The following is a 50,148-nucleotide window of genomic DNA, read 5'->3' as shown; positions in this document are numbered from 1 at the left end:
GGACCGCGGACGGGCCGGCCGCGCCCGCGCCGGTCAGGGCGCGGGCGCGGCCGCGCCGGTCAGGGCGCGGGCGCGGCCGCGCCGGTCAGGGCGCGGGACGAGGGACGGGGTGCGCTCAGCGCCCGCGGCGGCGGGAGAGGAGGCTGACCCCGCCCAGCACGGCGAGGGCGACGGCCGCGCCGGCGACGGCGACGAGCCACAGCGGCACGTCCGAGCCGGTGGTGCCGCCGGCCGCGTCCTGCGCCTCGGCGGCCGGGGCGTCCTCGGCCGGGGCGGCGTCCTCGCCGGCGCCCCGGTCCTCCGGCGCGGCCGTGCCGTTCCCGGCGCCGTCGCCGACCTCGTAGCGGAAGCTGCCCTCGATGGGGTGGCCGTCGCTGGAGACCACGCGCCACACGACGTCGTAGGTCTCGTCCTCCGTGCCGGCGTCGCTCAGCGGCTGCACCAGCCGGGTGCCCTCGGGCCGCGGCTCGCCGGCCGTGACCGAGCGGCCCTCGGAGTCGGTGACGGCCACCTGGTGGCCGATGTCCATGATCTGCCCGGAGAAGCTGAGCTCCAGCTCCTCGGGGGCGGTCCCGAGGACGGCGCCGGGCTCGGGCGCCACGCCGGTCAGCTCGTCGTGGGCCGTGGCGGGCAGGGCGGTCAGGCCGGTCAGCGCCCCCGCCGCGAGGACGGCGGCGGCGGCACGGGCGCAGGTGCGGGATGTCGGGCGGGTGGTGCGCATGCGGGGAGGGCTCCTTCGGGAGGGACGTCGTCGGACGCGCACGGGCGGCCGTGCACCGGCGGGGCGGTGGGCACGGGGGCCGTGCGGGCGGTCGCTCCCGGCGGGTCCCTCCTCGCGGTGCCGGGCCGGGTCAGGCCGGCAGCGGCACGGACGGTGCCGGGAGGAACGGGACGGGGCGACGGCGGGCCGCCGGCGGGCCGCGGTGGGAGCGCACGGGCCGCAGCAGCGACTGGTCGGTGAGCACGTGCGGGCGCCCGGCGGGGACCGGGCGCGGGCGGGCCGTCACGGGAGGCGCGGCGAGCGCGGCCCGCAGCCGCCGCACGCGCAGCCGCAGGGCGTCGAGGAGCGCCACCGCGGCGACCTCGCCGCGGCGCATGAGCACCCAGGCGGCCGCGGCGGCGAGGACGTGGGCGAGGACCATGCCCGGTCCCTCGTGGGCGACCGGCGGAGCCGCCTCGAGGACGAGGAGGGGGGCCGCGGCGGCGTGCCCGGTGTGGGCCGCGTGCCCGGAGGCCTGCGTCACGGCGTGCGCCGTGCCCGAGGCCGCGAAGAGCAGGTGGTAGATGCCCTGGCTGAGCACCAGCCCCGCCAGCAGCGCCGAGCGCGAGAGCACCCGGCCGGCGAAGGCCATGCACAGGGGACCGGAGAGCGCGAGGGAGAGCAGCACGAGCAGCGGCGCCGGGGCCTGGCCGCCGGCGACGGCGTGGGAGGCGACGGCGAAGGAGATGGCGATGCCCGCCCCGGTCCAGCCGCGGGCGAGGCGCTGCGCGCGTGCGGTCACGCTCTCACCTCCCTGGGTCCCGGCCGGACGGCCGGTGGTCCCATTATGCGCGGCGGCGCCGGGGCGGGACCACTCGGGGCGGGAACGGGGCCCCGGCGACGCCCCCGGACCGCGTCCGCGCCGTGCCCGGTGGCCCCTCGGGAACGCCGAAGGGGCGGTTCCCGGTGCTCGGGAACCGCCCCTTCGGACGAAGCCGTGGTGCCCCGTGGGGCCGGCGGAGGACTACTTGCCGGAGACGGCGGCCTTGAGCTTGGAGCCCGCGGTCAGCTTGACGCCGTGGCCGGCCGGGATCTCGATGCTCTCGCCGGTCTGGGGGTTGCGACCGGTGCGCGCCGCGCGGTCGGTGCGCTCCACGGACAGCCAGCCCGGGATGGTGATCTTCTCACCGGCGGAGACGGACTCCTCGAAGACCTGGAAGAGCGCGTCCAGGACACCGTTGACGGCGGCGTTGGTGGTGCCGGCCTTCTCGGCGACCTCGGCGACGAGCTCACTGCGGTTCTTAGCCATGTTCTTGTCCTCCTGGACTCGGGGTCGTGGGGAAGCGCAGGTCCGGGGGCGGATCGGCGCTCCTGCCAGTCGAAACTACCAGCTGGACTTGGAGATGCCCGGCAGTTCGCCGCGGTGGGCCATCTCGCGGAAGCGCACGCGGGAGATCCCGAACTTCTGGAGGGTTCCGCGGGGGCGGCCGTCGATCTGGTCGCGGTTGCGCACCCGGATCGGGGAGGCGTCGCGCGGCAGCTTCTGCAGGCCCAGGCGGGCCTCCTCGCGGGCCTCGGGGGTCGCGTTCTCGTCGACCAGGGTCTTCTTGAGCTCGGCGCGCTTGGCGGCGTAGCGCTCGACGACGACCTTGCGCTGCTCGTTCTTGGCGATCTTGGACTTCTTGGCCATGGGTCAGCGCTCCTCGCGGAAATCGACGTGCTTGCGGACGACCGGGTCGTACTTCTTGAGCACCATGCGGTCCGGGTCGTTGCGGCGGTTCTTGCGGGTCACGTAGGTGAACCCGGTCCCCGCGGTGGACTTCAGCTTGATGATGGGACGAACGTCCTTGTCCTTGGCCATGTCAGATCTTCTCCCCACGTGCGACGATGTCGGCGACGACCGCGTCGATGCCACGGGCGTCGATGACCTTGATGCCCTTGGCGCTGACGGTGAGCGTCACGTTGCGGCGCAGCGAGGGCACCCAGTAACGCTTCTTCTGGATGTTCGGGTCGAACCGGCGCTTGGTGCGGCGGTGCGAGTGCGAAATGCTGTGGCCAAAGCCCGGCTGAGCTCCGGTCACCTGGCAGTGCGCTGCCATAGTGTTCTCCTCCAATGTTGACGAAGCGACGGCACGCAGTGGGCGCCGCGGATGATGCATCACCTGCGGCAGGGCGTCCCGTCACCTTCAGGATTGCCACCGTTCGCCAACCGGGCCCTCTCGTGAGACCCGCGGCGCCAGCCGACGGGACCTCGCCACGATGAAGACGGTGAGGATCAAGGTGCCGGAAGGTGGACTCCACCACACGACAGCCTTAAATCCTAGGCCGGAGCGGGCTGGGCCGCAACTTGACGTCAGGCGTGAGCAGTCTGCCGGTCAGTCTACCCCCTGCCCGCCACCCCGCAAACCGGCGGCCCGGGCGCGCCGCGGGTCAGCGGGGCGGGACCGCGGGCTGTGGTCCCGCCGGGCGCACGGGGTGCGGGCTCAGCTCGGTCCACCGCGGGTACCGGGGCCGGACGGCGTCCCCGGAGGAGGTCCCGCGCAGCCGGCGCCCGACCCAGGGCAGCAGGTACTCCCGCGCCCAGTACAGGTCCTCCCGGAGCACGCCCGGCCGCGCCGTGACGGGCAGCCGCTCCGGCGGGGGCGTCCGCAGGCCGTGCTCGACGCCGAGCAGCTCCAGCACGCGGGCGGCGACGTACTCGTGGCCCGCCGGGGACATGTGCAGCCGGTCCACGGACCAGTAGCGCCAGTCCTGCAGGGCGCGCATCCGCCAGTAGTCGAGGACCAGGCACCCGTGCCGGTCGGCGATCTCGCGCACGTGCTCGTTGTAGAGGGCCTGCCGCGGGCGGGTCCAGGAGGTGGGCGCGTCCTTGCCCGGGTCGAAGGCGGTGAACAGCACCACCTGCGCCCCGGCGGCGCGCAGCCGGGCCACCGCCTCCGCGTAGTCGGCCATCAGGGCGTCGACGTCCACCCGGGGCCGGAGGGTGTCGTTGCCGCCGGCGTAGAGGCTCACCAGCGTCGGCTCCAGGGCCAGTGCCGGCTCGAGCTGCTCCTCGAGGATCCCGCGCAGCAGCCGGCCCCGGACCGCGAGGTTGGCGTAGCGGGTGCCGGGGTGGGCGGCCGTGAGCTGCTCGGCCACCACGTCCGCCCAGCCGCGCACCCCGTTGGGGCGGGCGGGGTCGGGGTCGCCGACCCCCTCGGTCATCGAGTCCCCCAGCGCGACCCAGCGCACCGGGTGCCGCAGCGGGCCCGGCGCCGTCGTCGCGCTCACCGTCCCGCCCCCGCGGGCCCGCCGGGGCCCTCGGTCCCGGGGCCGTCCTCGGGCGCCGAGCGGTCGCGCGTGCGGGGCTGGCGCGGCTCGCCGACGTGCTGCAGGCGCGGATGGGTGCCGAGGGCCTCGTTGACGGCGCGCACGAGCGCGTTCGCCCGCGGGTTCTCGGGCAGGGTCTCGAGCAGCACCGGGTTGCCCTCGCCGTCGGCCAGCGGCACCCGCCAGTTGGGGTACTCGTCGCCGGTGCCGGGCTGGTTCTGCATCCGCCGCTCCCCCACCGCGTCCACGAGGGAGACGTTGAGCAGCAGCGCCGGCGAGCGCGCGAGCCACCGGTGCAGCGCCTCGACCCGGCCCTGCTCGTCCGTGGCCTGCCCCTCCGGCAGCAGCCCGGCGCGGGCCACGGCGCCGAAGAACGTCTCCAGCTGCCGGGCCGCCTCCGCGCGCTCCTCCTCGACGGGCCGGGCCAGCAGCCCCAGCTGCTCGCGCACGTCCACCTGGACGCCCTCGAGGAAGCCGGCGGTGGGCGGGAAGTCGTGGGTGTTGACGGAGGCCATGCTCAGCTCCCGGTACTCGGCGGGGTCCAGGGGCTCGCCGTCCTCGTCGAGCTCGAACCACAGGATCGAGGTGCCCAGCACGCCGCGCTCGGCCAGGTGCTCGCGCACCCACGGCTCAAGGGTGCCCAGGTCCTCGCCGACGACCACGGCCCCGGCCAGCTCCGCCTCGAGGGCGAGGATCCCGACCATGGCCTCGTGGTCGTAGTAGACGTAGGCGCCGTCGGAGGCCTCCCGGCCGTCGGGGATCCACCACAGCCGGTACAGGCCCAGGATGTGGTCCACGCGGATCCCGCCGGCGTGGCGGAAGATCGTGCGCAGCATGTCCCGCCACGGCCGGTAGCCGGCCTCGGCCAGGCGCTCGGGGTGCCACGGCGGCTGGGACCAGTTCTGGCCCTTCTGGTTGTACATGTCGGCCGGGGCGCCCACGCTGACGCCGAGGGCGAGGACGTCCTGCAGCGTCCAGGCGTCGGAGCCGTGCTTGTGCACGCCCACCGCGAGGTCGTGGATCACCCCGACGTCCATGCCGGCGAGGCGGGCGGCGCGCTGGGCGGCCTCGAGCTGCTCGTCGAGCAGCCACTGCATCCACACGTGGAAGTCGATCCGGCGGGCCAGCCGCTGCCGGGCCTCGGCCGCGTAGGGCGAGTCCGGGGTCGCGGCGCCGTCCTGCCACTCGGGGGCGTCCTCCCCCAGCTCCTCGCGCAGCGCGCACCACAGGCCGAAGTCCTGCAGGCCCTGCCCGCCCTCGGCCACGAAGCGGCGCAGCTGCTGCTGGCGGTGCGGGGAGCGGCGGACCGTGAACAGCAGCTCGAGGCTCTTGAGCTTCGCGGCGTAGGCCGTGTCCCGGTCGATCGTGGAGGTGTCGAGGTTCGCCTTGCGCTGGATGGCCGCGAGGGTGCTGACGACCTCGAGGTCGGCCGGGCGCAGGTAGGCGTACTCGGGGATCTCGGCGATGCGCAGGTACAGCGGGTTGAAGAACCGGCGGCTCGTGGGCAGGTACGGCGAGGGCTCGACCGGGGGGACGGGCTCGGCGGCGTGCAGCGGGTTGACGAGCAGGTAGTCGGCGCCCTGCTCCCCGGAGATCGCGGCGAGGCCCGCGAGGTCCGAGAGGTCCCCCACCCCCCACGAGCGCCCGGAGGTCACCGAGTAGACCTGGGCCATGTAGCCCCAGCGGCGGCGGGAGTGGAGGCGGTCCGTGGTGGCCAGCCGGGCCGGGGTGACGGCCAGCGGCGCCGTGACGGGCCGGCCCCCCTCGACGTCCGGGCACTCGGCCCGCAGCTCGTACCAGCCGACGGGCAGGTCCTCGGGCACCTCGAAGGTGGCCCGGCCGACGAGCTCGCCGTCGACGTCGCGGGGGCTGCGCCAGCTCTCGGCCTGCGCGGCCGAGCGCGCGGTGCCGTCCTCGGCCACCACGCTCACCCGCACCGGGGAGCCGTGGGGGACGTGCACGGGAAAGCGGTCCCCGCGCCCGGCGACGGCGACGACGACGGGCGGCAGCGTCCGCCGCCACGGGGCGAGCTCCCGCTCGGCGAGGGCGGCCTCGACCGCGGCGTCGTCGGCGGCGTCCGCCCCGAGGGCGGTGAGGACGTCGCGGAGGGTGTCCTCCGGGACCTCGCGCTCCTGGCCGTCGAAGCCCGCGTAGGTGGTGGACACCCGGTGGGCCTCGGCGAGCCGGCGCAGCGCGTCGGGAGTGGTGGTGTGGGCCATGGGCCCCACTCTAACCAGTGCCCCCGGCGGTGCGCAGGCTGCTGACGATGCGGCCGCGCCGCCCCGCCCGGCTCAGCCGAGTCCCCGGGTCACGTCGATGACGAAGCGGTAGCGGACGTCGGAGGCGACCACGCGGTCGTAGGCGGCGTCGACGTCCTCCGCCCCGATCAGCTCGACCTCGGCCTCGACGCCGTGCTCGGCGCAGAACTCGAGCATCTCGCGGTGCTCCGGAATCCCCCCGACCATCGACCCGGTGAGCACCCGCTGCGGGCCCACGAGCGCGCCGGGGCGGACGCTGTAGGGCTCGGTGGGCAGGCCCACCGAGCACAGCACGCCGTTGACCCCGAGCAGGGACAGGTAGTCCTCGACGGGCAGGTCGGCGGAGACCGTGTTGAGGATCAGGTCGAAGCGGCCCCGGTTGTCCTCGAACGTGGCGGGGTCCTTCGTCGCGAAGTAGTCGGTGGCCCCGAACGCGAGACCGTCCTCCTGCTTGGACAGCGACTGGCTCAGGACGGTGACCTCCGCGCCCATGGCCGCGGCGATCTTCACCGCGACGTGGCCGAGCCCGCCCATGCCGAGCACGGCGACCTTCCGGCCGGGCCCGGCGCCCCAGCGCTTGAGCGGGGCGTATGTCGTGATCCCGGCGCACAGCAGCGGGGCGGCGCGGGCCGGGTCGAGGGCCTCGGGCACGCGCAGCACGAAGTGCTCGTCGACCACGATCGCGCCGCTGTAGCCGCCGCGGGTGGTGGTGCCGTCGGGCAGCGGGGTGTTGTAGGTGGCCACGACCCCCTCGGCGCAGAACTGCTCGAGGCCGGCCGTGCACTGCTCGCAGCGCCCGCAGGAGTCCACGAAGCAGCCGACGCCGACGACGTCGCCCGTGGCGAGGCCCTCGACCTCCTCGCCCGCGGAGCGCACGCGCCCCACGATCTCGTGGCCGGGGGTCACGGGGTAGCGCGCCCCGCCCCACTCGTCGCGCACGGTGTGGATGTCGGAGTGGCAGATCCCGGCGTAGTCGATCTCGATCTCGACGTCGCGCGGGCCCACCGGGCGGCGCTCGATCTCGGTGCGGCGGAAGCCGGAATCGGCGGAGACGGCCTCGAGGGCGGGGACGGTGCTCATGCGGTGCTCCTTGGTTCGTCGGTGCGGTGCTGGTCGGTGGTGGTCGCCGGCGGTGCGGTGGTGCCCGCCGGCGCTGTCGTGCCGGTTCCCGGCGCGGCGCCGCCCGTCGGCGCGGTGCGGCGCGGTCCGGGGCGCCCGCGCGGGGCGCTCGCCGGCCGGGAGCTCCGGGGCCGGCTCACCAGGCCTGCGCCACCAGCTCGTAGGAGCGGGCGCGGACCTGCGGGTCGTGGGCGTAGCTGTTGAGCACCAGCTCGTCGGCGCGGGTGATCTCCACGACCTGCTCCAGGTCGGCGACGACCCGCTCGGGGGTGCCGACCGCGGAGACGGCCAGGTGCTGCTCGACCGTCGCGGCCTCCGCGGCGGTGAGCTCCACCCGGTCGGCCGGGGGCTGGAGAGGGCGGCGGTCGTTGCGGGCGATCCCGCGCACGAGCAGCTGGTGGGTCGTGAACTGCCGCCGGGCCTCCTCGTCCGTGTCGGCGGCCAGCACGTTCGCGGCGACCATCACGTGCGGGCGCTCCACCGTGGCGGTGGGCGCGCCCGCGTCGAAGCGCTGCCGGTAGAGGGCGATCGCGTCGAGGACCATGGCCGGGGCGAAGTGGGAGGCGAAGGCGTAGGGCAGCCCGAGCCGCGCGGCGACCTCGGCTCCGCCGGTCGAGGAGCCGAGGATCCACAGCGGCACGTCCGTGCCGCGGGCCACGGGGGCGCGCACGACCTCCTGCTCCTGGCCGCCGAACAGCCGCACGAGCCGGCGGATCCCGGCCTCGAAGTCGTCGTGGCCGGGGTGGCCGCGGCGCAGCTCGAGCGCCGTGCGCAGGTCGGTGCCGGGGGCCCGCCCCAGCCCCAGCTCGACCCGGCCCGGGTAGAGGTTCGCGAGGGTCCCGAAGGCCTCGGCCACGGCCAGGGGCGCGTGGTTGGGGAGCATGATCCCGCCCGAGCCGACCGCGATCCGCTCCGTCGCGGCCAGCGCCTGGCCGATGAGCACGGCGGTCGCCGAGGAGGCGAAGGCCTCCGTGTTGTGGTGCTCGGCGTACCACAGCCGCCGGTAGCCGGCGGCCTCCAGCCGGCGGGCGAGGTCGGTCGCCTCGCGCAGGGCGTCGGCGGCGGTGCGGCCCTCGGCGAGGGGGACGAGGTCGAGGGCGGACAGCGGGACGTGCGGGGCGTCGGGCACCAGGGGCTTCCTCCGGATCGGGACGGGGACGGGACGGGGTGGGTCCCGGTGGCGGCAACACCGACGGGCGGCGGGGATATTCCGGGCCCGTCCGGCACGTCGGCCTGCTCACATCCGCCGCGCCGGCCCGCCGCGGTGGGGCACCATGGGACCATGACGTCCGCGCCGCACCCGGTCCCCGCCCCCGCCGCCGTCCCCACGGAGGCCTTCCCCGACCTCGCCGCTCCCGCCCCCGGCTGGTCCCCGGAGGGCGTGGTCTTCGACTGCGACGGCATCCTCATGGACACCGAGGCCGTCTGGGCCCGGGTCCAGCGCGAGCTGTTCGGGCGCCACGGCCTGGCCTGGTCCGACGACGTCCAGCGCCGCATGATGGGCTGGTCCGCCGCGGACGTCACGGACGAGATCGTCCGCGCCGCCGGCGCCGACCGGGCCGCGGTCCACGCCGAGGTGCTGCGCACCGAGGAGGAGTTCCTCGACGGGCGCATCGAGCCGATCGAGGGCGCGGTCGAGACCGTGCGCGCGCTCGCCGAGCGGCTGCCCGTGGCCGTGGCCAGCAACTCCACCCGCACGATCCTCGGGGTCAAGCTCGAGACCGCCGGCTTCGCGCCGCACCTGAGCACGTGGGTCTCCTCCGAGGACGTGGCCCGCGGCAAGCCCGCCCCGGACGTCTACGCGGAGGCCGTGCGCCGGCTCGGCCTGGAGCCGGCGCAGGTGCTCGCCGTGGAGGACTCCGTCATCGGCGCCACCTCGGCGCTCGCCGCCGGCCTGGTCGTGACCGCCGTGCCCTCGGTGCCGGACGGGGATCCCGTGCCCGGCCACCTCGCGGTGGCCTCCCTCACCGACCCGGCGTTCCGGGCGCTGCTGGAGCGCTGGCTGGGCTGAGCGCCCCGACGCCGTCGGCCCCGGACGCGGATCCCGCCCGGACCGGCGGGCCCGGGCGGGGCCGCCGCGCCCGCGGTGGACGGCGCGGGCTCAGCGGTTCCAGAGCCCGTAGGTCTGGGCCAGCTCCGAGACCTTGCGGGCGCGGGCCAGGCGCGGGAGGTAGCTGCCGTCCCCGACCGTCTCCCCGGCGTCGTGCTTGGCGATCAGCTCCCGGGCCCAGGTGATCTCCTGGTCGCTGGGGGCCAGCGCCCGGTTGATGCCGTCCGTCTGGGCCGGGTCCAGGCACAGCTTGCCGGTCATGCCCATGGAGTGGGTGACCTCGCACGCCGCGGCGAGCTCCTCCCCCGCGGCGCCCACGCTGGGGCCGTCGATCGGCCCGGGCAGCTCGCCGACGCGGGAGGCGACCACGAGCGTGGAGCGCGCGAAGGCCAGCGCCATCGGGTCCGCGCTCGTGCCGGTGTCGCGGCGGAAGTCGCCGACCCCGAAGGCCAGGCGGAAGACGCCCGGGGCGCGGGCGATGTCGTTGGCGTTCACCAGGCCCACGGCGGACTCGATGAGCGCGACGACGGGGGTGCCGGCGGCGGCCATCATCGCGGTCTTCGTGATGTGGTCGGGGTGCTCGGTCTTGGCGAGCACGATCCCGCGCAGGTGCTCGACGCGGCTGAGCGCGGCGAGGTCCTCCTCCCAGTACGGGGTGGAGATGTCGTTGATCCGCACCCACGCGCTGGCCCCGGCGTTAAGGGCCTCGACCACGTCGTGCCGCGCCTGCTCCTTGCCCTCGGCGGGCACGGCGTCCTCGAGGTCGAAGATCACCGAGTCGGCCTCCGAGGCCAGGGCCGCGGGGAAGGCGGAGGGATCGGTGGCGGAGACGAGCAGCCACGAGCGCGAGAGGCGGGCGGGCAGCGCGGCGGCGCGCTGGTTGCGGTAGGGGGACACCGTGGTCCTTTCGGGGAAGTGCGGACGGATCGGCCCGGCCGGACGGCGCCGGCCGGGCTCCGGAGCTGACCAGTCTAGGCCCCTCCCGCCCCGCGTGCCCGCGGGGCCCGGGCGCGCGCCCCGCCGGGCTCAGGCCGGCAGCGGGGTGTGCGCGGGGTCCACGCGCTCGGCCTCCGGCACGGGCCCGGGTGCGGTGCCCTCGCCGAACGGGGAGCCGCCCAGGGACTCCCGCCCGTGCGGGTCGAGCCAGTTCTCCAGCGCCGGGCCGGCCGGCACGATCTGCGAGGGGTTGATGTCCTCGTGGACCACGTAGTAGTGCTGCTTGATCTGCTCGAAGTCGACCGTGTCCCCGAAGCCCGGCGTCTGGAACAGGTCGCGGGCGTAGGCCCACAGGTTCGGCATCTCGGTGAGCTTGTGGCGGGAGCACTTGAAGTGGCCGTGGTAGACGGGGTCGAAGCGCACGAGCGTGGTGAACAGCCGCACGTCCGCCTCGGTGATGTGCTCGCCCATGAGGTAGCGGCGGGTCGCGAGCCGCTCCTCGAGCCCGTCGAGCGCGGCCCACAGGCGGGCGTAGGCCTTCTCGTAGGCCTGCTGGGACCCGGCGAAGCCGCAGCGGTACACGCCGTTGTTGACCTCCGTGTACACGTGGTGCATCACCTGCCGCATCTCCTCCTCGAGCGCGGCGGGCCACAGGTCGGGGGCGCCCTCGCGGTGGTGCTCGGTCCACTCCTTCGCGAAGTCCTCGGTGATCCGCGGGAAGTCGTTGGTGACCACCTGGCCGGTTTCGATCTCCACGACCGCGGGCACGGTGATGCCCCGGGGATAGTCGGGGAAGCGGGCGAAGTACGCCTGCTGGAGCCGCTCGATCCCCAGCACCGGGTCCTTCGCGCCGGGGTCGAGGTCGAAGGTCCACGAGCGGGCGTCGTGGACGGGTCCGGGCAGGCCCACCGAGACGGCGTCCTCGAGGCCCAGCAGCCGCCGCACGATGAGCGTGCGGTTGGCCCAGGGGCAGGCCCGGGCGGCGACCAGGCGGTACCGGCCGGCCTCCACCGGCCAGGCCCTGGCCCCCTCGGGCAGCTGCGCCCGGGCGGGGTCGCGGACGATCCGGTCCTCGATGTAGGCGGTGTCGCGGGTGAACTCCTCGCCCGGGTGCACGTAGGCCCCTGCCGTGCTGTGCTCGGAGTCCTTGGTGCTGCGCTCTGACATGATCGCTCCTGGGGGTCTCGGGTGGGGTCGGACGGGCGGCGGACCCAAATTTTGATGATATGTCACCAATGGCACGGGCGCCAGGGGCGGACGTCGGAGCCGCGGTCTACAGTGGAGACGATCCCATCCCCCGACACCTCCGGACCACCCGCCATGAGCACCCACGGCCACGAGCCCGAGTACGGCCAGCGCCTCAGCCCCGAGCAGCTCGCCGCCCGCGCCGCGGCGCGCCCCGCCGCACCGCGCACCACCTCGCCCCGGGCCGCCCGGCGGATGGTCCGGGGGCTGTCCTTCACGCTCGTGCTGCTGGGCCTGCTGCTCGGCGCGGGGCTGGCCGCCGCCGGCGCGGGCCGATGGGCGGCGGCCGGGCTCCCGCTCGTGCTCGCCGGCGCCGCGGGCTTCACCGCCGTCCAGGCCCAGCTGCACCCCGCCCTGCGCGATCCCGGCACCGCCCCCCTGCGCTCGCGCTCGAAGCTGTGGCTGATCCCGGCCGCCCTGCTGGCGGCCGGTGCGGCCTGCCTCGCGGCCGTCTTCGCGGTGGGCCCGGCCCCGGCCGGCACCCCGGAGGCGGCGCTCGCGGAGCAGTGGGTGAGCGTCCTCGTCGTCTCGGGCGCCACGCTCGTCGTGGCCGCGGGACTGGGTGCCGGGCTCGTGGCGACGACCTCGTTCACGCGCCCGGACGACGACGACTCGCCGCTGCGCCCGACCGGCTACGCCGAGTCGCTGCGGCGGCGGCCGGCTCCTTCCGCGGCCGAGCTCTACGACCCGGGATGGGTCTCCCGCGCGCAGCGCCACGACCGCCGGAACGACCGCGGCACGGGTCCGGACGGCGGGCCGGACGGGCCGTCGCCGGACCGGGGCGGACCGCAGGACCCGGCTTGACGGTTGTTGATACGTCAATATAATATGGCTCTTCCCCGACCCGAGGAGAGTCCCGCATGAGCACGCCCGCATCCGCCGAGCCCGCAGACGTCGACTGGCTCAGCGACGAGGAGCAGCGCGTGTGGCGCGCGTTCCTGGCGCTCTCGCGCGGCATGGCCACGGCGATCGACCGCCAGCTCACCCGGGACAGCTCGCTCTCCAGCTCCGAGTACGAGGTCCTCGTCCTGCTCTCGGAGAGCCCCACGGGCGTGGTGCGCTCCCGCGACCTGCTGCACGGGCTCGGCTGGGAGCGCAGCCGGCTCTCCCACCTGCTCTCGCGGATGGCCCGGCGCGGGCTGCTCGAGCGCCTGACCTGCGACACCGACGCCCGCGGGCTCGACGTCCGGCTCACCGCCGAGGGCCGGCGCGCCATCGAGGCCGCCGCGCCGGGACACCTGGAGACGGTGCGCGCGGCGCTGATCGACCAGCTCACCCCCGAGGAGATGGACGCACTGCTGTCCGTGGCGCACAAGGTGCTGCCGCGCCTGCGCGAGCTGGGCCTGGCCTGACCCGGCCCGCACCCCGCTCCGCGAGGCCCCACGGTGGCGGCGGGTCCCCACGCGGGCGACGGCGCCGGCACGGGAACTCGCGGCAGGCGTGGGATCCCGCGGAACCGGCCGGGGCCGCCGGGCGGACAAGGTGCCGCGGGGCGGCGTGCGGGCATGGGACGGGCCCTGCCGCATGGGGGGATCGGCAGGGCCCGTCAGGCGTCCCTATCGGGGGAACGGGACACCGGGTCGCCGGCAGGAACCATCCGGGTGCCGATGGGGGGATCGCACCCGGGCCAACGCCGGCGACACCTTTACTTTAGACGCAGGGGAATGCCCGGGCAAGCTGGTCGGTGAATTTTCATATTCTGTTAACCAGCGCGGACGGGCGGTGGCCCCGCGGTCGCAACCGCGGGGCCACCGCCCGCCGACAAGGGCCGATGCCGGCCCGGGACCGGACTACCTGGTCTGGCCCTCCTTGGCGAGGACGTAGTCGTAGACGACCTCCTCGCCGACCCCGCCGTCGGTGCGCGGCTTCGGGTCGAGCATCAGCTCGGGCTTGACCGCCGAGGCGATGTCGTCCTCGTTGTGCGGGTCGCCCGGGAAGTACAGCTGCTGGGTGACCAGCTGGTAGCCCGGGGCCGAGACCTTGATGTGGATGTGCGCCGGGCGCCAGGCGTGCCACCCGGCCGCGGCGATCAGCTGCCCGCAGGCCCCGTCGGTGGGGATCTGGTAGGGAGCCGGGCGCATCGTGTTGATCTCGAAGTAGCCGTTCTCGTCGGCCTTCACGGTCCCGCGGAACAGCCACTCCGGCAGCCCCGGGGCGTACTGGGAGTAGAACCCCGCCGCGTCGGCGTGCCAGATCTCCACCTGGGCGTCCTGGATCGGGTTGCCCTCGGTGTCGGTGAAGTGGCCCTTGAACAGCAGCGGGGTGCCCTCCTCGTCCTCGCGCATCTCAAGCGTGGCCGGGGTCGGCAGCACCGGGGAGTCCGGGACGTAGTAGGGGCCCTCGATGGTGCCGACCGCACCCGGGCGCTCCTGGGAGTTGACGTCCTCGATGGTGTGCTCCAGCCACACGTCCAGGAACAGCGGCCACTCGCCGTCGGTGCCGACCTTGATCAGCCACGCCTTGAGCGCGTTGTACTCCTCGTAGGTGACCTGGTGCTCCACGGCGATGTCGTTGATCGCCTTGATCGCCGCGCCCGCCAGCAGCGACACGCGCTCCTTGGGGACGTCGAGCTTGGCCAGCTTGCCCGAGGCCGTGAAGCGCTCGGTGGCCTTGGAGCCGGCCTCCACCGCCGTTCCCTCGTTCTCCTTGCGCGTGTCCGCACCGGTCTGCGTCATGGTGTCCTCCCTGGACGGTCTGTGTTCGCGGATGGTCCCGCCGGCGCCCCGACGGGGCGCCGCGCCGGCTGTGACTGCCGACACACGGGAACGTCCCGTTCAGCGTAGCGACCCGGATCAGGACGAAACAAATATCGATTAGCCCTGTTCTGTGCACAGAATTCGGCACAAACACCCCCTGGGTCAGTCCTAGGGGTTCGCCTGATGTGAGCGTGGTCACGAGCGCCCAGACTGGAGGGCACACCATTCGGCGTGGGTTCCGCGCGGACCCCGGCCGACCTGCACCGTCCCCCGACGAAGGAGCACGTCATGACCGAGAACCTGACCCACGTCCGCGAGGTCCTCTCCGACGCCGTGGTCGACGACCGCGAGAACGGCGTCATCCGCGCCAAGCGCGAGATCTTCACCGACGAGGAGATCTTCGAGCTGGAGATGAAGTACATCTTCGAGGGCAACTGGGTCTACCTCGCCCACGAGTCGCAGATCCCCAACGTCGGCGACTACTTCACCACCTACATCGGGCGCACCCCCGTCGTGATCACCCGCGACAAGGAGGAGAAGCTCAACTGCATCGTCAACGCCTGCTCCCACCGCGGCGCGATGCTGTGCCGGCGCAAGACCGACAACCGGACCACCTTCACCTGCCCGTTCCACGGCTGGACCTTCAAGAACTCCGGCGAGCTGCTCAAGGTCAAGGACGGCCGCAACGGCGGCTACCCCGAGAACTTCAACAAGAACGGCTCCCACGACCTCACCAAGGTGGCCCGCTTCGAGTCCTACCGCGGCTTCCTCTTCGGCTCCCTCAACCCGGACGTGCTGCCCCTCGAGGAGCACCTGGGCGACGCCACCAAGGTCATCGACTCCATCGTCGACCAGTCCCCGGAGGGCCTCGAGGTGCTGCGCGGGGCCTCCACCTACACCTACGACGGCAACTGGAAGGTCCAGGCGGAGAACGGTGCCGACGGCTACCACGTGACCTCGGTGCACTGGAACTACGCGGCCACCACCGCCCGCCGCACCGCCGGCGACTCCGCCAACAAGACCAAGGCCATGGACGCCGGCAAGTGGGGCAAGGTCAAGGGCGGGTTCTACTCGTTCGAGCACGGCCACCTGCTGCTGTGGCAGGAGTGGACCAACCCCCAGGACCGTCCGCTGTGGGACCGCCGCGACGAGCTCGTCGAGAAGTACGGCGAGGAGATGGCGAACTTCATGATCAACATCTCGCGCAACCTGTGCGTCTACCCGAACGTCTACATCATGGACCAGTTCTCCTCGCAGATCCGCCACTTCCGGCCGATCTCCGCGGACCAGACCGAGGTGACCATCTACTGCATCGCCCCCAAGGGCGAGTCCGCGGAGAACCGCGCCAAGCGCATCCGCCAGTACGAGGACTTCTTCAACGCGACCGGCATGGCGACCCCGGACGACCTCGAGGAGTTCCGCTCCTGCAACAAGACCTACTGGGCCAAGACCGCCAAGTGGAACGACATGACCCGCGGCTCCGCCCACGAGATCCAGGGCCCCGACGAGCAGGCCCGGGCGCTGGGGATGGACCGCGTCATCGCCTCCGGCGTGCGCACCGAGGACGAGGGCCTCTACCCGATCCAGCACACCTTCTGGAAGGAGGTCATGGACAAGGGCCTGGCCGAGGAGGAGCGCGAGGCCGAGCACGCCGCCCCCGTCACCGCCTGACCCCTCTTCCCCCGGATCAAGGAGCTTCCACCATGGCCAATCTGCTCAACCCCGTCGCCGCGCTGAAGACCGCCGACGAGATCGCCACCCTCGAGACCGTCCGCGCCTTCCTCTACAAGGAGGCGCGCCTGCTGGACGACCGCCGCTTCGACGAGTGGCTCGAGTGCTACTCCCCGGACGCCGAGTTCTGGATGCCCGCGTGGGACGACAACGACGAGCTGACCGAGGACCCCCAGTCCGAGATCTCCCTCATCTACTACGACAACCGCGGCGGGCTCGAGGACCGCGTGTTCCGCATCAAGACGGACCGCTCCTCGGCGACCTCCCTGCCGGACCCGCGCACCGGGCACAACGTCACCGACGTGGAGATCCTGGCGCACGAGGGCGACACCGTGCAGGTCCGCTACAACTGGTTCACCCTCTACTTCCGCTACAACACGACGGACACCTACTTCGGCACGACCTTCGTCGACCTCGACCTCTCCGGCGAGCAGCCGGTGATCACGAAGAAGAAGGTCGTCCTGAAGAACGACTACATCCACCACGTCGTGGACATCTACATGATCTGACGGGCCCCACCGGCCGGTGCCCGGCGCTCCCCGCCGGGCACCGGCCGCCCCGTCCCGCCCGCGGCCGCCCGCGGGCGCCACCGCACGCACTTTCCCCGGGCCGGCCGCCGCCGGTCCCACCCCCAGGAGGACAGCATGGGCCATCAGGTAGCCCTCAACTTCGAGGACGGCGTCACCAAGGTCGTCAAGGTCGGCGACTTCGAGACCGTCATGGACGCCGCGTACAAGGCGCGGATCAACATCCCCGCGGACTGCCGGGACGGCGCCTGCGGCACGTGCAAGGCCTTCTGCGACTCCGGCTCCTTCGACCCGGGGGACTTCATCGACGACGCGATGACCGAGGAGGAGCTCGAGAAGGGCTACGTCCTCACCTGCCAGGCGGTCCCCGAGTCGGACATGTCCATCCAGATCCCGGCGACCTCCGAGTCCGCGAAGACCTCCGCCTCGTCCTTCACGGCGACCCTCAAGGAGCTCGACAAGCACTCCGAGTCGACGATCTCCTTCACCCTGGAGTTCCCGGACCGGGAGGACCTCGCCTTCCTGCCGGGCCAGTACGTCAACATCAAGGTCCCCGGCACCGACGCCGAGCGCTCCTACTCGTTCAGCAGCGGCCCCGCCGTGCAGGACTGCTCGTTCATGGTCCGCATCACCCCGCAGGGCGCGATGTCGGAGTACCTGCGCGACCGCGCCCAGGTCGGCGACACCGTGGAGTTCTCCGGCCCCTACGGCTCCTTCTTCCTGCGCGAGCCCAAGCGCCCGCTGCTGCTGCTGGCCGGCGGCACCGGGCTGGCCCCGCTGCTGTCGATCCTCGAGAAGCTCTCGGAGAACCCGCCGTCCACTCCCGTGCACCTGATCTACGGCGTGACCCGCGAGGCCGACATCGTGGGCCTCGACTGGATCCGCGCCTACGAGGAGAAGCTGCCGGCCTTCACCTGGGACTACATCGCCTCCGAGGAGGGCACCTCCGCCCCCCACACCGGCTACGTCACCCAGATCATCGAGCCGGCCCACCTCAACGACGGCGACGTCGACATCTACCTGTGCGGCCCGCCCCCCATGGTCAACGCCGTCTCCAAGTGGCTCGACGACGAGGGCGTGCAGCCGGCGAACTTCTACTTCGAGCGCTTCGCCCCGAAGGAGACCACGGGCGGCGACGCCGAGACGGGCGCGCCCCCGAGCCCCGAGCAGATCGCGGCCGAGGGCGACACCATGACCCGCTCCGAGGCCGTGTCCTCGCTGGAGACCGGGATCCTGGAGTTCCGCAAGGAGGACAGCTTCGCCCACCTGGACGCGCGCATGGGCCTCGAGCTCGCCGTCACGGAACTGATGTCGGGCCGGCTCAGCGAGGAGCAGCTCGAGCAGTTCCGCCGCCTCGCCGAGGCCACCACCCGTTCCGTGGGCGAGGGGACGGTCTCCGACCCGGAGGAGTACGTGCGCACCAACGAGGAGTTCCACGAGTACCTGTTCCTGGTGTGCGACAACCCGACCCTGCTGGAGTCCTACCGCCGGCTGGACGTGCGCGAGCAGATGGCGGCGACCTTCGAGAAGGGCACCGAGATCTTCGCCCGCGTGGCCCAGGACCACCTGGACGTCGTCGAGGCCTTCGAGCGCGGGGACAAGGAGCGGGCCCGGGAGGTCATCATGGCCCACGCCCGGGACGCCAAGGAGACCATGTCCGGGGCGATCGACGCGAAGGAGGCCGGCCGCTGATGCCCGCACCGTACGCGGGACAGTTCACGACCCCGGGCCGCTTCGCCGGCAAGGCCGTCCTGGTGACGGGCTCCGCCCAGGGCATCGGCCGCCGGGTGGCCGAGCGGATCGCCGCCGAGGGCGGCGCCGTCGTCCTCGTCGACCGGGCCGAGCTCGTGCACGAGGTCGCCCGGGAGATCGACGCCGCGGCCGCGGACGGGTCGGCCACCGCGGCGACCGCGGACCTCGAGACCTTCGAGGGCGCCCAGCAGGCCGTCGAGGCGGCGCTGGCCGCCCACGGGCGGGTCGACGTGCTCGTCAACAACGTGGGCGGGGCCATCTGGATGCGCCCCTTCGAGACCTTCGGCCCCGAGCAGATCCAGAAGGAGATCACCCGGTCCCTGTTCCCCACGCTGTGGATGTGCCGGGCCGTGCTCCCGGCGATGCTCGAGGCCGGCGGCGGCACGATCGTCAACGTGTCCTCGAACGCGACCCGCGGCATCCACCGGGTGCCCTACTCCGCGGCCAAGGCCGGGGTCAACGGCATCACCCAGGCCCTGGCCATGGAGACCGCCGGGCGCGGGATCCGGGTCGTGGCCACCGCCCCCGGCGGCACCGAGGCCCCACCGCGCACCGTCCAGCGCGGGCCCGGCCCCGAGGGGGAGCGCGAGGAGCAGTGGGTGCGGGACGTCGTGGAGCAGGTGACGGAGTCCTCCTTCCTGAAGCGCTACGCCACCCTGGACGAGCAGGCCGCCCCGATCGTGTTCCTCGCCTCCGACGAGGCCTCCTACGTCACCGGCAGCGTCCTGCCGGTGGCCGGCGGGGACCTCGGCTGAGGCCCACGGGCACCCGTGAGCAGGGCCCGCCGTACCGCCGCAGCAGCCCGCCGGGCTAGACTCGCGGGCATGACGGCGGGCCCTCCTCACACCGATCCCGGGGAGGAGCTCCCCCTCGTGGGCCGCGCAGAGCTCGTCGAGCAGCTGCTCGAGACCCTGCGCACCGTGCGCAAGGGGCACGTGCGCACGGTCGTGCTCAGCGGACCGCCCGGCTCCGGGAAGACCGCCGTGCTCGACCTGCTCATCGAGCACTGCCGCACCGCCGCCCGCGGGGTGCGGGTCCTCGGCGCCACGGGCGACGAGTGGGAGTCCCGGCTCGCCCTGGCCGGCTACTCCCAGCTGATGCGCACCACCCCGCTGCGCCCGGCCGGGGGCGACGACGGCGCCCCGCCGCCGCCCTCCGCCCCCGTCGCGGAGCTGACCCCCGACCAGGTCCTCAACTACGCCACGACCCTCGGCACCCACCTGGAGAGCCTGCAGACCCGCGGGACCGTGGTCGTCACCGTCGACGACGCCCACCACCTCGACGAGGCCAGTCTGCGCGTGCTGGTCTTCGTGCTGCGGCGGATGCACGGCAAGCGCGTGCTCTTCGTGCTCACCCTGGACCCCACCAACGCCGCGTCCGTGCCGGCCGGGGTGCTCGACCACCTCACCGGCCACCGGGTGCTGCGGCTGCCGCTCGAGCCGCTGAGCCCCCGGGACGTCCAGGACCTGGCCCGCTCCCGCTTCGGGCTCGACCTCAGCACCACCGCCGCCCACGGCCTCGCCCGGCACACCGGCGGCTCCCCGCGGCAGGTCGAGGAGCTGCTCGCGGAGCTGCCGCCCGAGACGTGGCACTCCTGGTTCCCGCACCTGCCGGCGAGCTCGCGCGTGCGCTCCCGCGTGCGCAGCGTCCTCGGCGGGGCCTCCCCCGGCCTCGTGGCCGTCGCGGAGGCCGCGGCCGTCCTCGGCCCCGGCACGGGGCTCGAGGAGGTCCGGGCCGTGGCCGGGCTCGACGACGCCCTGCCCGCACTCGACGAGGGGCACCGGGCGGGGCTGCTCTCGCTGACCACGGCGCAGGCGGGCTCGGCCGTGCGCTTCCTCGAGCCCGGCACCCGGGAGGCCGTCTACGAGCTGATGGTCCCGAGCCGGCGGATCGCGCTGCACCGCGCCGCCGCGGCGACCGTGCGGGACGAGGGCGAGCGCCTCGGCCACCTGGTCTCCGCGACCCCCGGCGCCGACGCGGAGCTGGCGCTGCGCCTGGAGGAGCACGCCCGGCGGCGGGCGCTCGCGGGCGCCTGGCAGGACGTCGCCACCGCGCTGTTCTCGGCCTCGCGCCTGTCCGACGACGAGCGGACCCGCAACGACCGGCTGCTGCGCGCCGTGGACGCCCTGGTCGGGTCGGGCAACATCGCCGAGGCGGAGACGTGGACGGCCGCCGTGGACGCCATGCCGCCCTCGCCGCTGCGCTCGTCGGTGCTGGGCTACTTCTCCACGGTCTCGGGGCAGAACCGCAGCGCGCAGGCCCAGCTGGAGATGGCGTGGCGGACCTCCAACGTCGCCCAGGAGCCCGTCGAGGCCGCGCGGATCGCCCAGCGCCTGGTGCTGCACGGGCTGTCCTCGTGGGACGGGCCGGTGATCACCCGCTGGGCCGAGACGGCGATGTCCCTCACCGAGCCCGCGACCCCCGCCCACGTGGAGTCGCTGGCCATCTACGGCCTGGGGCTCTACGCCCAGGGGCGGCTGCGGGAGGCCGAGGCCTCCTACGAGCGGGCCGCGGAGCAGGCGGACGAGAACGCGCAGAAGCAGCGCGTGCAGATGGGCGCCGGGTGGCTGGCGCTGCGCGCCGACGACGTCGAGTCCGCGCTGGGCAACCTCGAGGCCGCCGCCCCCACCGAGTTCCGCGGGGGCTCGCTGCGGATCTCGCTGTGGTCGGAGGCGTGGCTGGCCCGCACCCAGCTGGTGCTGGGCGACTGGGACGCCGCGGCGGCCACGGTCTCCCGGGCCTCGGTGCGCCTGGAGTCGGCGAACATGCCCCTGGTGCGCCCGCTGCTGTACTGGACGGCCGCCGAGCTGTGGTCGATGCGCGGGGACTGGGAGCGGGCCCGGCACTACGTCTCCCAGGCCGCCGTGCAGCCGGGGACCTACCGGGCCATGCAGGTGCCGGCGCACCTGGCCCGGGCCCGGTTCCACGAGGCGCGCGCCGACTACGAGAGCGCCCTCGCCGCGCTGCACCCGCTCACGGAGATCGATCCGTGGACCGCGCAGCGGGTCTCCTTCTGGCCCTGGCAGGACAGCTACGTCAACGCCCTCGTGATGACCGACCAGCTGGACCGGGCCGAGGAGTTCCTGGAGGCGTTCGAGGCGGTCCCGCGCGAGCGGGAGATCCCCTCGGACCAGGCGCGGCTGGCCTGGGCCCGGGGCCGGCTGCTCGCCGCGCAGGGCGACCCGGACGCGGCGCGGGAGCGCTTCGAGGACGCGCTGGGGCGGCTGCGCGGGCTGAACCGGCCCTACCTGCGCGCCCGGATCAGCTTCGCGTTCGGGCAGTCCATGCGCCGGGCCGGCAAGCGCCGCCTGGCGTCGTCGGTCCTGCGCACGGCCCGGGACCTCTACGACACCCTGGGCGCGGCCACCTACGTGGAGCGCTGCGACCGGGAGCTCAAGGCCACGGGCCTGGACCCGGGGGCCGTGCCCGACCCCTCGGACCCGGTGCTCGCCGCGCTGGGCGGTCCGCAGGTCCAGCTGACCGCGCAGGAGCAGGCCGTCGCGGAGCTGGTCGCCGGCGGGGCGACGAACAAGGAGACGGCCCGGGCGCTGTTCCTCGCCGAGAAGACGGTCCAGTACCACCTGACGCGCATCTACGGGAAGCTCGGGGTGCGCTCGCGCAGCGAGCTGGCCGCCCGCTACCGCGACCCCGGCTGAGCCGGCCCGTCCGAGCAGGTCCCGTGCGAGCGGGTCCCCGGCGCGCGCCCGGGCGGGGCCCGCCGGGGACCCCCGACGACGGCGCGGGCCGCGGCCACCGGGAGCGGCGGCCGCGGCCCGCGCGGGACCGGGCGGGGCGGCCCGCCCCGGTGCTACTTGACGTCGGAGGGGTGCTTGGCCAGCGGCACCACGGTGATGTCCATGTAGGGGAACAGCGGCAGGTTCTGCAGCAGGTCGTGGAGCTCGTCGTTGGTCTCGACGTCGAAGACCGACCAGTTGGCGTACTCGCCGACGACCCGCCAGATCTCCGGCCACTTCCCGGAGCGCTGGAGCTCCTGGGAGTAGGCCTTCTCGGTGGCCTTGAGCTCGGCCGCCTGCTCGGCGGGCATGTCGACGGGCAGGTTGACGTCCATGTGGACCAGGAACTTCATGCGGGATCCTCTCGGGTGCGGGCGGGAGCGGGGCGCCCCCGCCGGGTGGTGGCCGGCGGGCCGGCCGGGTCGGTGGGCGCGCCTCAGGCGTGCACGCGGGCCGGACGGTCGGTGCGGTAGTGGGCGAGCTTGTCCTCGTCCACGGCGGTGCCCACGCCGGGCACCTCGGGCACGCGGATCCGGCCGTCGGCGATGACCAGCGGCTCCGCCAGCAGGTCGTCGGCCATGTCGAGGTAGTTGGACAGCTCACCGGCCCGCTTGGAGGTGTGGGCCAGGGCGGCGCCGAGGACCACGGAGGCGACCGTGCCGACCTGGGTGTCGATCTGGTTGCCGACGTAGACGTCCACGCCCATGCCCTCGGCCATGCCGACGATCTTCAGGGACTCGGTGAAGCCGGTGCGGGCGGTCTTCACGGCCAGCAGGTTCGCCCCGCCGGTGAGGATCTCCCGGGCGGCCTCCCCGAGGTTGGGGGCGGACTCGTCGGCGGCGATCGGGATCGGGGAGCGCTCCACGAGCCGGCGCCGGCCGAGGACCTCGCGGGCGTCGTCGGGCTCCTCGAGGAACTGCAGGCCGAGGTCGGCCGTGCGGCGCAGCACCTCGGCGGCCTCGTTGGCGGACCAGCCGCGGTTGGCGTCCATGTAGATCTCGGCGTCCTCGCCCAGGCCCTCGCGCAGCACCCGGGCGGCCTCGACGTCCAGGGACAGCGGGCGGCGGCCGGTCTTGAGCTTGAAGGTGGTGATCCCGTAGGTCTCGCGGAACTCGAGGGCCAGGTCCAGCAGCTCGGCGGCGGGCTTGAAGCCGAGCATGTGGGAGACGCGCATCGAGTCGGTGTACCCGCCCAGCAGCTTCGACACCGGCTGCCCCAGGGCCTGGCCGATGACGTCCCACAGGGCGATGTCCACCGCGCCCTTGGCGGTCTCGTTGTGGACCGTGCGGGCCATCACCGCCTGGGCCTTCTCGCGGTCGAGGGCGTCGAGGCCCACCAGCTGGGGGGCGAAGAGGTCCTGGACCACCGCCACGATCGACTTCTGCGTCTCCCCGTAGGTGTAGGGCCGCGGCGGGGTGTCGGCGGTGCCGACGATCCCGTCGTCGGTCGTGATGCGCACCAGCACGTGGTCGGCCTCGTGCACCGCGCCCGAGGCGAAGTGCAGGGGGTGGACGTAGGGGATGGTGTACGGGATCGCCTCGACGGCTGCGATCTTCATGGGCGGGCCTGTGCCTTTCTCGGGGACGGTCCGCGCGCTCCGGCGGGCCGGGGCTGCGCGGTGGGTCTGCGGGTCTGGGTCGGTCGGTGCTGCGCACCGGCCGGCGGTCCGCGCCGCTCCGCCGCCCCTGCGGGGTGCGGGCGCCGCGGGCCGGCCGGTCAGGGTGCGGGGCGGTCGGCGAGGACGAGGTCCAGGAAGTTGTGCAGCAGCACGGAGCGGTCCTCCCGGCGCCACGCGACGGCCAGCTCGATCTCGGGGGCGTCCTCGATCTCGCAGTAGACGACGTCCTCCAGCTGGAAGGCGCGCACGCTGGCGGGCACGACCGCCACGCCCCCGCCGGCGGCCACGAAGGACAGCAGCGTGGAGGTCTCCCCCGCGACCTGCGCGATCCGGGGCTGGAAGCCGGAGCGCCGGCACAGGTCGGCGACCGTGCGGTGCAGCACCGACTCCGGCGGGTAGACCACGAAGCCGTGCTCCTGCAGCTCGTGCACCGCGACGGGGCGGTCCCCGCCCAGGGGGCTGCCGGCCGGCAGCGCGAGCACGAGCGGCTCGCGGGCCACGGTGCGGTACTCGATCTCGGGGAAGGCCACGGGCGGGCGCAGCAGCGCCGCGTCGAGGGTGTGCTCCCGCAGCCCGGCCTCCATGGCGGGGGTGAGCATCTCGCCGTGCAGGGTCAGGGACAGCCCCGGCATGGCCTCCTTGGCCCGGCGCACGATCCCGGGCATCACCCCGTAGGTCGCCGACCCGGAGAAGCCGACCCGCAGCACGCCGGTGGCGCCCTGGCCGACCTGGTAGACGTCGGCCTTGAGCCCCTCGATCTCGTTGATGATCCGGCGCCCGCGCTCCAGCAGCACCTCGCCGGCCGCGGTCAGGTCGACGCGGCGGGTCGTGCGGTCGAGCAGGCGCACGCCCAGCTGCTCCTCGAGCTGGCGGATCTGCTGGGACAGGGGCGGCTGGGCCATGTGCAGGCGCTTGGCGGCGCGGCCGAAGTGGCGCTCCTCGGCGACGGCGATGAAGTAGTTGAGCTGCCGGATCTCCACGGCGGACGTCCTCCTCCGGGCGCCGCGGTCCGTCCCGGGCGGGGGCCCGGGCACGCCCGACGACACTGATTGATCCACAGACTACCCTCAATGCGGCCGATTAGGACAGTGTGAGGGATCATTCGGGTGGTCCCCCGGCCTCTCCGGCCCGTGGTCCGGCGGGCGGCGGCGTGGTCCAATGGGGCCATGCGCACCGACATCCCCGCCGACCGGCACGGCTCGTTCGCCCGGGCGGTCAAGGCCCTGGTCCTGCCGCGCCCCATCGCGTGGGTGAGCACCCTCTCCGCGGCGGGGGTCGACAACCTCGCCCCGCACTCGTTCTTCACGGTGGCCTCGACGAGCCCCACCATCGTCCAGTTCGTCTCGACCGGGGAGAAGGACAGCCTGCGCAACGTGCGCGAGACCGGGGAGTTCGTGGTCAACCTGGCCCCGGCGCACCTGTTCGAGCAGGTCAACGCCACGGGCACCGACTACCCGGCCGAGGTCAGCGAGTTCGACGCCGTGGGCCTGACCCGCGAGCCCTCCCGCACCGTGGCCGCCCCGCGGGTGGCCGAGTCCCCCGCCGCCGTCGAGTGCCGCCTGCACCGGGAGCCGCTGCGGATCGGGGACGGGTTCCTCGTCTTCGGCGAGGTCACCCACGTGGCCGTGGCCGAGGAGGCCATGGACGGGCGCGGCCCGCTCGCGACCGCGCTGCGCCCGCTCGCCCGGCTGGGCTACGACGAGTGGGCCGAGCTGGGGCCGGTGCGCTCGATCCGCCGCGTCCCCTACCGGGAGGCGGACCCGGAGGCCGACCTGCCCTGAGCCCCGCCCCGCGGCTCAGACCTGGACGCCGAGGGCCTCCAGCCGCGCGCGCACCTCGCGGCGCAGGGTCTTGCCGAGCATCGTGCGGGGCAGGTCCTCGACCGCCACGATCCGCCGCGGCACCTTGTAGCGGGTGACCTTGCCGTAGCAGTGCTCGCGCAGGGCCTGCTCGTCGAGCACGGCCCCGGGGACCAGGACCACGGCCGCGACCACGGCCTCCCCGCCGCGGCCGTCGTCGAGGCCGACCACGGCGGCGTCGGCCACGTCGTCGTGCAGCTTCAGGGCGGTCTCGACCTCGGTGGGGGCCACGTTGAACCCGCCGGTGATGATGACCTCCTTGATCCGGTCGACCACGCGCAGGAACCCGTCGTCGTCGACCGTCACGACGTCGCCGGTGCGCAGCCAGCCGTCCTCCACGAGCACGCGGGCCGTCTCCTCCGGGCGCTTCCAGTAGCCGCGGAAGACCTGGGGGCCGCGCACCCACAGCTCCCCCTCGCGGCCGCGGGGCACGTCCTCGAGGGTCTCCGGGTCCACGAGGCGGATCTCCGTGGACGGGAAGGGCACCCCGATGGACCCGGCGCGGCGGGAGTCGTTGAGCGGGTTGCAGGCCACGAGCGGGGAGCACTCGGTGAGCCCGTAGCCCTCGACGAGCATCCCGCCGGTGGCCCGCTCCCAGCGCTCCACCAGCGGGACCGGCAGGGTCATCGCCCCGGAGACGGCCACGGCGATGCCCCGCAGGTCGGCGCCGCGCTCCTCGGCGGCGTCGAGCAGCTTCTCGTAGACGGGCGGGACGGCCGGCAGGACGGTGGGCCGCGAGCGCCGGAGGGCCTTGAGCACGAGATCGGCCCGCACGGTGGGGAAGAGCACGAGCCGCGCCCCGAGGGACATCGCGAAGGTGACCCCGAGGGTCAGGCCGAAGGCGTGGAAGAGGGGCAGGACCCCGTGGACGACCTCGTCCTCCCCGGAGTGCAGCCAGTGCTGCCCCATCAGGGCGTTGGACTCGAGGTTGCGGTGGGTCAGCATCGCGCCCTTGGGCAGGCCGGTGGTGCCGGAGGTGTACTGCAGCAGGGCGAGGTCGTGGGCGGTGGGCCGGGGGTGGTCGGCGGCCAGCGGCTCGGCGGCCACCAGCCGGCGCCACGGGATCGTGCCGGGGGCGGGGCCGGTGAGCTGGGCGCGGGCGGCGCGCGTCGCCGGCAGGGGCAGGCGCAGGGCCGCCCGGGTGCGCCGCGGCATCGCCTCGGTGACGTCCACGGCCACGACGGCGTCGAGCCGCAGGTCCTCGGGCAGCGAGCGGATCCGGTCGGCGGCCCGGTCCCACACGATCGCCACGCGGGCGCCGTGGTCCTCGAACTGGTGGCGCAGCTCGGGGGCGGTGTACAGGGGGTTGTGCTCGACGACGACGGCGCCCAGGCGCAGCACCGCGTAGAAGGCCACGATGTGCTGCGGGCAGTTGGGCAGCACGATCGCGACCCGGTCCCCGGCCGCCACGCCGAGCCGGCGCAGGCCCTCGGCGGCGCGCTCGACCTGCTCGCCCAGGCGGGCGTAGCTGGTGCGGGCGCCGAAGAACTCCAGGGCCGGGCGGGGGCCGTGGCGGGCGACCGAGCGCTCGAGCATGTGCACCAGCGAGGTCTCCGGGAGCTCGAGGTCGGCGGGCACGCCGGGGTCGTAGCTGGCGGTCCAGGGGCGGGCGCGCAGGAACTCGCGCGTGGAGGCGTCGGGCATGTCCCCGACACTACCCGCCGGGCCCGCCCGCCCGGGGTCCTCCCTTCCGTAGACTGCGGGACCATGACCCCCTCCTCGACCCCCGGATCCCCCGTCCCGGACGACGCCGACGGCCCCGCCCCCTGGGCCGGGACCGGCCCCTCCTCCGCTCCCGGCCCAGGGGCCGGCGACGACGCCACGCGGCCGCTGCCGCCGGTCTCCCGGCTGCCGCGGAGCGGGGACCGGGACGCCGCCGACCGCGCCGGCGCGGAGCCCGGTGCCGCGGAGCCCGGTGCCGCGGACCACGGCGTTGCCGACCACGGCGCCGCGGATCACGGCGCCGACGAGGACTGGAGCTGGTACGACGACGACGAGCAGCACACCCGGCCGCTGCCGCCGGTGAGCGCCCGGGGCCGCGACGAGGACACCGCCCCGGTCCCGCCGGTGCACGGCGGCGGCTCCGCGCAGGACACCGCCGTCCACGCCGCCGCCCCCTCCGCCGGGGTCCTCTCGGCGGCCTCGTTCCCCGCGCCGGGCCCGCAGGCCGCCGCACCGTACGCCGGGGGCGGGGAGCAGTGGCGGACCGGCGAGCCGGACCCGGCGGCCCGGCTCGCGCACCAGCGCGAGGAGTTCGGCGGGATGCAGCTCGTGCCCGGCTTCTTCGGCTGGCTCAGCGCGCTCGCCCTGACCTGGCTGCTGCTGGCCCTGGCCGGGCTGGCGGCCGCCGCGCTGGGGCTGCGGCTGCAGGAGGGGATGGGCGGGGTCGTCGACGAGCTCGCCGCCGGGTCCCCCGCCGCGTGGACGGCCGCGGCCGCGCTGGGCGCGGTCGAGCTGCTCGCGTTCGTCGGCGGCGGCTACGCGGCGGGCCGGATGGCCCGCTTCTCCGGCGCCCGCCAGGGCGTCTCCGTGTGGCTGTGGTCGCTGCTGGGTCGCTCCGCGGCGACCGTCGCGGGTCTCGTGTGGGCGGACACGATCGGGCTGGCCCCGGTCGGGGTCTCCGCCCAGGCGCTGATCGGGGAGCTGCTCGTGCCGGGGCTGCTCGCGGTCGTGGCCGTGCTCGCCGTGGACCTGCTCGGCGCCGTCCTCGGCGGGCTGTGGGGCACCCGCTACCACCGCCGGGTCGACCGCTGGGGCGACACCGTTCGGTAACGTTGCGCCACGAAGGCCGTGTCGGCTTCGGGTCCCGCGGGGCGGCGGGCGAGAATCGGACCACCTCGGTCCGCGCCGTTCCCCCACGCAGAGACCTGCGTCCGGCCCCGAGCAGCACCCCGGAGGAATTCACCATGCCGTCCACGCTTGTCGCCGTCGTCGACGACCACGAGGTCGTCCGGGAGGGCGTCCGCCTCGTCTCCATGACCTCCCAGGCGGACGTCAAGCTCGTCGGCTCCGCCTCGACCGTCCCCGACCTGCTGGACCAGCTGGGCCGCGACCCCGGGAACCCGGCGCTGACCGGCCAGGGCGCCAAGCGCATCGAGTGCGAGGTCGTGCTGCTGGACCTCTCCCTCAACGACCGCTCCCGGCCCTCGGCCAACGTCGAGGCGCTGCGGGCCGCGGGCATGAAGGTGCTGATCTTCAGCATCGGCGAGAACGCCGCGCTGATCCGGGAGGCCCTGCGCGCCGGGGCGCTGGGGCTGGTGCGCAAGTCCGACCCGCTCGAGCACGCCATCGAGGAGGCGCGCAACATCGCCGAGGGCAGGCCGGTGATCACCAAGGAGCTGGCGGCCGCGATCGACGGCGACGTCGAGTTCGCCCGCGCCAACCTCTCCCCCCGCGAGCAGGAGACCCTGCGCCTCTACGCGTCGGGCTTCGCCCAGGTGCAGGTCGCCCGGCGGATGGGGATCAAGCAGAGCGCCGTGAAGACCAACATCGACCGGATCCGCGAGAAGTACGCCCGCATCGGCCGTCCGGCGCCCACGAAGATCGACCTGCGCATCCGCGCGATCGAGGACGGGCTCGTGGAGCCCACCGCGGACATCACCACGGCGGAGAAGCACCTGTGACGCCCCGCCGCCGCCGATGAGGCGGCCCGCCCCGTGAGCTCCGCCGCACCGCGTCCCGGCCTCGCCTACCGGCGGGTCCCGGCCCGTCCCCGCCGCGCCTCCGGCCTGGCCAAGGCCGCGCCGGCGGAGCTGGGCGTGAACTCGTACCGGATCCACCTGCTCGCCAACACCTGCCACGGCCTCGTCGTCGTCGCCCTCTTCCTCGAGGCGCTGACCATCCTCGAGGACCAGGTGCAGGCCTTCGCCCGCTGGCACCTGCTCCTGCTGCTCGCGCTGCTGCTCAACGGCGGCGTGCTGCTCGTGCAGGGCGCCCGGCAGCAGGTGCGGCGCTGGCCGGTGCTCGTGACCCCCGTGCTCGTGGTGCTGGCCGTGCTGGGCCTGCCCCTGGCCTGGACCGGGCAGGCCCCGCCCCAGGACCCGTGGGTCGAGCCGTTCATCCTCCTCGCCGCGGCGGCCACCGTGGTGGTGTGGCGGGTGCAGGTGGCCGTCGCGTTCCTGGTGGTCGTCACCACCGGCTACGTCGCCGCGATGGTGCACACGGCCCGCGGGGTCGACACCATGGGCCTCGTCTTCGACGGCATGAGCCGGGTGGCCTTCGGGATCGTGCTGGCCGTGCTCGTCGGGCTCGTCTACCGGGGCGGGCAGAACGCCGACCGCACCTACGCGGAGGCGATCGCCCGGGAGCTGCAGCTGACCCGCACCCGCTCGCAGGCCGAGGAGCAGGAGCGGCTCGACGGGCTGATCCACGACAACGTCATGGCGGCCCTGCTCGACGCCGGGCGCGCCCCGGGGCCCGTCCAGCGCCGCACCCGCACCCTCGCCCAGCGCGCGCTGGACGTGCTGGCCCTCGAGGAGCGGCGGGCCCGGGGCTCGGGCACCACGATGGTGCACACCCTGCTCGACGACCTGCTCGAGGCCCTCTCCCCGTGGCGCGGGCGCGTGCGGTTCAACAGCTTCACCCCCTACATCCGCCCGCCCGGGGAGCCGCGCCCGCTGATCCCCGTGGAGACCGCCCAGGCCCTCGTGCAGGCGGTCACCGAGGCGGTCTCCAACAGCGCCCGCCACTCGGGCACCGCCGAGACCTTCGTGACGATGGACGGCGGGACCTGCCCGCCCACCCCCCTCAACCCGGAGGGCTACTACCTGCGCTTCGAGGTCGTGGACCGCGGCCGCGGCTTCCAGGTCCGCGGCGTGGACTCCCGCCGGCTCGGTCTGCGCGTGTCCATCGTGGGCAGCGTGGAGCACGTCGGCGGGGCGGTGGACGTGGACAGCGCCCCCGGGCGCGGCACCCGCGTGACGGTCCTGTGGCCGCGGGACGCGCAGCCGTGATCTCCCACGCGATCTTCGGGCGGCTGACCACGGTCGCCACCGCCGTCTTCTTCCTCATCCCGCTGGTGCTCGGCGTGCTGCTCACGGACAAGATGGACAAGCCGGAGCTGATGCGCGCCGCGCTGGTCACCTACGTGGTCTCGGTGGCCCTCGTCGTCTTCCCCCACCGGCAGCGGCGGCTGCCGGACGTGCCCACCGTGCTGGGCGTGCTGCTGATGCTCGTGTCGATCCAGCGCTCCTACGACGCCCTGGCCCCGGAGGCCCAGCTCTTCGGCGGACAGTGGTTCACCCTGGGCTTCGACGGCTTCCTGGTGGCCCTGGGCGTGCGCCGGCGCGGCGGGTGGGGGTGGGCGACGCTCGTGATCGCCGCCGCGATCTCCACGACGTGGGGGGCCCGCTCCGCGGTCGGGGCCTGGGAGGCGGCCCTGAGCAACGCCGCGTCCGCGGCCCTGCTGCTGGCCAGCCAGCTCATCGCCCGCGAGTACGACCGCGCCTCGGTCGCGTTCATCGAGGCCAGCGGCATGGTCCGCTCCGCCCGCGCCCACGACGAGGCGGAGCAGGGCACCGTCCACGCCTCCGTGCGCCGGGTCCAGGAGGTCCGCCGGCTGGCAGGCGGGCTGCTCGAGCGGATCGCCCACGACCCCTCCCCCGTCACCGACCGCGAGCTCGAGCAGTTCCGGCTCACGGAGGCACAGCTGCGGGACTCGATCCGGGGCCGCTCCGTGGCCACGCCCTACCTGCTCGAGGCCGCGCGCGCGGCCCGCGGCCGCGGCGTGCAGGTCGACGTCCTCGACGAGCGCGGCGGGACCCTGCCCGGGCCGGTGCTGCGCTCGGCGACCCGGCAGGCCATGGAGGTCCTGGGCGCGGCCCGCAGCGGGGCCGTGACGATCCGCGCGCTGCCGGCGGGGGACCCCGCCGCCGTGCTCATCGTCCACGACCGCGGCCCGGGCGACGACGAGCCCGTGGCGATCGAGATCGCCGACGGCACCGGCGAGGTCTCCCGCTTCTGAGCTCCGCGGGCCTCCCCCGCCGGGTCCGCACTGCACCGGCCCCGCCCCGGCCCCTCGCGTCCACCGGCGGCGGCGGCCCGGTCCGCGGCCGCGGCGGAGCCGCCTAGCGTGGGCCCATGGACACCACGGAGACCACCCCCGGCGACGCCTTCCGCGCGGTGCTGTGCGGCGACGGCCTGCGCCGCTGCCCCTGGGCCCCGGCGGACCCCGGGACGCTGGCCGAGCACGACCACCGGTGGGGCGACCCGCCGCGCGACGCCGCCGGCTGGTTCGAGGCCCTGTGCCTCGAGATCCTGCAGGCCGGGCTGGCCCGGGGCGCGCTCGCCCGGCGCCGGGAGGGGCTGGAGCAGGCCCTGCGCGGCTTCGACCCGGTCGCCCTGGCGGCCCTGACGGAGGACGACGTCGACGACCTGGTGCTGGACCCGCGGGTGATCCGCAACCGGGTCAAGCTCGAGGCCCTGGTCCACGACGCCCGCGCCTGCGCCGGTCTCGGGGCGGCGCAGTGGGAGCAGCTCGTGGCCGACCTGCGCCCGGAGCACCCGGTCGCCCCGCGCACGGCCCTGGAGCTGCCCGCCCGCTCGGCGGCGGGCGGGACGCTGGCCGGGCGGCTCCGGCAGCGGGGTGTCGTCTTCGTGGGCCCCACGACCGCCCACCAGGTCCTGCTGCGGACCGGGGTGCTGCCCGGTCACCTCGCGGGGTGCTTCAGGGCCGGGACTGGAAGCGCAGGATCCGGCTGACCGCCTCCTCGACCGCGGCCGGGCCCGCGGCGAAGGACAGCCGCACCGAGCGGTGGCCGCGGGCGGGGTCGAAGTCCAGGCCCGGCACGACCGCGACCGCCTCCGCCTCGAGCAGCCGGCGGCACCACTCGAGGGAGCTGCCGTGGCGGGCCAGCTGCTCCCCGAGGTCGGCGTAGAGGTAGAAGGCCCCGTCCGCCGGGGCCGTGGCGCCCCAGCCGAGCGCCGGCAGCGCGTCCAGCAGCAGCCGCCGGGACCGCGCGAAGCCCTCGACCGCCCGGTCCGCCTCGGCGTAGGCCTCCGGGGTGAACGCCTCGAGCGCGGCGAGCTGGGCCGCCGCGGGCGGGCAGAGGCTGACGTTGCCGGCCAGGGCCTCGACGGCCGGCACGAGGTCCGGGGGCAGCAGGGCCCAGCCCAGCCGCCACCCGGTCATCCCCCAGTACTTGGAGAACGAGGAGATCACCACCGCGTCCCGGTCGTGCTCCCACGCGCTGGTGCCCCGGTGGACCCGGTCCGCGGGGGCCCCGGCGGGCGCGGTGTGCACGATGCCGTGGTAGATCTCGTCGCTGATCAGGCGCGTGCCGTGGGCCGCGCACCAGCCGGCCAGGCCCGCGAGCTCCTCCGGTGCGAGCATCGTGCCCGTGGGGTTGGCCGGTCCCGCGACCACGAGCCCCCGCAGCGGCCCGTGTGCGGCGACCTCGGCGTCCAGCAGCTGCGGCGTGGGCTGGAACCGGGTGCCCGGACCGCAGTCGAGCTCGACCACCTCGGCGCCCAGCGCGGCGAGGGTGTTGCGGTAGGCGGGGTAGCCGGGCCGGCACACCGCCACCCGGTCGCCCGGGTCGAAGGCGGCGAGGAAGCTCAGCAGCAGCGCCCCGGAGGCGCCCGTGGTGATCGCGACCTGCGCCGGGTCGACCTCGAGGCCGTACCAGCGGGCGCAGTGGCCCGCGACGGCCCGCCGCAGGGGCTCGATGCCCAGGGCCGGGGTGTAGCCGAGCCCCTCGTTGCGCTCGTGCACCCGGGCGGCGGCGCGGGCGACGGCGGCGGGGGCCCCGCCGGAGGGCTCCCCCGCGCACAGGGAGACGACGTCGCGGCCGCGGGCCCGCAGCCGCTCGACCTCCCCGAGGATCTCCATCACCCGGAAGCCCGGGACGGCGGAGCGGGCGGACGGGCGGAGCGGGACGGCGCGGGGCATGGCCCCACCCTACGGCCCGCCCGGTGGTGCGATCCCCGTCACAGCCGGTCATGGGCCCATCGGGGGACAGACTTTCGTCCAGCGGCGGGCGATACTGGACGCAGTCCTGGACGCCGGGGCCCGCGCTGAGGCGGGCGGCCGGCGCGGGGGGACGAGGCCGCCGGTGGCAGCACCGGTGGCCGCAGCGGGCGGGTCGCACCGAGCGGTCCGCGCGGCCCACGGCGTGACCGTCGTGAATGAGATGTGTGATTGTGTCTGGGGGGATTTCAATCACGGATCCGGTCACCGGTGGGCCGCGGGCACCTCTGGGTGCCCGCCCGCGGCGCAGGAGGCGCGGTGCCGGGCCGGGGGGCCCGGCGGGGAGAGCCGCGCCCGGATGCGGACGGGGCCCGCACCACGAGTGGTGCGGGCCCCGTCCGCATCCGGGCCCTCCTCCGGGGCGGGCGCTCAGTCCAGCAGCAGCGCCGGCTCCTCGAGGATCCGGGCGACGTCGGCCGTGAAGCGGCCGGCGAGGTCGCCGTCGACGACCCGGTGGTCGAAGGACCCGCCGAGGGTGGTGACCCAGCGGGGCACCACGGCGCCGTCCACGACCCAGGGCTTCTGCTTGATGCTGCCGAAGGCGATGATCGCGACCTCCCCGGGGTTGATGATCGGGGTGCCGGTGTCCAGCCCGAGCGGGCCGATGTTGGTGATCGTGATCGTGCCGTTCTGCATGTCCGCCGGCTGGGTGCGCCCGGCGCGGGCGGTCGTGGTCAGCTGCTCGAGCCCCTCCGCGAGCTCCCGCAGGGACAGGTCCTGGGCGTCCTTGAGGTTGGGCACCATCAGCCCGCGCGGCGTGGCCGCCGCGATGCCCAGGTGCACGAAGTGCTTCACGAGGATCTCCTCGTCGGTCCACGTCGCGTTGACCTGCGGGTGGCGCTCGACCGCCCACAGCACGGCCTTGGCCAGGACCAGCAGCGGGGTGACCTTCACGCCCTCGTAGTCCGGGGACGCGCGCAGGCGCCGGACGAACTCCATGGTGCGCGTCGCGTCGACGTCGACGAACACCGAGGCGTGCGGGGCCCCGAAAGCGCTGCGCACCATGTTCTGGGCGGTCGCCTTGCGCACCCCCCGGACCGGGATCCGCTCGATCCGGGCGTCGTCGGCCGGGACGGCACGGCGCGCGCCCTGCTCCCGCAGCCGGGCCGCGTGGGCGAGCAGGTCCTGCTTGGTGATCTGCCCGGCGGCGCCGGTCGCGGGGACGTCGGCCAGGTCGATGCCGAGGTCCCGGGCGGCCATGCGCACCGGGGGCTTGGCCAGCGCGGGCCGGCGCGGAGGCGGGCCCGCGGGCTCCTCGCCGCGCGGGCGGCGCCACACGCCCCGGTCCTCCGCGATCCGCGCGGCGCGGCCGGCGAGCTCCTGGGCGGCGCCCAGGCCCCCGCCCAGGCCCGCGCTCAGCCCGGCGCCCAGCGGGCCCCGGGCGAGCCGGCCGCTCCACCCGGCGGGCCGGGCCGGTTCGGGCGGCGGGCCGGCGGCGGGCGCCGTGCCGGCCGTCGGGGAGGGGCCGGGCACGCGGCGCCGGCGGCGCACGGGGTCGGCCTTGGGCCCGGAGCCCACCAGCGGCCGGGAGTCCTCGGCCGCGGCGGGCTGCGCGGCCCCCTCCCCCGCGTCCCCGGCGGCCCCGGGGCCGGCGGGGGCGGCCGCGGCCTCCTCGGGGCTGCCGACGGCGATGATCGGGGTGCCGACCTCGACCGTGCGCCCCTCGGGCACGAGCAGCTCCAGGACCGTGCCGGCGTAGGGCGAGGGCAGCTCGACGACCGACTTGGCAGTCTCGATCTCCACCAGGACCTGGTTGATCCGCACGCTCTCGCCGGGGGCCACCCGCCAGGCGAGGATCTCGGCCTCGGTCAGGCCCTCGCCCACGTCGGGCAGCTCGAAGATCTGGGGCATCTGGGCACTTCCTTCCTCACGGGCGCGCGGCCCGTCGACGGTGCGGTGCGGGCGGGGATCAGTAGGCGAAGGAGCGGTCCAGCGCCTCGAGGATCCGGTCGAGGTCCGGGACGTACTGGTCCTCGACGGCGGCCACCGGGTAGGGCAGGTGGAACGCCCCGACCCGCAGCACGGGGGCCTCGAGCGCGTAGAACGCCCGCTCGGTGAGGCGGGCGGCGATCTCCCCGCCGAGCCCGCCGAAGGTCGGGGCCTCGTGGGCGATCACCATCCGGCCCGTGCGGCGCACCGAGTCCTCGAGCGTGTCGAAGTCCACGGGCGAGAGGGAGCGCAGGTCGATCACCTCGACGCTGCGGCCGTCCTCCGCCGCGGCCTCGGCGGCGGCGAGCGCGACGGGCACGAGCGGGCCCCAGGCCACCACGGTGGCGTCCTCCCCGGGCCGCAGGACCTGCGCGGAGAACGGGTCGGCGCCCGGGCGGCCGGTGTCCACCTCGCCCTTGAGCCAGTACCGGCGCTTGGGCTCGAGGACGATCACGGGGTCCTCGCACGCGATCGCCTGCTGGGTCATCCAGTAGGCGTCCTGGGGGCTGGAGGGGGTGAGGATGCGCAGCCCCGCCGTGTGGGCGAAGTACGCCTCCGGGGACTCGGAGTGGTGCTCGACGGAGCCGATCAGCCCGCCGTAGGGGATGCGGATGGTCACGGGCACGCTGACGTCCCCGGCGGTGCGGTTGTGCATCTTCGCGAGCTGGGTGGTGATCTGGTTGAACGCGGGGAAGGTGAAGCCGTCGAACTGGATCTCGCACACGGGCCGGTACCCGCGCAGCGCGAGCCCCACCGCGGTGCCCACGATCCCGGCCTCCCCCAGGGGGGTGTCCAGGACCCGGTGGGCGCCGAAGTCCTTCTTCAGCCCCTCGGTGACCCGGTAGACCCCGCCGAGGGAGCCGATGTCCTCGCCCATGAGCAGGACCTTGGGGTCCTCCTCCATCGCCCGGCGCAGCCCGGAGTTGACGGCCCGTCCCAGCGTCAGCGTCGTCGGCTCGGTCATGCGAGGTCCTCCTCGGTGCCGGAGGCGGTGCCCTCCGCGGGACGGTCGGGGTCGGCGGCCACGGTGAGGCCGGCGGTCGGGGCGCCGGGAGCGGCCGGCGCGCCGTCGTCGTCGGGGGTCCCGTCCGCGGGCGGGTCCTGCCCGTCCGGGGAGGCGTCGGTGAAGCCGGCGACGTAGTCGCGATACCACGCCCGCTCCTCCTCCACGAGCGGGTGCGGCTCGGCGTAGACGGTGTCGAAGAACTGCTCGAAGCGCGGCGGGGACAGGGACAGCACGGTGGCGCGGGCCTCGTCGGCGTAATCCTGGGCGGCCCGGGCCACGTCCTCGAAGAACGCGTCGCCGGTGCCGTGACGGGTGCGCAGGTGGGCCTCGAGGCGCACGAGCGGGTCGAGCTGCGCCCAGCGCAGCTCGTCCTCGCGGTCGCGGTACTTCGTGGGGTCGTCGGCGGTGGTGTGGGCGCCGAGCCGGTAGGTCTCGGCCTCCACGAGCACGGGCCCCTCCCCGCGACGGGCCCGGTCCATCGCCCAGCGGGTCACGGCGAGCACCCCCAGCACGTCGTTGCCGTCCACCCGCACGCCCTCGAAGCCGTAGCCGGCGGCGCGCTCGGCCAGCGGCACGCGCGACTGGGTGGAGAAGGGCACGGAGATCGCCCACTGGTTGTTCTGCACGAAGAACACGACCGGGGCGTCGTAGGAGGCGGCGAAGACCATGCCCTCGTGCACCTCGCCCTGGGTGGAGGTGCCGTCCCCGAAGTAGGCGATCACGGCGGTGGGCTCCACCTCGCGGCCCTCCGCCTCGGCGGCGCGGCGGTCCATGGCCACGCCCATCGCGTAGCCGGTCGCGTGCGGGACCTGGGAGCCGAGCACGATCGAGTACACGTTCATGTGGTGCTCGCTGGGCTTCCAGCCCCCGGCGGCGTGGCCGCGGAAGACCCCCAGCAGCTCCGCGGCCGCGACCCCGCGCTCGATGGCCACGGCGTGCTCCCGGTAGGTGGGGAAGACGTGGTCGTCGGGGCGCAGCGCCCGCACGGAGCCGACCTGGGCCGCCTCCTGCCCGCGCAGCGGTGCCCACAGCACGAGCTGGCCCTGGCGCTGCAGGTTCGTCGCCTCCTCGTCGAAGCGGCGGGCGAGGGCCATGGAGCGGTAGAGCCCGCGCAGCTGCTCGGCGTCGACGTCCGCCACCCAGGGCGAGAAGTCGGCGTCCTCGAGCAGTGCGCCCTCCCTGTCCAGCAGCCGCACGAGGCGGGTGCGGGGCTCGGGCGCGCGGGGGGCCGCCCCGCGGGCGGCCTTCAACGACGGTGCGGCATCCATGGTGCGGACGTCCTTTCGTGGTGCTCGGACGGAGCGGGGCTCCGGTGGGCCCCGGTCAGAGGACCGGCGGGTGGGGGAAGCGCGCGCACAGCTCCAGGAGGCGGGTGTTGGCCTCCGGCTCGCCGACGGTCGCGCGCACGCCCTCGGCGCCGAACCGGCGCACGGACAGCGCGTGGGCGTCGCACAGGTCCGCGAAGGCCTCGCTGTGCTCCCCGAGGTTCAGCCACACGAAGTTCGCCTGCGTCTCGGGGTGGGCCCAGCCGAGCTCGCGCAGCCCGGCCAGGACCCGTTCGCGCTCGTCGACGACGCGCTGGACGCGCTCGGCGACCTGGTCCCGGTGGCGCAGCGAGGCGATGGCCGCCTGCTGGGCGAGGTCGGTGACGGAGAACGCCGGGACCGCCTGGCGCAGGTGCCGGGTGATCTCCGGGCGGGCCACGGAGTAGCCGATCCGCAGCCCCGCGAGCCCGTGGGCCTTCGAGAAGGTCCGCAGCACGACGACGTTAGGATGCCGGCGGTACGCCTCGATCCCGTCGACGAGGTCGTCGCGGCGCTGGAACTCCTGGTAGGCCTCGTCGATCACCACGAGCACGTCGCGCGGCACCGCGGCGAGGAACCGCTCGACCTCCGCGGTGGTCAGGCTGGGCCCGGTGGGGTTGTTGGGCGTGCACAGGAGCACGGCCTTCGTGCGGGCGGTGACGGCCGCGGCCATCGCGTCCAGGTCGTGGGAGCCGTCGCGCCGGTTGGGCACGGGCACCCCCAGCCCGCCCGAGAGCCCGATGCTGATCGGGTAGGCCTCGAACGAGCGCCACGCGTGGACGACCTCGTCCGGGGCGCCGTCCTCGGCCGCGCCGACGAACGCGGCCAGCAGCTGGTTGAGCGCCCCCAGGCTACCCGCCCCGGCGACGACGTCCTCGGGGGGCACCCCGAGCACCTCGCCGAGGACCTCGCGCAGCGCCGCGGAGGTGGTCTCGGGATAGCGGTTGACCCCGTCCCAGCGGGCGATGGCCTCCCGCACGGCGGGCACGGGGCCGAAGGGGTTCTCGTTGGAGGAGAGCTTGTAGGCGGTCAGCCCCTCGACGACGACCGGCGGGCGGCCGGCCGCGTAGCGCGGGAGCCGGGTGAGCGCGGGACGGGGCCGCGGCGCCGGGGTGGTGGCGTCGGCCGGCCCCCCGGCCGGGGGGTGCCCGGCGAGGGTGTGGGCGGCATCACGGGTGTTCATGGGGGTCATCGTATCGCCCGGCCCGGGCCCTCCCCGGGCGCGTGACGCCCGCGCCGGGACCCCGCCGGGGATTCGGCGGGAAAGCTACAACGGGGCCCGCCCGATCCTGTCGGTGCACGACAAGGCGCGGCGGGACCCGGCCGTGCCCTCCTGCCCCGCCCTCCGTCCGTGCCCGCCGTCGCGCCCCCGACCGGCGGGGCCCCGCGGGCGCGTGGGAGAATGGGGGCCATGCCCACCACGAAGCACACCCTGTCCTCCGGGCGCGCGGCGCTCGCCGCCGCCGTCCCGCCCGTCGCGCTCGGGCCCCTCGACGGCCGCTACCAGCCCGTGGTCGCCCCGCTGGTCGACCACCTCTCCGAGGCGGCGCTGAACCGCAACCGCGTCCACGTCGAGGTCGAGTGGGTCCTGCACCTCACCGACCACCGCGCCCTGCCCGGCCTCTCCCCGCTCGACGGGGCCCAGCGGGCGGGCCTGCGGGCCCTCGTGACGGACTTCGGCCCGGAGGCCGTCGCGGAGCTGGCCGGGATCGAGGCCGTGACCGTCCACGACGTCAAGGCCGTCGAGTACTACATCGGCCGCCGCCTGCCCGGCCTGGGCCTCGAGCACCTCGTGCCGCTCGTGCACTTCGCCTGCACCTCCGAGGACATCAACAACCTCGCGTGGGCCCTCGGGATCCGGGACGCGGTCGAGGACGTGTGGCTGCCGGCGGCCCGCTCCCTGGTCGGCGACGTGCAGGAGCTCGCCCGCGCGGCCGCGGAGACCCCCATGCTCTCCCGCACCCACGGCCAGCCCGCGACGCCCACGACGCTCGGCAAGGAGCTGGCCGTGCTCGCCCACCGCCTGGGCCGGCAGCTGGACCGGATCGGGCGCACCGAGTACCTGGGCAAGATCAACGGCGCCACCGGCACCTACGCGGCCCACTACGCCGCCGCCCCGGACACCGACTGGACCGAGGTCTCGCGCACGTTCGTGGAGGGACTGGGCCTGACCTGGAACCCGCTGACCACCCAGATCGAGTCCCACGACTGGCAGGCGGAGCTCTACGCCGACCTCGCCCGCTTCAACCGGGTCCTGCACAACCTGTGCACCGACGTGTGGTCCTACATCTCCATCGGCTACTTCCAGCAGGTGCCGGTCGAGGGCGCCACGGGCTCCTCGACGATGCCGCACAAGGTCAACCCCATCCGCTTCGAGAACGCCGAGGCGAACCTCGAGCTCTCCAACGCCCTGCTGGACGTGCTCGGGGCGACCCTGGTGACCTCCCGCTGGCAGCGGGACCTCACCGACTCCTCCTCGCAGCGCAACATCGGCGTGGCCTTCGGGCACTCGCTGCTCGCCGTCTCGAACGTGGTCAAGGGCCTGGCCCGCCTCGACGTCGCCGAGGACGTCCTCGCGGCGGACCTCGACCAGAACTGGGAGGTGCTGGGCGAGGCCGTGCAGACGGTGATGCGCGCCGAGGCCCTGGCGGGGGTGCCGGGGATGGACAACCCCTACGAGCGGCTCAAGGAGCTCACCCGCGGCCGGCGCGTGGACGGCCGGCGGATGCAGGAGTTCGTGGCCGGGCTGGGGCTCTCCCCGGAGGCGGAGGCCCGCCTGAGCGCCCTCACCCCCGCCGGCTACACCGGGGTCGCCGCGCAGCTGCTGCGCTACCTCTGAGCCCGGCCCGGGCGCACCGCCCGGGCATGCGCGGACCCCGCCCGGCCCGCCGGGCGGGGTCCCGCCGGGGACAGGCCCTCACACGGAGGGCAGGTCGTGCAGGTCGCTGCAGACCGCGTCCCCGGTCGCGGCCCACAGCCGCTTGCCCCGGCCCTCCGGGACCACGCGCACGCTGACGGACCCGCGCGCGCAGGGGACGTAGTAGCGGTGCAGCTCGCTCTCGATGTCGCGGATGATCTGCGTCGTGGTCCGCGGGGACCACCGCTCCGCGGGGTTGCAGAGGGCGACGATGTTGCCGAGGGGGTCGGTGCGGACCCCCGTGACGGGCCGGTCGGTCATCGGGATCTCTCCTGTGCTCCCGCCCCCGGGCGGGCCGGGGACGGCCTTGTACCATGGGCCGGGGCCGGGGGCCCGCCCGGACGGCGGGTGCCCGCGGACCCGGCGGGACGCCGGCGTCCGGCGACGCCGGACGAATTCACTTTTGACTAGCTCCGCGGATCCCGGGATCATCGGGACCAGGACCCTCACGTGCCGCGCCCCGCGGGTGCGGCGGCGGAGGGGACGAGCACCGGGCGCAGGACCTTCGGGGGAAGGGCCGGCCCGGTCGCACCGGGGACGCCGTCGGCGACGGCACCGAGCATCTCTTGGGGGGATCATGGCAGTGGACGAGGAACCCGGCGCGCGCGCGCCGATCGAGCTGCGCCTGCTGGGCAGCGTCGAGGTCGAGCAGGACGGGGAGGTCCTCTCGCCGGGGATCCGGCAGCAGCGCCTGCTGGCGGCCCTCGCGGTGCTGGGCCCGCGCCCGAGGTCCTTCCTCGGGGAGCTGCTGTGGTCCGAGCGCCCGGCCGAGCGGGCCATGGGCAGCCTGCGCACGACCGTCTTCAACATCTCCCGGCGCCTGCCCGGGGCCCTGCGCACCCGCGGGGCCACGATCGCCCTGGGCGAGGACGTGCGGGTGGACCTGCACGAGCTGCGCTCGGCCCTGGACGCGGCGGCCGCCGCGCAGCAGGCGCCCGCGGAGATCCCCTGGTTCGTGCGCCCCGAGGGGGCCGAGCTGCTGCCCGGCTGGTACGAGGGCTGGGTGAGCGCCGAGCAGGACCGGCTGCGGGCCCAGTACGTCAACGCCGTGGAGCACCTGGCCCGGCTGGCCCTCGAGCGCGGGGACTACTACCGCGCCCAGGTCCTGGCCGAGAACGTCCGGGCCCTGGCACCCCTGCGCGAGAGCGCGGTGCGGGTCTCGATCGAGGCCGACCTCGGGCTGGGCAACCACGCCCCGGCCCTGCAGACCTACCGCGAGTTCTGCTCCGTGATGGCCGACGAGCTCGGCGCCCCGCCCTCGCCGCAGATCACGCAGCTGATGGGCGGGATCCGCAGCGCCTGAGCGGCCGGTTCCCGGCCGCGGGAGCACCGCGCCCACGACGAGGGCGGGCCGGTGCCCGCGCCGCCCCCGACGGGGCCGCGCGGGCACCGGCCCGCCCTCGTGGGTCATCGCGCCTGCACCACCGTGTCGGAGGCCGCGCGCACGGGGATGCCCCGCCAGCTGGTGCCGGGCAGCAGCTGCTCGCCCTTCATCACGAGCGAGAGCGCGTCCACGGAGGCGGCCTCCCCGACCGTCGTGTCGTAGAGGACGACGGCCCGGGCCCCGATGCTGGCCTGACGGTCGATGCGCACGTCGGACATCTTCATCACGCGGTCCTCGAACAGGTGGGTCTGCAGCGAGACCTCGCTCGAGACGGACGCGTCGTCGCCGATGTGCACCAGGTCGAACTCGGTCAGGTACGTGGTGCCGATGTAGGTGCGCCGGCCGATCCGGGCGCCGAACAGCCGCAGGAACGGCCCGATCAGCGGGGTGCCGACCAGCCCGCCCAGCAGCGCGGGCACGGCCGCGGACTCGTAGACGCCGGTGACGAACTCGCTGCGGCGCACGAACATGTCCCACAGGGGCTCCACGCGCGGGCGGTAGCGGCCCACGACGGCCCACTTGAGCAGGACCACGGACAGGACCACCGCGACGCCCACGGCGGCCGCGAGGAACGGGGCGAGCACGACGAACCCGAGCACGCTGGTGCTGGGCACCAGGGACATCGACACGAGCAGGCCCAGGTAGCCGAGCAGGCCGATCAGGGTCGGCGGGACCGTGATGCGCAGCGCCTCGATCACCAGGCGCCCGGCGACCTTGCCGGCGGAGGGACGGTAGGTCAGGCCCTCGTCGTAGTTGCCGCTGTCCTGGCGGCGCGGCAGGAAGATCGCCGGGGAGCCCAGCCACGAGGTGCCGTCCGGCACGTCGGCCGGGGGAACGGACTGGACGCCCACGAGGGAGCCCTCGCCCATCCGGGTGCCGGAGGGCACGAACGCCGCGTTGCCCACGAAGGAACGGTCCCCGACCACGGTGCGCTCCATGTGCACGTGGCCGTGGTGGTAGACGGCGCTGCCCACGCTGGCCATGTCGGCCACGAAGCTGCCCTCGCCCAGGACCAGCAGGTCCGGGTCGATGTGCCCGACCGTGGAGACCTCCGAGCGCTTGCCCACCTTCGCGCCCAGCAGCCGCAGCCACGGGGAGGTGTAGAGCGTCGCGTACAGGGAGTTGGTGGTCTCGAGGCTGGTGGCCAGCAGGCGGTCGGCCATCCACTTGCGCACGCCCAGGCCGCTGCGCACCGGGTGGATGCCGGTGGGCGTGCGGTGGAGCACGAGCGCCCGGGTGCCGGCGACCACGAGGCAGACGGTGAGGACGTAGACGACCCCGACCGCGGGCGTCAGCGCGAGGCCGGCCTGCAGGCCGAACTCGAGGGCCACGATCCAGATCATCAGGAAGGACGGGAGCACGAGGACCCACGGGAGGACCTCGAAGCCGAGCCAGCCGAGCAGGTACCCGGCGCGCACGGCGCCCGTGCGGCGCCCGCCGAAGGGACGGCGCTCCATGCGGTCGAGCAGCTCGTCGCCGGGTCCGGGCCGCGACGGGGAGCCGAGCCAGTGCTCGCCGGCCGGGATCACCTGGCCGCGGGCGGCCAGGGACTGCTCCGCCAGGCGGGCGCCGTCCTCCACCCGGGCCTCGGGCTGGACCATGGCGGCGGCGCCCACGAAGGCGCCCTCGCCGATCTCGACCGGGCCGATCGTCATCCACCCGCGCTCGACGCGCGAGGTCTCGAGGGTCGCGCCGTAGCCGATGCTCGCGCGCGCCCCGATCCGCAGCATGGACGGCAGCCCCACGGCCGCCGTGCCGACGTGGGCCTCGGGCCCGACCTCGGCGCCCAGCAGGCGCAGGTACCGGGCCGCCAGCGGGGTCCCGGCGAGGATGCTCAGCGGCGAGAGCCGCATCAGCCCGTCGATGCACCACTGCAGGTAGTACTGCCGGCCCCACAGCGGGTGGTCGCCGGGCCGGACGAACCGGCCGAGCACCCGCGCGCCCACGAGCGGCAGGAAGACGCGGGCGAGGACGAACACGGCCAGGCCCCAGCCGAGCAGGTTCCACATCAGGCCGTAGCTGAACTCGCCGCCGGAGGCGTGCATCACCGCGGCGATCGGGGCGCCCACGACCATGGCCGCGAGCGTGAGCGTGACCAGCTGCGCGGTGCCGCAGGCCAGCACGCGGGCGCTGCTGTGCCGCAGCGGCTCGAGCTCCGGGGCCGCGGGGCCCGGGTGGGCCGCGACGGGCAGCGTGTCGAGGTGCCGGGCCAGGGAGCGCACGGTCGGGTAGGAGTACAGGTCCGCGATCGCGATGTCGAGGTCGGGGTGCTCCCGGCGCAGCTCGGAGGCCACGGTCGCGGCGAGCAGGGAGTGCCCGCCGAGGTCCAGGAAGAAGTCCGCCTCGACCGAGAGCTGGTCGGCGGGGATGCGGAAGGCCCGCGACCACACGTCCGTGAGGTCCAGCTCCGTGGGCGTCTCCGGGGGCACGAGGCCCACGGTCGTCACGAAGCGCGGGCTCGTGGGGTCGGGCAGGGCCTTGCGGTCGACCTTGCCGCTGACCATCATCGGCATGGCCGGCAGGACCTCGTAGAAGGCGGGGACCATGTACGGCGGCAGCGACGCCGAGGCGGCCGCGTGCAGCAGCTCGAAGAACGCCCGCTCGTCGCGCACCGGCTGGCGCAGGGTGACGAACGCCGCGACGTCCTCGCCGGCCACGAGCTTCACGGCGGCGTCGGCCACGGCGTCGTCGCGGCGCAGGACGTTCTCGATCTCCTGGAGGTCCGCGCGGTGGCCGCGGATCTTGACCTCGCTGTCGGCGCGGCCCAGGTACTCGATCTCGCCGTCGGGCAGCACGCGCCCGAGGTCGCCGGTGCGGTAGATCCTCCCCAGGTGCGGCTTCTCGGGGTGGACCCGGAAGCGCTCGGCGGTGACCTTCGGCAGGTTGACGTAGCCGCGGGCCACGCCGGGGCCGGCCACGCAGATCTCGCCCGTCTCCCCGTGCGGGACCTCCCGGAGGTCCTCGTCGAGGACGAACACCTCGTAGGTGGGCATCGCGCGCCCGATCGTGACGGGCTTGCCGGGGTAGAGCTCGCCCCAGGTGCAGGTCACGGTGGCCTCGGTGGGGCCGTAGGTGTTGAGCATCCGCCGCTCGGGCGTGGCCCAGCGCTCCACGAGGTCGGCGGGGCAGGCCTCGCCGCCCACGAGGATGCTGCGGATGGCGGGCAGGTCGTGGTCGAGGGTCGCCAGGACGGTGGGCACGCAGTAGAGCACCGTGATCTCGTGGCGGACCAGGAAGTCCACGAGGCCCTGGCCCAGACGGGCGTCGCCGGTGGGCCCGGCCACGAGCGTCGCGCCCGTGGCCCAGGTCGGCCAGATCTCCTCGATGGAGAAGTCGAAGGCGATCGTCATGCCCTGGTAGACGCGGTCGTGCGGCCGGACGTCGTAGACCTCCGGCACCACGTCGATGAAGTTGCAGATGCTCGAGTGCGCGACCTCGACGCCCTTGGGGCGCCCGGTCGAGCCCGAGGTGTAGATGATGTAGCAGGTGGGGTCGCCCTCGTGGTGGACCTCGGGGCGGTGCTCCGGGGCCTCGGGCAGGTCCCGGCGCAGGGCCTCCACGTCCAGCACGTCGGCGTCCGCGTCCTCGGCCAGCGCCAGGTGGTCGCCGGCCGTGAGGATCATCGCCAGCTCGGCGTTGTCGGCGATGTACTGCACGCGGTCCCCCGGCGAGGCCGGGTCGATCGGCACGAACGTCCCGCCGGCCTTGAGCACGGCCAGCAGGGAGACGTAGAGCATCGTGGAGCGCTGCAGCAGCAGCCCCACGCGCGCGCCCGGCTCGAGACCGTACTCGGCGAGCAGGTGGGCGAGGCGGTTGGCGAGGGCGTCGAGCTCCGCGTAGGTGTACGCGCGGTCCTCCGCGTGCAGGGCGGTGGCGTGCGGGGCGCGGTCGACGCTGCGCTCGAAGAAGTGGTGCAGCCGGGCGGCCGGTGGTTCGGTCCCCGAGACCCTCCGCGCCGACGGCTCGGCGCGGCGGCTCCCCCCGGCGGTGTTCCCCTTCACCGCAGCTCCGCCCCACAGCGCCCGCTCGGCCGGCCCCCGGCCGGCCTCGTGCGAGCGTTCTGTGGCTGAGGTCATGGTGAACTCCTTTCGAGTCCTGTCGAGGTGCTGATCGGGTGCGTGTGCACCGGCACAGCCGGCTCCGTCCGTTGTACGGGCGCCCCCGTCACGCCCCCCTCACCCCTCCATGACCGCTCCGTCACCACTGCGTTATCGATGCGTCATCGCTCGACGGAACCCCTGGCGGCACGGCGATCAGCCGTAACCTTCCCGTTACTTCTCGTGTGCAAAATCACACTCCCGACCGCGCTCCCGGGCCGGTCGGGAGCGCCCGGGCGGGCCCGGGGCCCCCGAACGGCGGACAGGAGGGGATCCCGGTGCGCTGCCGACGGCGGAACCCGTCCGGGACCAGGAGCGTTCGCGGTCGGGAAAGATTTCTCCTCTGTTACCGATCGTGAACACCCACCGTGCGGGGCCGGTCCGCACGGCGGGGCCCGGCAACGGCCTGCTCCCCGGGCACGGCCGGGGCACCCGGGCACGGCGAAGGACCCCCGTGCCGGGGCACGGGGGTCCTTCGCCGGAGGGCGGCACCGCGGGGCCAGGGCGCGGGGCCGGGCCGCGGGGCCGGGCCGCGGGGCCGGGCGTGGCGGGCGGGCCGCGGCGGCCGGGTCTACCCGGCGGAGCTGCCGCGGTCGGTGTCGTCGCCGGCGGCGGTGGTCTCGTCCTCGTCGCGGCCGGGGCGGGCGGCCCAGGTGAGGTAGCCGCCGTCGAGGTTGACCGCGCGGCGGCCGTGCTGGGCGAGCACGCGGGCGGCGAGGTAGCCGCGCAGGCCGGCCTGGCAGTGCACCACCAGCTCGCCCTCGGGCAGCTCGCCGAGGCGCTCGCGCAGCCGGTCGAGCTCGATGTTGATCCCGCCCGGGATCGGCATGGCCTCGTGCTCGGCCGGGGTGCGCACGTCGAGCAGCACGGCCCCGGCCTCGAGCCGGTCCTGCAGCTCGTGCCACTGGATCGTCTCCACGAGGCCGTCGCGGTGGTTGCGGTCGATGTAGCCGAGCATGTTCACCGGGTCCTTGGCGGAGCCGTAGAGCGGCGAGTAGGCCAGCTCGAGCTCGGCGAGGTCGGCGGCGCGCAGCCCGCCCGTGATGGCGGTGGCGATCACGTCGATGCGCTTGTCCACCCCGGCCCCGCCCACGCCCTGGGCGCCCAGGATCGCGTCGGTCTCCGGGTCCACGAGCAGCTTCAGGGCCATGCCCTCCGCGCCCGGGTAGTAGCCGGCGTGGTTGGCCGGGTGGGTGTGGATCGCCCGGTGGGCCCGCCCGGCCGCGCGCAGGCGCTTCTCGCTCCACCCGGTGGAGGCCAGGGTCAGGCCGAAGACCCCGACCACGGAGGTGCCCAGCACGGGGCGGTCGGCGACGTCCAGGCCCGCGATGACGTCCGCGGCCAGCCGGCCCTGCAGGTTGGCCGTGTTGGCCAGGGCCACGAGCGAGGGCGAGCCGTCGAGGGCGTCGCGCTTCTCCACGGCGTCGCCCACGGCGAAGACGTGCGGGTCGGAGGTGCGCAGGTGCTCGTCGACCACGATCCCCCCGCGCGGGCCGGTCTCCAGCCCGGCGGCCCGGGCCAGGGTGCTGTCGGGGCGCACGCCCACGGCCGCGAGCACGACGTCGGCGGGCAGCTCGGTGCCGTCGGCGAGGCTCACGGTCCGCTCCCCCACGGCGGTGACCGCCGAGCCCAGGCGCAGGTCCACGCCGCGCTCGCGCAGCCGGGCGTGGACGGGCTCGACCATCTCGGGGTCCAGGGGCGCCATGATCTGCCCGGTGGCCTCCACGAGGGCCACGTCGAGGCCGCGGTGCACGAGGTTCTCGGCGACCTCCACGCCGATGAAGCCCCCGCCGACGACGACGGCGCTGCGGGCCCCGGCGACCGCCGCCACGACCTCGTCGGTGTCCTCGACGTCGCGCAGCACGAGCGCGCGCTCCATGCCGGGCACGGGCGGGCGCACGGGGGTGGCCCCGGGCGAGAGGATCAGCACGTCGTAGCCGAGCTCCTCCTCCGCCCCGGTCGCGACCTCCCGCACGCGCAGGGTGCGGGAGGCGCGGTCGAGGGCCACGGCCTCCCGGCCCACGCGCACGTCGAGGCCGAAGCGGGCGCCGAGGGACTGGGGGGTCTGCAGCAGCAGCGCCGAGCGCTCCTCGATCACCCCGCCCACGTGGTAGGGCAGCCCGCAGTTGGCGAACGAGACGTGGCCGCTGCGCTCGAGGACGACGATCTCGGCGTCCTCGTCCAGCCGGCGCAGGCGGGTGGCTGCTGACATTCCTCCGGCGACCCCGCCGACGATGACGATCCTCATGGGCTCATGCTAGCGGCGTCCTCCCGGGGCGCGGCCGCGCGGGCGGCGCCCACCCAGCGCAGCACGTCCGCGGGGCGGTTGGTGGTCAGCTCCTGCACCCCCAGGGCCAGGCACAGCTCGACGTCGCGCCGGTCGTCGACCGTCCACACGCGCAGCACACAGCCGCGAGCGGCCCACCGGCGGACGAGGTCGGTGCGCTCGCGCACGAGGCCGATGCCGGGTCCGGCGATCTCCACGAGCCCGGCGCCGATCACCGGCAGGGCCGGGGGCACCACGAGCCGCATCCCGGCGTGCAGCACGGCCGCGGCCGCCGGTCCGACCCGCAGGCTCTCGCCGACGGTGCGGCGGGTGGTGGTCCCGGCCAGCTGGCACACGTGCCGGGCGGGGACCGACTCCAGCAGGCGGCGCACGGCGCCGGGGTGGAAGCTCATCAGGGAGATCCGCAGGCGCCCGAGCAGACCGGTCCCCGGGTCCCAGCCCTCGCGCAGCAGCAGGGCGAGCACCTCGTCCTCGAGGCGGTGGCCGTACGGGCTGGGGTGCTTGGTCTCGACGGCGAGGCCCACGGGCCGGCCCGCGTCGTGCAGCAGGTCGATGAGCTCGGGCAGGGTCAGCAGCTGCCGGTCGGCGGCGCCGTGGGTGGGCGGGAGGGGCACGCCCTTCCAGGAGGTCCAGTCCAGCCGGCGCAGCTGGGCGAGGGTGTGCGCGGAGACCGCCCCGCGGCCGTCGCTCGTGCGGCCCAGGCGTGCGTCGTGGTGCAGCACCAGGTGCCCGTCGCGGGTGAGGTGGACGTCGCACTCGACGCCGTCGGCGCCGTCGAGCAGGGCCTGGACGTAGGCCGCCCGGGTGTGCTCGGGGTAGGCGGCGCTGGCTCCCCGGTGGGCGTAGACGGTCGGTCGCACGGCGCTCCCTCGGCTCGCTCGGGGCGGCGGTTCGGGCCGCCCGCACCCGAGTCTGGGCGCCGGGGGTGAACGCCGGGCCAACACGGGCGGCGGGCCCGGTGACGGGCCGGGAACGGGACGTGCACCGCCGGCGCCCCGCACCCGGGAGGGTGCGGGGCGCCGGCGGGAGGGCGGGACGTGCGGCGGACCCGGCGACGGGCCCGGCCCCGCCCGGGCACGGCCGGCGCCCCGCGCCCGGGAGGGCCGCGGGGCGCCGGGAGGGGCGGGGGGCTGCGGGCTCAGCGCTCGGCGGTGATCTCCCCGTGGACGGTGCCCTCGGGCCCGTCCTGGCCGGCCGCGTCCCCGCCGCCCCGGAACCTCGGGGCCCGGTGGACCGCGGCGAGCTCGTCCGGGAAGGCGGCCGGCAGGGGGCCGAAGGCCTCGTGCGTGGCGGCGATGACCTGCTTGGCCATCGCGAGGTTCGCGCCGCCGCCGACGACCGCGCCGATGCCGAAGGGCAGGGCGCGGCCGAAGACGGCGCCGGTCTGCTTGGCGATGAAGCGCTTGACGAACATGTTGCGGATGGTGCGCCCGACGTCGAAGGTCCTGGAGTCGTCCTTGCCCATCATCAGGCCCCAGGAGGAGACCATGCCCTTGCCCTTGGTGCCGCTCATGAGGATCTGGTTCATCACCTGCCGGCCGTCCTCGCCGAGCATCAGGGCCATGACCATGGTGCGGGTGCGCTCCGGGTCCTCGGTGTGCACGCCGTGCAGCTCGGCGACCGCCTGGGCGTAGAGGGCCGTGGCCTCGAGGTAGCCGACCACCGCCACGGAGGACAGCCCGAGGGAGGCCACCGTGCCGATGCCGGGGACCACGGCGGTCGCG

The 50,148-nt window shown here is 75.0% G+C and carries 43 protein-coding genes (1 of these 43 running past the window's edge); 16 read left to right on the top strand and 27 right to left on the bottom strand.

The window, feature by feature from the left end:
- Positions 1-115 precede the first annotated feature (115 nt).
- From LQU92_RS09955 to LQU92_RS09910, 10 genes are all read right to left on the bottom strand, one after another.
- A complete protein-coding gene (locus LQU92_RS09955) occupies positions 116-721 on the bottom strand; it encodes a copper resistance CopC family protein (RefSeq protein ID WP_101851751.1) in 606 nt (201 codons plus the stop codon).
- Positions 722-851: 130 nt separating this feature from the next.
- The gene (locus LQU92_RS09950) at positions 852-1,502 is read right to left on the bottom strand and encodes a hypothetical protein (protein ID WP_230780360.1); all 651 of its coding nucleotides are present in this window, start codon (positions 1,500-1,502) and stop codon (positions 852-854) included.
- Between the two features lie 222 nt (positions 1,503-1,724).
- Positions 1,725-2,009 carry an HU family DNA-binding protein gene (locus LQU92_RS09945; protein ID WP_058859607.1) on the bottom strand — a complete coding sequence of 95 codons (285 nt, stop codon included), beginning with the start codon at positions 2,007-2,009 and terminating at the stop codon, positions 1,725-1,727.
- A gap of 75 nt (positions 2,010-2,084) precedes the next feature.
- Positions 2,085-2,390 (bottom strand): 30S ribosomal protein S14, encoded by a 306-nt coding sequence (rpsN, locus tag LQU92_RS09940; protein ID WP_058859608.1) that lies wholly within the window; start codon positions 2,388-2,390, stop codon positions 2,085-2,087.
- 3 nt (positions 2,391-2,393) lie between these two features.
- On the bottom strand, positions 2,394-2,561 hold the full coding sequence (gene rpmG, locus LQU92_RS09935) for a 50S ribosomal protein L33 (protein ID WP_017832642.1): 168 nt from the start codon (positions 2,559-2,561) through the stop codon (positions 2,394-2,396).
- A 1-nt stretch (position 2,562) separates the two neighbouring features.
- Positions 2,563-2,799: a 50S ribosomal protein L28 gene (rpmB, locus tag LQU92_RS09930; protein WP_058859609.1), complete on the bottom strand. Its 237-nt coding sequence runs from the start codon at positions 2,797-2,799 to the stop codon at positions 2,563-2,565.
- 331 nt (positions 2,800-3,130) lie between these two features.
- The gene (locus tag LQU92_RS09925; RefSeq protein WP_257879670.1) at positions 3,131-3,970 is read right to left on the bottom strand and encodes an SGNH/GDSL hydrolase family protein; all 840 of its coding nucleotides are present in this window, start codon (positions 3,968-3,970) and stop codon (positions 3,131-3,133) included.
- Entirely contained in the window at positions 3,967-6,228 is a 2,262-nt protein-coding gene (gene malQ, locus LQU92_RS09920) for a 4-alpha-glucanotransferase (protein ID WP_230780357.1), read from the bottom strand. The genes LQU92_RS09925 and malQ overlap by 4 nt, the downstream gene beginning before the upstream one ends.
- A gap of 72 nt (positions 6,229-6,300) precedes the next feature.
- The gene (locus tag LQU92_RS09915) at positions 6,301-7,347 is read right to left on the bottom strand and encodes an NAD(P)-dependent alcohol dehydrogenase (protein ID WP_230780354.1); all 1,047 of its coding nucleotides are present in this window, start codon (positions 7,345-7,347) and stop codon (positions 6,301-6,303) included.
- Positions 7,348-7,522: 175 nt separating this feature from the next.
- The gene (locus LQU92_RS09910) at positions 7,523-8,515 is read right to left on the bottom strand and encodes an LLM class flavin-dependent oxidoreductase (RefSeq protein ID WP_230780352.1); all 993 of its coding nucleotides are present in this window, start codon (positions 8,513-8,515) and stop codon (positions 7,523-7,525) included.
- A 153-nt stretch (positions 8,516-8,668) separates the two neighbouring features.
- On the opposite strand from LQU92_RS09910, the gene LQU92_RS09905 reads away from it, so the two are divergent.
- On the top strand, positions 8,669-9,397 hold the full coding sequence (locus LQU92_RS09905) for an HAD family phosphatase (protein WP_230780349.1): 729 nt from the start codon (positions 8,669-8,671) through the stop codon (positions 9,395-9,397).
- Between the two features lie 90 nt (positions 9,398-9,487).
- On the opposite strand, the gene LQU92_RS09900 is transcribed toward LQU92_RS09905, so the two are convergent.
- Together LQU92_RS09900 and LQU92_RS09895 are read right to left on the bottom strand one after the other, a co-directional pair.
- Positions 9,488-10,333 carry a CoA ester lyase gene (locus LQU92_RS09900; protein WP_230780346.1) on the bottom strand — a complete coding sequence of 282 codons (846 nt, stop codon included), beginning with the start codon at positions 10,331-10,333 and terminating at the stop codon, positions 9,488-9,490.
- 129 nt (positions 10,334-10,462) lie between these two features.
- A complete protein-coding gene (locus LQU92_RS09895; protein WP_230780343.1) occupies positions 10,463-11,539 on the bottom strand; it encodes a glutathione S-transferase family protein in 1,077 nt (358 codons plus the stop codon).
- A 153-nt stretch (positions 11,540-11,692) separates the two neighbouring features.
- On the opposite strand from LQU92_RS09895, the gene LQU92_RS09890 reads away from it, so the two are divergent.
- Positions 11,693-12,421, top strand: coding sequence for a hypothetical protein (locus LQU92_RS09890; RefSeq protein ID WP_230780341.1), 729 nt, complete (start codon positions 11,693-11,695; stop codon positions 12,419-12,421).
- Between the two features lie 56 nt (positions 12,422-12,477).
- The gene (locus LQU92_RS09885) at positions 12,478-12,969 is read left to right on the top strand and encodes a MarR family winged helix-turn-helix transcriptional regulator (RefSeq protein ID WP_101851742.1); all 492 of its coding nucleotides are present in this window, start codon (positions 12,478-12,480) and stop codon (positions 12,967-12,969) included.
- 438 nt (positions 12,970-13,407) lie between these two features.
- Here LQU92_RS09885 and catA read toward each other — a convergent pair whose 3' ends face one another.
- Entirely contained in the window at positions 13,408-14,292 is an 885-nt protein-coding gene (gene catA, locus LQU92_RS09880) for a catechol 1,2-dioxygenase (RefSeq protein WP_230780339.1), read from the bottom strand.
- A 309-nt stretch (positions 14,293-14,601) separates the two neighbouring features.
- Here catA and benA point away from each other — a divergent pair, with 309 nt between their 5' ends.
- From benA to LQU92_RS15160, 5 genes are all read left to right on the top strand, one after another.
- Complete coding sequence (benA, locus tag LQU92_RS09875; protein WP_230780337.1) at positions 14,602-15,984, top strand: benzoate 1,2-dioxygenase large subunit; 1,383 nt, start codon at positions 14,602-14,604, stop codon at positions 15,982-15,984.
- A gap of 32 nt (positions 15,985-16,016) precedes the next feature.
- Positions 16,017-16,553, top strand: coding sequence for a benzoate 1,2-dioxygenase small subunit (gene benB, locus LQU92_RS09870; protein ID WP_058857109.1), 537 nt, complete (start codon positions 16,017-16,019; stop codon positions 16,551-16,553).
- A gap of 135 nt (positions 16,554-16,688) precedes the next feature.
- The gene (gene benC, locus LQU92_RS09865) at positions 16,689-18,263 is read left to right on the top strand and encodes a benzoate 1,2-dioxygenase electron transfer component BenC (protein WP_230780334.1); all 1,575 of its coding nucleotides are present in this window, start codon (positions 16,689-16,691) and stop codon (positions 18,261-18,263) included.
- Positions 18,263-19,078 carry a 1,6-dihydroxycyclohexa-2,4-diene-1-carboxylate dehydrogenase gene (locus tag LQU92_RS09860; protein ID WP_230780332.1) on the top strand — a complete coding sequence of 272 codons (816 nt, stop codon included), beginning with the start codon at positions 18,263-18,265 and terminating at the stop codon, positions 19,076-19,078. The genes benC and LQU92_RS09860 overlap by 1 nt, the downstream gene beginning before the upstream one ends.
- 117 nt (positions 19,079-19,195) lie before the next feature.
- Positions 19,196-21,979, top strand: a complete 2,784-nt coding sequence (locus LQU92_RS15160) for an AAA family ATPase (protein WP_308071614.1) — start codon at positions 19,196-19,198, stop codon at positions 21,977-21,979.
- Positions 21,980-22,131: 152 nt separating this feature from the next.
- On the opposite strand, the gene catC is transcribed toward LQU92_RS15160, so the two are convergent.
- From catC to LQU92_RS09835, 3 genes are all read right to left on the bottom strand, one after another.
- Positions 22,132-22,410: a muconolactone Delta-isomerase gene (gene catC / locus LQU92_RS09845; RefSeq protein ID WP_058857112.1), complete on the bottom strand. Its 279-nt coding sequence runs from the start codon at positions 22,408-22,410 to the stop codon at positions 22,132-22,134.
- An 83-nt stretch (positions 22,411-22,493) separates the two neighbouring features.
- Positions 22,494-23,615, bottom strand: a complete 1,122-nt coding sequence (locus LQU92_RS09840; protein WP_230780330.1) for a mandelate racemase/muconate lactonizing enzyme family protein — start codon at positions 23,613-23,615, stop codon at positions 22,494-22,496.
- A 158-nt stretch (positions 23,616-23,773) separates the two neighbouring features.
- A complete protein-coding gene (locus LQU92_RS09835; RefSeq protein ID WP_101851735.1) occupies positions 23,774-24,655 on the bottom strand; it encodes a LysR substrate-binding domain-containing protein in 882 nt (293 codons plus the stop codon).
- A 186-nt stretch (positions 24,656-24,841) separates the two neighbouring features.
- On the opposite strand from LQU92_RS09835, the gene LQU92_RS09830 reads away from it, so the two are divergent.
- On the top strand, positions 24,842-25,456 hold the full coding sequence (locus LQU92_RS09830) for a flavin reductase family protein (RefSeq protein ID WP_101851734.1): 615 nt from the start codon (positions 24,842-24,844) through the stop codon (positions 25,454-25,456).
- Positions 25,457-25,471: 15 nt separating this feature from the next.
- Here LQU92_RS09830 and LQU92_RS09825 read toward each other — a convergent pair whose 3' ends face one another.
- Positions 25,472-27,178, bottom strand: a complete 1,707-nt coding sequence (locus LQU92_RS09825; protein WP_230780328.1) for a long-chain-fatty-acid--CoA ligase — start codon at positions 27,176-27,178, stop codon at positions 25,472-25,474.
- Between the two features lie 63 nt (positions 27,179-27,241).
- On the opposite strand from LQU92_RS09825, the gene LQU92_RS09820 reads away from it, so the two are divergent.
- The 5 genes from LQU92_RS09820 (at position 27,242) to LQU92_RS09800 (ending at position 32,233) form a co-directional block, all read left to right on the top strand.
- Entirely contained in the window at positions 27,242-28,306 is a 1,065-nt protein-coding gene (locus LQU92_RS09820; RefSeq protein ID WP_230780326.1) for a hypothetical protein, read from the top strand.
- Positions 28,307-28,440: 134 nt separating this feature from the next.
- Complete coding sequence (locus tag LQU92_RS09815; RefSeq protein WP_058857118.1) at positions 28,441-29,157, top strand: response regulator transcription factor; 717 nt, start codon at positions 28,441-28,443, stop codon at positions 29,155-29,157.
- A gap of 33 nt (positions 29,158-29,190) precedes the next feature.
- Positions 29,191-30,486 carry a sensor histidine kinase gene (locus LQU92_RS15330; protein WP_058857119.1) on the top strand — a complete coding sequence of 432 codons (1,296 nt, stop codon included), beginning with the start codon at positions 29,191-29,193 and terminating at the stop codon, positions 30,484-30,486.
- Positions 30,483-31,496 (top strand): hypothetical protein, encoded by a 1,014-nt coding sequence (locus tag LQU92_RS09805; RefSeq protein ID WP_143709877.1) that lies wholly within the window; start codon positions 30,483-30,485, stop codon positions 31,494-31,496. The genes LQU92_RS15330 and LQU92_RS09805 overlap by 4 nt, the downstream gene beginning before the upstream one ends.
- Positions 31,497-31,612: 116 nt before the next feature.
- Complete coding sequence (locus LQU92_RS09800; protein ID WP_101851729.1) at positions 31,613-32,233, top strand: DNA-3-methyladenine glycosylase I; 621 nt, start codon at positions 31,613-31,615, stop codon at positions 32,231-32,233.
- On the opposite strand, the gene LQU92_RS09795 is transcribed toward LQU92_RS09800, so the two are convergent.
- The 5 genes from LQU92_RS09795 to LQU92_RS09775 form a co-directional block, all read right to left on the bottom strand.
- Positions 32,199-33,422: a pyridoxal phosphate-dependent aminotransferase gene (locus LQU92_RS09795; protein WP_230780324.1), complete on the bottom strand. Its 1,224-nt coding sequence runs from the start codon at positions 33,420-33,422 to the stop codon at positions 32,199-32,201. The genes LQU92_RS09800 and LQU92_RS09795 overlap by 35 nt on opposite strands.
- Before the next feature lie 447 nt (positions 33,423-33,869).
- A complete protein-coding gene (locus LQU92_RS09790; RefSeq protein WP_230780322.1) occupies positions 33,870-35,351 on the bottom strand; it encodes a dihydrolipoamide acetyltransferase family protein in 1,482 nt (493 codons plus the stop codon).
- Positions 35,352-35,409: 58 nt separating this feature from the next.
- Positions 35,410-36,393, bottom strand: coding sequence for an alpha-ketoacid dehydrogenase subunit beta (locus LQU92_RS09785; protein WP_230780320.1), 984 nt, complete (start codon positions 36,391-36,393; stop codon positions 35,410-35,412).
- Positions 36,390-37,703: a pyruvate dehydrogenase (acetyl-transferring) E1 component subunit alpha gene (gene pdhA, locus LQU92_RS09780; RefSeq protein ID WP_101851726.1), complete on the bottom strand. Its 1,314-nt coding sequence runs from the start codon at positions 37,701-37,703 to the stop codon at positions 36,390-36,392. The genes LQU92_RS09785 and pdhA overlap by 4 nt, the downstream gene beginning before the upstream one ends.
- A 55-nt stretch (positions 37,704-37,758) precedes the next feature.
- Positions 37,759-38,922 carry a histidinol-phosphate transaminase gene (locus tag LQU92_RS09775; RefSeq protein ID WP_230780318.1) on the bottom strand — a complete coding sequence of 388 codons (1,164 nt, stop codon included), beginning with the start codon at positions 38,920-38,922 and terminating at the stop codon, positions 37,759-37,761.
- A gap of 228 nt (positions 38,923-39,150) precedes the next feature.
- Here LQU92_RS09775 and purB point away from each other — a divergent pair, with 228 nt between their 5' ends.
- Entirely contained in the window at positions 39,151-40,578 is a 1,428-nt protein-coding gene (gene purB / locus LQU92_RS09770) for an adenylosuccinate lyase (protein ID WP_230780315.1), read from the top strand.
- Between the two features lie 78 nt (positions 40,579-40,656).
- On the opposite strand, the gene LQU92_RS09765 is transcribed toward purB, so the two are convergent.
- On the bottom strand, positions 40,657-40,917 hold the full coding sequence (locus tag LQU92_RS09765) for a hypothetical protein (RefSeq protein ID WP_058857126.1): 261 nt from the start codon (positions 40,915-40,917) through the stop codon (positions 40,657-40,659).
- Between the two features lie 322 nt (positions 40,918-41,239).
- Between LQU92_RS09765 and LQU92_RS09760 the strand changes: the two genes are divergently transcribed.
- Entirely contained in the window at positions 41,240-41,959 is a 720-nt protein-coding gene (locus LQU92_RS09760; protein WP_230780311.1) for a BTAD domain-containing putative transcriptional regulator, read from the top strand.
- Positions 41,960-42,063: 104 nt separating this feature from the next.
- Here the strand turns inward: LQU92_RS09760 and LQU92_RS09755 are convergent, their stop codons facing one another.
- From LQU92_RS09755 to LQU92_RS09740, 4 genes are all read right to left on the bottom strand, one after another.
- On the bottom strand, positions 42,064-46,116 hold the full coding sequence (locus LQU92_RS09755; RefSeq protein WP_230780308.1) for a Pls/PosA family non-ribosomal peptide synthetase: 4,053 nt from the start codon (positions 46,114-46,116) through the stop codon (positions 42,064-42,066).
- Between the two features lie 592 nt (positions 46,117-46,708).
- Positions 46,709-48,385 (bottom strand): FAD-dependent oxidoreductase, encoded by a 1,677-nt coding sequence (locus tag LQU92_RS09750; protein ID WP_230780305.1) that lies wholly within the window; start codon positions 48,383-48,385, stop codon positions 46,709-46,711.
- The gene (locus LQU92_RS09745; RefSeq protein ID WP_101851720.1) at positions 48,382-49,284 is read right to left on the bottom strand and encodes a glycerophosphodiester phosphodiesterase family protein; all 903 of its coding nucleotides are present in this window, start codon (positions 49,282-49,284) and stop codon (positions 48,382-48,384) included. The genes LQU92_RS09750 and LQU92_RS09745 overlap by 4 nt, the downstream gene beginning before the upstream one ends.
- A 278-nt stretch (positions 49,285-49,562) precedes the next feature.
- Positions 49,563-50,148 carry the 3' portion of a di- and tripeptidase gene (locus LQU92_RS09740; protein WP_230780302.1) on the bottom strand. The gene runs 221 nt beyond the window's last position, so 586 of the gene's 807 nt are visible here — the last part of the coding sequence; its start codon lies beyond the right edge, outside the window; the stop codon is at positions 49,563-49,565.

Origin of the sequence: Kocuria sp. LUK (genome assembly GCF_021012935.1) — a bacterium.
GTDB lineage: Bacteria > Actinomycetota > Actinomycetes > Actinomycetales > Micrococcaceae > Kocuria > Kocuria flava.
This window is presented reverse-complemented; position numbering and strand designations above follow the sequence as displayed.

Bases quoted from the DNA above. Each gene is read 5' to 3' on its own strand.
- LQU92_RS09890 (WP_230780341.1), top strand. From the start codon at position 11,693: ATGAGCACCCACGGCCACGAGCCCGAGTACGGCCAGCGCCTCAGCCCC.
- LQU92_RS09905 (WP_230780349.1), top strand. From the start codon at position 8,669: ATGACGTCCGCGCCGCACCCGGTCCCCGCCCCCGCCGCCGTCCCCACG.
- LQU92_RS09945 (WP_058859607.1), bottom strand. From the start codon at position 2,009: ATGGCTAAGAACCGCAGTGAGCTCGTCGCCGAGGTCGCCGAGAAGGCC.
- LQU92_RS09765 (WP_058857126.1), bottom strand. From the start codon at position 40,917: ATGACCGACCGGCCCGTCACGGGGGTCCGCACCGACCCCCTCGGCAAC.
- benC (WP_230780334.1), top strand. From the start codon at position 16,689: ATGGGCCATCAGGTAGCCCTCAACTTCGAGGACGGCGTCACCAAGGTC.
- LQU92_RS09860 (WP_230780332.1), top strand. From the start codon at position 18,263: ATGCCCGCACCGTACGCGGGACAGTTCACGACCCCGGGCCGCTTCGCC.
- benA (WP_230780337.1), top strand. From the start codon at position 14,602: ATGACCGAGAACCTGACCCACGTCCGCGAGGTCCTCTCCGACGCCGTG.
- rpmB (WP_058859609.1), bottom strand. From the start codon at position 2,799: ATGGCAGCGCACTGCCAGGTGACCGGAGCTCAGCCGGGCTTTGGCCAC.
- LQU92_RS09955 (WP_101851751.1), bottom strand. From the start codon at position 721: ATGCGCACCACCCGCCCGACATCCCGCACCTGCGCCCGTGCCGCCGCC.
- rpsN (WP_058859608.1), bottom strand. From the start codon at position 2,390: ATGGCCAAGAAGTCCAAGATCGCCAAGAACGAGCAGCGCAAGGTCGTC.
- purB (WP_230780315.1), top strand. From the start codon at position 39,151: ATGCCCACCACGAAGCACACCCTGTCCTCCGGGCGCGCGGCGCTCGCC.
- catA (WP_230780339.1), bottom strand. From the start codon at position 14,292: ATGACGCAGACCGGTGCGGACACGCGCAAGGAGAACGAGGGAACGGCG.
- catC (WP_058857112.1), bottom strand. From the start codon at position 22,410: ATGAAGTTCCTGGTCCACATGGACGTCAACCTGCCCGTCGACATGCCC.
- LQU92_RS09750 (WP_230780305.1), bottom strand. From the start codon at position 48,385: ATGAGGATCGTCATCGTCGGCGGGGTCGCCGGAGGAATGTCAGCAGCC.
- LQU92_RS09790 (WP_230780322.1), bottom strand. From the start codon at position 35,351: ATGCCCCAGATCTTCGAGCTGCCCGACGTGGGCGAGGGCCTGACCGAG.
- LQU92_RS09840 (WP_230780330.1), bottom strand. From the start codon at position 23,615: ATGAAGATCGCAGCCGTCGAGGCGATCCCGTACACCATCCCCTACGTC.
- pdhA (WP_101851726.1), bottom strand. From the start codon at position 37,703: ATGGATGCCGCACCGTCGTTGAAGGCCGCCCGCGGGGCGGCCCCCCGC.
- LQU92_RS09775 (WP_230780318.1), bottom strand. From the start codon at position 38,922: ATGAACACCCGTGATGCCGCCCACACCCTCGCCGGGCACCCCCCGGCC.
- LQU92_RS09800 (WP_101851729.1), top strand. From the start codon at position 31,613: ATGGACACCACGGAGACCACCCCCGGCGACGCCTTCCGCGCGGTGCTG.
- LQU92_RS09785 (WP_230780320.1), bottom strand. From the start codon at position 36,393: ATGACCGAGCCGACGACGCTGACGCTGGGACGGGCCGTCAACTCCGGG.
- rpmG (WP_017832642.1), bottom strand. From the start codon at position 2,561: ATGGCCAAGGACAAGGACGTTCGTCCCATCATCAAGCTGAAGTCCACC.
- LQU92_RS09795 (WP_230780324.1), bottom strand. From the start codon at position 33,422: ATGCCCCGCGCCGTCCCGCTCCGCCCGTCCGCCCGCTCCGCCGTCCCG.
- benB (WP_058857109.1), top strand. From the start codon at position 16,017: ATGGCCAATCTGCTCAACCCCGTCGCCGCGCTGAAGACCGCCGACGAG.
- LQU92_RS09830 (WP_101851734.1), top strand. From the start codon at position 24,842: ATGCGCACCGACATCCCCGCCGACCGGCACGGCTCGTTCGCCCGGGCG.
- LQU92_RS09815 (WP_058857118.1), top strand. From the start codon at position 28,441: ATGCCGTCCACGCTTGTCGCCGTCGTCGACGACCACGAGGTCGTCCGG.
- LQU92_RS09915 (WP_230780354.1), bottom strand. From the start codon at position 7,347: ATGAGCACCGTCCCCGCCCTCGAGGCCGTCTCCGCCGATTCCGGCTTC.
- malQ (WP_230780357.1), bottom strand. From the start codon at position 6,228: ATGGCCCACACCACCACTCCCGACGCGCTGCGCCGGCTCGCCGAGGCC.
- LQU92_RS09820 (WP_230780326.1), top strand. From the start codon at position 27,242: ATGACCCCCTCCTCGACCCCCGGATCCCCCGTCCCGGACGACGCCGAC.
- LQU92_RS09755 (WP_230780308.1), bottom strand. From the start codon at position 46,116: ATGACCTCAGCCACAGAACGCTCGCACGAGGCCGGCCGGGGGCCGGCC.
- LQU92_RS09885 (WP_101851742.1), top strand. From the start codon at position 12,478: ATGAGCACGCCCGCATCCGCCGAGCCCGCAGACGTCGACTGGCTCAGC.
- LQU92_RS09895 (WP_230780343.1), bottom strand. From the start codon at position 11,539: ATGTCAGAGCGCAGCACCAAGGACTCCGAGCACAGCACGGCAGGGGCC.
- LQU92_RS09825 (WP_230780328.1), bottom strand. From the start codon at position 27,178: ATGCCCGACGCCTCCACGCGCGAGTTCCTGCGCGCCCGCCCCTGGACC.